This window comes from Streptomyces sp. LaBMicrA B280 (genome assembly GCF_049222185.1).
Classification (GTDB): Bacteria; Actinomycetota; Actinomycetes; order Streptomycetales; family Streptomycetaceae; genus Streptomyces; species Streptomyces murinus.
On sequence record NZ_JBMJCT010000033.1, the window covers coordinates 339,819 to 397,489 of the forward strand.

Annotated in this window: 45 protein-coding genes, 1 tRNA gene and 2 pseudogenes (2 of these 48 cut by a window edge); 27 read left to right on the forward strand and 21 right to left on the reverse strand. The window is 71.0% G+C overall.

The window, feature by feature from the left end; genetic code table 11:
• Together ACLF5H_RS26505 and ACLF5H_RS26510 are read right to left on the reverse strand one after the other, a co-directional pair.
• Positions 1–1,185, reverse strand: partial view of an ABC transporter permease gene (locus ACLF5H_RS26505; RefSeq protein ID WP_421678518.1) — the 5' portion only. It extends 420 nt beyond the left edge of the window; the window shows 1,185 of its 1,605 coding nt (coding positions 1–1,185); it begins with the start codon at positions 1,183–1,185; its stop codon lies off the left edge, out of view.
• Positions 1,182–2,114 carry an ATP-binding cassette domain-containing protein gene (locus ACLF5H_RS26510; RefSeq protein ID WP_421678519.1) on the reverse strand — a complete coding sequence of 311 codons (933 nt, stop codon included), beginning with the start codon at positions 2,112–2,114 and terminating at the stop codon, positions 1,182–1,184. Before ACLF5H_RS26510 ends, ACLF5H_RS26505 begins: the two co-directional genes overlap by 4 nt.
• A 74-nt stretch (positions 2,115–2,188) precedes the next feature.
• Here ACLF5H_RS26510 and ACLF5H_RS26515 point away from each other — a divergent pair, with 74 nt between their 5' ends.
• Positions 2,189–2,686 (forward strand): GbsR/MarR family transcriptional regulator, encoded by a 498-nt coding sequence (locus ACLF5H_RS26515; protein WP_421678520.1) that lies wholly within the window; start codon positions 2,189–2,191, stop codon positions 2,684–2,686.
• Here the strand turns inward: ACLF5H_RS26515 and ACLF5H_RS26520 are convergent.
• Entirely contained in the window at positions 2,683–4,194 is a 1,512-nt protein-coding gene (locus ACLF5H_RS26520) for an APC family permease (protein ID WP_421678521.1), read from the reverse strand. The genes ACLF5H_RS26515 and ACLF5H_RS26520 overlap by 4 nt on opposite strands.
• 127 nt (positions 4,195–4,321) lie before the next feature.
• Positions 4,322–5,162, reverse strand: a pseudogene (locus tag ACLF5H_RS26525) (diacylglycerol kinase).
• Positions 5,163–5,374: 212 nt separating this feature from the next.
• On the opposite strand from ACLF5H_RS26525, the gene ACLF5H_RS26530 reads away from it, so the two are divergent.
• Both ACLF5H_RS26530 and ACLF5H_RS26535 read left to right on the forward strand, forming a co-directional pair.
• The gene (locus tag ACLF5H_RS26530) at positions 5,375–6,658 is read left to right on the forward strand and encodes an adenylosuccinate synthase (RefSeq protein WP_421678522.1); all 1,284 of its coding nucleotides are present in this window, start codon (positions 5,375–5,377) and stop codon (positions 6,656–6,658) included.
• A gap of 275 nt (positions 6,659–6,933) precedes the next feature.
• Positions 6,934–8,763: a bifunctional metallophosphatase/5'-nucleotidase gene (locus ACLF5H_RS26535; protein ID WP_421678523.1), complete on the forward strand. Its 1,830-nt coding sequence runs from the start codon at positions 6,934–6,936 to the stop codon at positions 8,761–8,763.
• Between the two features lie 112 nt (positions 8,764–8,875).
• Here the strand turns inward: ACLF5H_RS26535 and ACLF5H_RS26540 are convergent, their stop codons facing one another.
• The 3 genes from ACLF5H_RS26540 to ACLF5H_RS26550 all read right to left on the reverse strand — a co-directional run bounded on the left by ACLF5H_RS26540 (position 8,876) and on the right by ACLF5H_RS26550 (position 11,771).
• Positions 8,876–9,526: a hypothetical protein gene (locus ACLF5H_RS26540; RefSeq protein ID WP_421678524.1), complete on the reverse strand. Its 651-nt coding sequence runs from the start codon at positions 9,524–9,526 to the stop codon at positions 8,876–8,878.
• A 75-nt stretch (positions 9,527–9,601) separates the two neighbouring features.
• Positions 9,602–10,297, reverse strand: coding sequence for a GntR family transcriptional regulator (locus ACLF5H_RS26545; RefSeq protein WP_421678525.1), 696 nt, complete (start codon positions 10,295–10,297; stop codon positions 9,602–9,604).
• A gap of 118 nt (positions 10,298–10,415) precedes the next feature.
• Positions 10,416–11,771, reverse strand: a complete 1,356-nt coding sequence (locus tag ACLF5H_RS26550) for an aspartate aminotransferase family protein (RefSeq protein WP_421678526.1) — start codon at positions 11,769–11,771, stop codon at positions 10,416–10,418.
• 211 nt (positions 11,772–11,982) lie between these two features.
• Here ACLF5H_RS26550 and ACLF5H_RS26555 point away from each other — a divergent pair, with 211 nt between their 5' ends.
• Both ACLF5H_RS26555 and ACLF5H_RS26560 read left to right on the forward strand, forming a co-directional pair.
• Complete coding sequence (locus tag ACLF5H_RS26555; protein WP_421678527.1) at positions 11,983–13,953, forward strand: serine/threonine-protein kinase; 1,971 nt, start codon at positions 11,983–11,985, stop codon at positions 13,951–13,953.
• Between the two features lie 143 nt (positions 13,954–14,096).
• Positions 14,097–15,626: a substrate-binding domain-containing protein gene (locus ACLF5H_RS26560; RefSeq protein WP_421678528.1), complete on the forward strand. Its 1,530-nt coding sequence runs from the start codon at positions 14,097–14,099 to the stop codon at positions 15,624–15,626.
• Between the two features lie 28 nt (positions 15,627–15,654).
• Here ACLF5H_RS26560 and ACLF5H_RS26565 read toward each other — a convergent pair whose 3' ends face one another.
• Positions 15,655–16,401: an SLATT domain-containing protein gene (locus tag ACLF5H_RS26565; RefSeq protein ID WP_421678529.1), complete on the reverse strand. Its 747-nt coding sequence runs from the start codon at positions 16,399–16,401 to the stop codon at positions 15,655–15,657.
• Between the two features lie 236 nt (positions 16,402–16,637).
• Here ACLF5H_RS26565 and ACLF5H_RS26570 point away from each other — a divergent pair, with 236 nt between their 5' ends.
• The 7 genes from ACLF5H_RS26570 (at position 16,638) to ACLF5H_RS26600 (ending at position 23,026) form a co-directional block, all read left to right on the forward strand.
• Positions 16,638–16,982, forward strand: coding sequence for a YbaB/EbfC family nucleoid-associated protein (locus ACLF5H_RS26570; RefSeq protein ID WP_128791031.1), 345 nt, complete (start codon positions 16,638–16,640; stop codon positions 16,980–16,982).
• Positions 16,983–17,033: 51 nt separating this feature from the next.
• On the forward strand, positions 17,034–17,633 hold the full coding sequence (recR, locus tag ACLF5H_RS26575) for a recombination mediator RecR (protein ID WP_361672581.1): 600 nt from the start codon (positions 17,034–17,036) through the stop codon (positions 17,631–17,633).
• Entirely contained in the window at positions 17,626–18,288 is a 663-nt protein-coding gene (locus ACLF5H_RS26580; protein WP_085565817.1) for a DUF5063 domain-containing protein, read from the forward strand. Before recR ends, ACLF5H_RS26580 begins: the two co-directional genes overlap by 8 nt.
• A 204-nt stretch (positions 18,289–18,492) precedes the next feature.
• Positions 18,493–19,764 (forward strand): aspartate kinase, encoded by a 1,272-nt coding sequence (locus ACLF5H_RS26585; RefSeq protein WP_421678530.1) that lies wholly within the window; start codon positions 18,493–18,495, stop codon positions 19,762–19,764.
• Positions 19,761–20,816 (forward strand): aspartate-semialdehyde dehydrogenase, encoded by a 1,056-nt coding sequence (locus ACLF5H_RS26590; RefSeq protein WP_421678531.1) that lies wholly within the window; start codon positions 19,761–19,763, stop codon positions 20,814–20,816. Before ACLF5H_RS26585 ends, ACLF5H_RS26590 begins: the two co-directional genes overlap by 4 nt.
• Before the next feature lie 313 nt (positions 20,817–21,129).
• The gene (locus tag ACLF5H_RS26595; RefSeq protein WP_078967502.1) at positions 21,130–21,807 is read left to right on the forward strand and encodes a SigE family RNA polymerase sigma factor; all 678 of its coding nucleotides are present in this window, start codon (positions 21,130–21,132) and stop codon (positions 21,805–21,807) included.
• Between the two features lie 58 nt (positions 21,808–21,865).
• Positions 21,866–23,026, forward strand: a complete 1,161-nt coding sequence (locus ACLF5H_RS26600; RefSeq protein ID WP_421678532.1) for a hypothetical protein — start codon at positions 21,866–21,868, stop codon at positions 23,024–23,026.
• Between the two features lie 28 nt (positions 23,027–23,054).
• Here ACLF5H_RS26600 and ACLF5H_RS26605 read toward each other — a convergent pair whose 3' ends face one another.
• On the reverse strand, positions 23,055–23,846 hold the full coding sequence (locus ACLF5H_RS26605) for an SURF1 family protein (protein WP_421678533.1): 792 nt from the start codon (positions 23,844–23,846) through the stop codon (positions 23,055–23,057).
• 208 nt (positions 23,847–24,054) lie between these two features.
• Here ACLF5H_RS26605 and ACLF5H_RS26610 point away from each other — a divergent pair, with 208 nt between their 5' ends.
• A complete protein-coding gene (locus ACLF5H_RS26610) occupies positions 24,055–25,827 on the forward strand; it encodes a prolyl oligopeptidase family serine peptidase (protein WP_421678567.1) in 1,773 nt (590 codons plus the stop codon).
• Between the two features lie 70 nt (positions 25,828–25,897).
• Here the strand turns inward: ACLF5H_RS26610 and ACLF5H_RS26615 are convergent.
• Together ACLF5H_RS26615 and ACLF5H_RS26620 are read right to left on the reverse strand one after the other, a co-directional pair.
• Positions 25,898–27,695: pseudogene (locus ACLF5H_RS26615) on the reverse strand (NAD-binding protein).
• 135 nt (positions 27,696–27,830) lie between these two features.
• Positions 27,831–29,948 carry an NAD(+) synthase gene (locus tag ACLF5H_RS26620; RefSeq protein ID WP_421678534.1) on the reverse strand — a complete coding sequence of 706 codons (2,118 nt, stop codon included), beginning with the start codon at positions 29,946–29,948 and terminating at the stop codon, positions 27,831–27,833.
• Positions 29,949–30,051: 103 nt separating this feature from the next.
• Here ACLF5H_RS26620 and ACLF5H_RS26625 point away from each other — a divergent pair, with 103 nt between their 5' ends.
• The 5 genes from ACLF5H_RS26625 to ACLF5H_RS26645 all read left to right on the forward strand — a co-directional run bounded on the left by ACLF5H_RS26625 (position 30,052) and on the right by ACLF5H_RS26645 (position 34,873).
• Positions 30,052–30,339: a metal-sensitive transcriptional regulator gene (locus tag ACLF5H_RS26625; RefSeq protein ID WP_416484440.1), complete on the forward strand. Its 288-nt coding sequence runs from the start codon at positions 30,052–30,054 to the stop codon at positions 30,337–30,339.
• Positions 30,340–30,529: 190 nt separating this feature from the next.
• A complete protein-coding gene (locus ACLF5H_RS26630) occupies positions 30,530–31,189 on the forward strand; it encodes a vitamin K epoxide reductase family protein (RefSeq protein WP_421678535.1) in 660 nt (219 codons plus the stop codon).
• Positions 31,190–31,332: 143 nt separating this feature from the next.
• Positions 31,333–32,109, forward strand: a complete 777-nt coding sequence (locus ACLF5H_RS26635) for an SseB family protein (protein ID WP_421678536.1) — start codon at positions 31,333–31,335, stop codon at positions 32,107–32,109.
• Positions 32,110–32,297: 188 nt separating this feature from the next.
• Positions 32,298–33,998: a cytochrome c oxidase subunit I gene (gene ctaD, locus ACLF5H_RS26640; protein WP_421678537.1), complete on the forward strand. Its 1,701-nt coding sequence runs from the start codon at positions 32,298–32,300 to the stop codon at positions 33,996–33,998.
• Between the two features lie 338 nt (positions 33,999–34,336).
• The gene (locus tag ACLF5H_RS26645; RefSeq protein WP_421678538.1) at positions 34,337–34,873 is read left to right on the forward strand and encodes a hypothetical protein; all 537 of its coding nucleotides are present in this window, start codon (positions 34,337–34,339) and stop codon (positions 34,871–34,873) included.
• Between the two features lie 721 nt (positions 34,874–35,594).
• Here the strand turns inward: ACLF5H_RS26645 and ACLF5H_RS26650 are convergent.
• Together ACLF5H_RS26650 and ACLF5H_RS26655 are read right to left on the reverse strand one after the other, a co-directional pair.
• Positions 35,595–36,317 carry a hypothetical protein gene (locus ACLF5H_RS26650; protein WP_421678539.1) on the reverse strand — a complete coding sequence of 241 codons (723 nt, stop codon included), beginning with the start codon at positions 36,315–36,317 and terminating at the stop codon, positions 35,595–35,597.
• Positions 36,318–36,329: 12 nt separating this feature from the next.
• Complete coding sequence (locus ACLF5H_RS26655) at positions 36,330–38,135, reverse strand: Hsp70 family protein (RefSeq protein ID WP_421678540.1); 1,806 nt, start codon at positions 38,133–38,135, stop codon at positions 36,330–36,332.
• Between the two features lie 268 nt (positions 38,136–38,403).
• On the opposite strand from ACLF5H_RS26655, the gene ACLF5H_RS26660 reads away from it, so the two are divergent.
• A complete protein-coding gene (locus ACLF5H_RS26660; protein WP_421678541.1) occupies positions 38,404–38,667 on the forward strand; it encodes a hypothetical protein in 264 nt (87 codons plus the stop codon).
• Positions 38,668–39,193: 526 nt separating this feature from the next.
• A complete protein-coding gene (locus tag ACLF5H_RS26665) occupies positions 39,194–43,786 on the forward strand; it encodes a sacsin N-terminal ATP-binding-like domain-containing protein (protein WP_421678542.1) in 4,593 nt (1,530 codons plus the stop codon).
• A gap of 180 nt (positions 43,787–43,966) precedes the next feature.
• Here ACLF5H_RS26665 and ACLF5H_RS26670 read toward each other — a convergent pair.
• The 3 genes from ACLF5H_RS26670 to ACLF5H_RS26680 all read right to left on the reverse strand — a co-directional run bounded on the left by ACLF5H_RS26670 (position 43,967) and on the right by ACLF5H_RS26680 (position 45,821).
• A tRNA-Pro gene (locus ACLF5H_RS26670) sits at positions 43,967–44,040 on the reverse strand.
• Positions 44,041–44,107: 67 nt separating this feature from the next.
• Complete coding sequence (locus ACLF5H_RS26675; protein ID WP_421678543.1) at positions 44,108–44,839, reverse strand: Pr6Pr family membrane protein; 732 nt, start codon at positions 44,837–44,839, stop codon at positions 44,108–44,110.
• 55 nt (positions 44,840–44,894) lie between these two features.
• Positions 44,895–45,821: a metallophosphoesterase gene (locus ACLF5H_RS26680; protein WP_421678544.1), complete on the reverse strand. Its 927-nt coding sequence runs from the start codon at positions 45,819–45,821 to the stop codon at positions 44,895–44,897.
• 94 nt (positions 45,822–45,915) lie between these two features.
• Between ACLF5H_RS26680 and ACLF5H_RS26685 the strand changes: the two genes are divergently transcribed.
• Positions 45,916–46,383 (forward strand): GatB/YqeY domain-containing protein, encoded by a 468-nt coding sequence (locus ACLF5H_RS26685; protein ID WP_421678545.1) that lies wholly within the window; start codon positions 45,916–45,918, stop codon positions 46,381–46,383.
• Between the two features lie 91 nt (positions 46,384–46,474).
• Here the strand turns inward: ACLF5H_RS26685 and ACLF5H_RS26690 are convergent, their stop codons facing one another.
• Positions 46,475–48,814, reverse strand: coding sequence for a transglycosylase domain-containing protein (locus tag ACLF5H_RS26690; RefSeq protein ID WP_421678546.1), 2,340 nt, complete (start codon positions 48,812–48,814; stop codon positions 46,475–46,477).
• Between the two features lie 495 nt (positions 48,815–49,309).
• On the opposite strand from ACLF5H_RS26690, the gene wblA reads away from it, so the two are divergent.
• Complete coding sequence (gene wblA, locus ACLF5H_RS26695) at positions 49,310–49,648, forward strand: transcriptional regulator WblA (RefSeq protein WP_421678547.1); 339 nt, start codon at positions 49,310–49,312, stop codon at positions 49,646–49,648.
• 134 nt (positions 49,649–49,782) lie between these two features.
• Here wblA and ACLF5H_RS26700 read toward each other — a convergent pair whose 3' ends face one another.
• Positions 49,783–51,333: an ArsA family ATPase gene (locus ACLF5H_RS26700; protein ID WP_421678548.1), complete on the reverse strand. Its 1,551-nt coding sequence runs from the start codon at positions 51,331–51,333 to the stop codon at positions 49,783–49,785.
• Positions 51,330–52,307, reverse strand: coding sequence for an ArsA family ATPase (locus ACLF5H_RS26705; RefSeq protein WP_421678549.1), 978 nt, complete (start codon positions 52,305–52,307; stop codon positions 51,330–51,332). The genes ACLF5H_RS26700 and ACLF5H_RS26705 overlap by 4 nt, the downstream gene beginning before the upstream one ends.
• Positions 52,308–52,407: 100 nt before the next feature.
• Between ACLF5H_RS26705 and ACLF5H_RS26710 the strand changes: the two genes are divergently transcribed.
• The 4 genes from ACLF5H_RS26710 to ACLF5H_RS26725 all read left to right on the forward strand — a co-directional run bounded on the left by ACLF5H_RS26710 (position 52,408) and on the right by ACLF5H_RS26725 (position 54,841).
• Positions 52,408–52,566, forward strand: a complete 159-nt coding sequence (locus ACLF5H_RS26710) for a DUF4177 domain-containing protein (RefSeq protein ID WP_018547934.1) — start codon at positions 52,408–52,410, stop codon at positions 52,564–52,566.
• A complete protein-coding gene (locus ACLF5H_RS26715) occupies positions 52,563–53,027 on the forward strand; it encodes a RidA family protein (protein ID WP_085565836.1) in 465 nt (154 codons plus the stop codon). The genes ACLF5H_RS26710 and ACLF5H_RS26715 overlap by 4 nt, the downstream gene beginning before the upstream one ends.
• A 93-nt stretch (positions 53,028–53,120) precedes the next feature.
• Positions 53,121–54,014 (forward strand): NUDIX hydrolase, encoded by an 894-nt coding sequence (locus ACLF5H_RS26720; RefSeq protein ID WP_421678550.1) that lies wholly within the window; start codon positions 53,121–53,123, stop codon positions 54,012–54,014.
• The gene (locus tag ACLF5H_RS26725; protein ID WP_421678551.1) at positions 54,011–54,841 is read left to right on the forward strand and encodes an MBL fold metallo-hydrolase; all 831 of its coding nucleotides are present in this window, start codon (positions 54,011–54,013) and stop codon (positions 54,839–54,841) included. Before ACLF5H_RS26720 ends, ACLF5H_RS26725 begins: the two co-directional genes overlap by 4 nt.
• Before the next feature lie 8 nt (positions 54,842–54,849).
• Here the strand turns inward: ACLF5H_RS26725 and ACLF5H_RS26730 are convergent, their stop codons facing one another.
• Together ACLF5H_RS26730 and ACLF5H_RS26735 are read right to left on the reverse strand one after the other, a co-directional pair.
• Entirely contained in the window at positions 54,850–55,710 is an 861-nt protein-coding gene (locus ACLF5H_RS26730) for a nucleotidyltransferase domain-containing protein (protein WP_421678552.1), read from the reverse strand.
• A 111-nt stretch (positions 55,711–55,821) separates the two neighbouring features.
• The gene (locus tag ACLF5H_RS26735) at positions 55,822–56,496 is read right to left on the reverse strand and encodes a Crp/Fnr family transcriptional regulator (RefSeq protein WP_014674022.1); all 675 of its coding nucleotides are present in this window, start codon (positions 56,494–56,496) and stop codon (positions 55,822–55,824) included.
• A 324-nt stretch (positions 56,497–56,820) separates the two neighbouring features.
• Between ACLF5H_RS26735 and nth the strand changes: the two genes are divergently transcribed.
• Positions 56,821–57,671, forward strand: the 5' portion of a protein-coding gene (nth, locus tag ACLF5H_RS26740) for an endonuclease III (protein ID WP_421678553.1). The gene runs 172 nt beyond the window's last position; only the first 851 of its 1,023 coding nucleotides appear in the window; the start codon lies at positions 56,821–56,823; its stop codon lies off the right edge, out of view.

Below are 57,671 nucleotides of genomic sequence, written 5' to 3' on the forward strand. Positions count from 1 at the left end.
CCTGCCGACCGCGCCCGCGAGCACGGGTTCGGCCCGGCCGGAGGACTCCTCGCCGCTCAGCCGGAGCACCGACTGCACGATGTACAGCGCCGCCACCAGCCCCAGCATCCCGGTCAGCGCCGCCAGCAGCGCGTTCGTCAGCCCCGACTGCCCGCCCATCCGCTGGAAGATCTCCCGCGCCTGTTCGCTGTCGCGCACCAGGTCCGTCGCGCCGGTCGCGACCCCGCCGTACGCCACCCCGGCGACGAAGAACCCGAGCCCCCAGCCCAGCACGCCGCCCCGCTGCAACCGCCAGGCCAGCGCGCCCGCCCCGCCGAGCCGTCCCGCCGCCGGTCCCGGACGCGTCGGCAGGAAGCTCATCCCGACGTCCCGGCGTCCGGCCAGCGCATAGGCGACCGCGCCCTGTACCAGTGCCGCCGCCGCGAACAGCGCGAGCACCCACCAGCGTTCGCCCGCGAAGGCCCGCAGCTCCTCCAGCCAGCCGAGCGGCGACAGCCAGGTCATGGCGGAGGAGCCGTCGGACGACGCCGAGTCGCCCGCCGCGCGCAGCACGAACGCCGCGCCCAGCACCCCCGACGTCAGCCCCCGGGCCAGCCGCGCGCTCTCCGTCAGCTGGGCGACGATCGCCGCCATGGTCGCGAAGACCAGCCCGGTCCCGCCGACGCCGAGCCCGAACGCCACCGCCCCGGCGCCGCCCTGCGCGGCAAGGCCCGCCGCGATCAGCACCGCGAGGACCGCGTTCGCGACCGCCGCCGTCACCAGCGCGGCCGTCAGCGGGGCCCGCCGCCCGACCGCCCCGGACGACACCATCTCCTGGCGCCCGCTCTCCTCCTCGTCCCGGGTGTGGCGCACGACGACCAGCAGGCTCAGCACCGCAGCGAGCGCACCGGCGTACACCCCGACCCGCCAGGCCGTGAGCGCGCCCAGCGAGTCGGCGAAGACCGGTCCGACCATGGCGCGCAGCGAGGTGTTCGCCGCCATCTGGTGCATCAGGTCGGCGCGGGCGGCGGGGGTGCCGTAGATCGACCGGAGGCTGCCGGGCATGGACAGCACCATCAGCGCGATCACCGCGATCCACACCGGGATCATCACCCGGTCCCGGCGCAGCGCGAAGCGCACCAGGGTGCCGGTACCGGCGAACGACCGCTCACCGCCCGCCCGTTGTGACACGACGGCAGCGCTCACACCGCCACCCCGTCCGTCTCGGCGTCGGCGTCGGCGTCGGTGTCGGCGTCCTGCGCGTAGTGCCGCAGGAACAGCTCCTCCAGCGTCGGCGGTGTCGACGTCAGCGTCCGTACCCCGGACTCGACCAACGCCCGCAGCACTCCATCGAGTTGATCGGTGTCCACCTGGAGCCGCACCCGCCGGCCCTGTACGTCGAGGTCGTGCACGCCCGGCAGCTCCGTCAACCCGACCGGCTCGCCCATGAGTTCGGCGCTCACGCTGGTCCGGGTCAGATGCCGCAGCTCGGCCAGCGAACCGCTCTCCACCGTCCGCCCCGCGCGGATGATGCTGACCCGGTCGCACAGCTGCTCCACCTCGCTGAGGATGTGGGAGGAGAGCAGGACCGTACGGCCGCGCGCCCGCTCCTCCTCCACGCAGTGCCGGAAGACCTCCTCCATCAGGGGGTCGAGGCCCGAGGTCGGCTCGTCCAGGATCAGCAGGTCCACGTCCGAGGCGAAGGCGGCGACCAGGGCGACCTTCTGCCGGTTGCCCTTGGAGTAGGTGCGGCCCTTCTTCGTCGGGTCCAGCTCGAAGCGTTCGGTCAGTTCGGCGCGCCGCCGGGCATCGAGGCCCCCGCGCAGCCTGCCGAACAGGTCGATGACCTCGCCGCCGGACAGATTGCGCCACAGGGTCACATCGCCGGGCACGTAGGCGATCCGCCGGTGCACCTCCACCGCGTCCCGGAAGGGGTCGCGCTCCAGCACCCGTACCGCGCCCGCGTCCGCGCGCAGCAGCCCGAGCAGCACCCGGATGGCGGTCGACTTGCCCGCGCCGTTCGGCCCGAGGAAGCCGTGCACCTCACCGGTCCCGACCTCCAGGTCGAGGCCGTCCAGCGCGTGGGTACGGCCGAAGGACTTGTGCAGCCCGGCGACCGTGATTGCCTTCGTCATGGGCCCGAACGTACGCTTCTTTCACAAATTTGTGAAGTTACCGAAGGTCCCTAAGTTTGGGTACGGTGGGCACCATGACGGATGCGGTGGGCGCGGTAGGGGCGGGGCGGGATCCCGAGGCGGTCTCGACATTCGTGGAGCACTTCGCGGCCCAGCTCGTGGAGGCCGGGATGACCCGTATGCCCTCCCGGGTGTTCGCCGCCCTGCTCGCCTCCGACACCGGCACCCTGACCTCGGCCGAGCTGGGCGAGCGGCTGAAGATCAGCCCGGCCGCCGTCTCCGGCGCGGTGCGCTACCTCTCCCAGGTCCACATGGTCTCCCGGGAACGCGAACCCGGCTCCCGCCGTGAGCGCTACCGGGTGCACAGCGACCAGTGGTACGAGGCCCTCACCAGCCGCAACGCCATCATCAAGCGCTGGGAGGACGCCCTGCGCGAGGGCGTCACCAGCCTCGGCGCCGACACCCCCGCGGGCCGCCGGCTGGCCGAGACGCTGGACTTCTTCGAGTTCATCGAGCGGGACGTGGCGGAGATGATGGAGCGCTGGCGGGCCTACCGGGACGAGAAGCTCTAGCGCTCCTTCGTCTCCTCCAGCACCGTCCGCCCCACCAGCGCGTACCGCTCCGGCGCCCGCCGCTTGAGGTACTGCGCGTACGCCACCCCCACCACCGCGACCGCCCCCACCAGCCACGGCGTGGCCCGCAGCACCAGCGATCCCGACTCGCTCCCTGCCGCCGCCCCCATGTTGGACACCAGCAGCACCACCACCCCGAGCATCGCCACCCCGCCCACCAGCGGAGCGGCGAACGTGCGGAACCAGTGCCGGCTCTCCGGGTGGTGCGAGCGGAAGTACGCCAGCACGGCGAACGAGCACACGGCCTGGACGACGAGGATCGCCATCGTGCCGAGGATCGCGAGCAGCACGTACGTACCGGTGTAGGGATCCTTCCCCGCGATCCAGAACGCGCCGATCAGCACCGCCGCCACCCCCGTCTGCACCAGCCCGGCGATGTGCGGCGAGCCGTGCCGGGCGTGGGTGCGGCCGACGGTGCGCTTCAGCGAGGGCAGCACGCCCTCGCGGCCCAGCGCGTACAGATACCGCGCGGCGCAGTTGTGGAAGGCCATCCCGCAGGCCAGTGACCCGGTGATCATCAGCCACTGCATGACGTCGACGGCCCAGTGGCCGACGTACCGCTCGGTGGGGACGAAGAACATCGAGAGGGGGTTCGCGGAGGACGCCGCCCGCACGGCCGCCGCCTCGCCGTTGCCGCAGATGGCCATCCAGGAGACGAGGACGTAGAAGACCCCGACGCCCAGGACGCTGACCATCGTCGCCTTGGGAATGATCCGCTTCGGGTCGCGGGACTCCTCGCCGTACATCGCCGTGGACTCGAAGCCGACCCAGGACCAGAAGGCGAAGAAGAGGCCGAGCCCGGCGGACGTGCCCTTGAAGGCGTTGACCGGGTCGATGGGCGCGAGGCTGAACCCGTGCGGGCCGCCGCCGTGCAGGGCGACGGACACGGCCATCGCGGCGAGCACCGTGACCTCGGTCGCCAGCAGCACCACCAGCAGTTTCTCGGCGACGCTGACCCCGAACCAGGTGCCGGTGGCGTTGATCGCCAGCATCAGGACCGCGAAGGACCACCAGGGCAGGTGCAGCCCGGTCTGGTCCCGGAGGGTGGTCGTGGCGAAGGTGGAGAAGATCCCGATGAGCGCGGGCTCGAAGACGACGTAGGCGAAGGTGGCGAGCAGCCCGGAGGCGAGCCCGATCGTGCGGCCGAGGCCGTAGGAGATGAATCCGTAGAAGGCGCCCGTCGAGGTGATGTGCTTCGCCATCGAGGTGAATCCGACGGAAAAGATTGCCAGTACGACCATTGCCACGAGATAACTCGCGGGCGCCCCGATGCCATTGCCCGACGACACCATGAAGGGCACGTTCCCGGTCATCGCGGTGATCGGCGCGGCCGTCGCCACGGCCATGAACACCACGCCGAGCAGCCCGACGGCATTGGGTTTCAGTCGATGAATCGTTTCGCCTCCGTCGGTCCCCGCCGTCGGTACGACACCTTCGTCCACTGCCATGAATGACCCCCTCCGGGTCCGCTCCCTGGGTCCTGATGGAGCAGGATGCTGGACGAGAAGGGGGCACGGGAAGGGGTCGGGACGGTTAAATATTTGTCACTAGACCATTGGGGCGAGGCGTGCGGGGTCACGGGCGGGCGGGGAGCACCAGCCCCCACGCCCCCTCGGCCACCCGCCAGGTCCGGCGCCGTACCGGGCCCGTGACCTTCGCGTCGGCCCGGTAGTGGAAGTCGGGGCCGGTGACCGTGACCGTGCGCCCGAGGGCCCGCAGGGGGCCGGCCTCGGCGCCCACGGAGAGGGGATGGACCTCCAGTTCGGCGAGGCCGCCGGTGGCCGGGGCCAGGGAGAGGGACTCCACCGGCTGGTCGAGGTCCACCAGCGCCTCGCCGTCGACCTCCACCCGCAGCCGGGTGGGGCCGGGGGCGGGTATCGCGGACAGCCGGGTCGGGCGCGGGCTCAGGGTGCGCACCAGGGACCGGTACCAGGGGCGGGCGGCGGCCGCCATCGGCGCGGGCGCGGGCACCCGCGTTCCGATCTACCCGCGCCGGGGCCGGGGGGATGGCGAGCCCGCTGAGCACCAGGCCGCCGCTGTCGTCGGCCAGTAGGTCCAGGCGCCGCTCCGCGCCGTCGAGCACCGCCCGCGCCGCCGCCACCGCCCCGGTCGGCACCCCCAGGGAGGCCGCCAGGGTGAGCGTCTCGCCCACCGGCACCACCGACAGCACACATCCGGCCAGTTCCCGCTCCCGGTGCAGCAGGGTCACCGCGCGCATCAGGGCGGTGTCGTCGCCCACCACCACCGGCCGGCGGGAACCCCTACGGCCCAGTGCCCGGGCGAATTCCTCCGGGCCCTCCGGGAGACACACCTTGGCCGCCGCACCCGCGCTGAGCACGTCTTTCGCGATCCGTACGGACTCCCCGTCCGTCTGCCGTGCCCCCGGATCGATGATCACCAGCAGCTGATCGGACATCGCGAAAGTCGCCACCTCGGTCCTGCCTCGCTTCCTCGGGTAGCATCTTTGTGCAAGAGCCCCTTGCGCTATTGCGCCAGGGGCTTCGTCTATTCCGGGGCATCCGGTCCGACGGTTGTGCGGCCAACGACGGTCGCGGTGGCACGCGGCGGTGAACCTTACGCCCGTGCCCCTGACCTTGGACATGCCCCGCCCGGAAGGGGTGTACGCGCGTGCCCGCACTTGTGCTGCTCGGTGCTCAGTGGGGTGACGAGGGCAAGGGGAAGGCCACCGACCTGCTCGGTGGATCGGTGGATTATGTGGTGCGATACCAGGGCGGCAACAACGCCGGCCACACGGTCGTCGTCGGCGACCAGAAGTACGCCCTCCACCTCCTGCCCTCCGGCATCCTCTCTCCCGGATGCACGCCGGTCATCGGCAATGGTGTCGTCGTCGACCCCTCGGTCCTGCTCTCCGAGCTGAGCGGTCTGAACGAGCGGGGCGTCGACACCTCCAAGTTGCTCATCAGCGGCAACGCGCACGTCATCACGCCGTACAACGTGACGGTCGACAAGGTGACAGAGCGCTTCCTCGGCAAGCGGAAGATCGGCACCACCGGTCGCGGTATCGGCCCCACCTACGCGGACAAGATCAACCGCGTGGGCATCCGGGTCCAGGACCTGTACGACGAGTCGATCCTCCAGCAGAAGGTGGAGGCCGCGCTCGACGTCAAGAACCAGGTCCTCACCAAGCTCTACAACCGCCGTGCCATCACCGCCGACCAGGTGGTCGAGGAACTGCTGGGCTACGCCGAGCAGATCAAGCCGTACGTCGCCGACACCGTGCTGATCCTCAACCAGGCCCTGGAGCAGGACAAGGTCGTGCTGTTCGAGGGCGGCCAGGGCACGCTGCTCGACATCGACCACGGCACGTATCCCTTCGTCACCTCCTCCAACCCGACCGCGGGCGGCGCCTGCACCGGCGCGGGCGTGGGGCCGACGAAGATCAGCCGGGTCATCGGCATCCTCAAGGCGTACACCACCCGGGTCGGCGCCGGTCCGTTCCCGACCGAGCTGTTCGACGAGGACGGCGAGGCGCTGCGCCGGATCGGCGGGGAGCGCGGTGTGACCACCGGCCGCGACCGCCGCTGCGGCTGGTTCGACGCGGTGATCGCGCGCTACGCGACCCGGGTGAACGGCCTGACCGACTTCTTCCTCACCAAGCTGGACGTGCTCACCGGCTGGGAGCAGATCCCGGTCTGCGTGGCGTACGAGATCGACGGCAAGCGCGTCGAGGAACTGCCCTACTCCCAGACCGACTTCCACCACGCGAAGCCGGTCTACGAGAACCTGCCGGGCTGGTCCGAGGACATCACCAAGGCGAAGACCTTCGCCGACCTGCCGAAGAACGCGCAGAACTACGTCAAGGCGCTGGAGGAGATGTCCGGCGCCCCGATCTCCGCGATCGGCGTGGGCCCGGGCCGGGACGAGACGATCGAGGTCAACTCGTTCCTCTAGGGCCGGACGAGAGGCCCTGGGCCCCTGCGACCCCCCGGTAATTCCTTTCGGTAAGCCGGAGTTCGACCCCTCTTCACCGTGCGGCAGCGCCCGCCGGATCCGCCTTCGGGCGGGACCGGCGGGCGCTCTCGCATTTCGCCCCACCTGACTCATCCTTGACCTGGACATGGTCATTTCCTGGTTTGCGGCGATGAGGGGCGCGAGCACGATCTACGCGGGTAGCCTCCGCAGGGAGCGACCCCCGCACGCGCCAACTCCAGTCTCAGGAGCCTCGAATGACCCACAGTCCCATGAACCGCCGGCAGTTCGTGAAGAAGTCGGCCGTCACCGGCGCCGCCGTCGCCGCGGCGGGCGCGGTGGGCAGCGGCACCGCCGAGGCGGCCGAGAAGGGTCATGGCCACGGCCACGAAAAGGCTCCGCGCACCTGGTCGTTCTCCATCCTGGGCACCACCGACCTGCACGGCCACGTCTTCGACTGGGACTACTACGCCGACGCGCCCTACACCGACAAGGCCGGCAACTCGGTCGGCGTGGCCCGCGTCGCCACCCTCATCAAGCAGCAGCGCGAGGCCAAGGGCGAGCACCGCGTGCTGCTCGTCGACGCCGGTGACATCATCCAGGGCACCTCGCTCGCCTACTACTTCGCCCGGGTCGACCCGATCACCGGCACCGACGGCAAGCGCGGCCCCAAGCACCCCATGGCCACCGCCATGAACCACATGCGCTACGACGCCGCCGCCCTCGGCAACCACGAGTTCAACTACGGCATCGAGACGCTGCGCAAGTTCGAGGACCAGTGCGACTTCCCGTTGCTCGGCGCGAACGCCCTGCACGCCAAGACGCTGCGCCCGGCCTTCGAGCCGTACACCGTCAAGCACATCAAGGTCCCCGGCGCCCCCGACATCAAGGTCGGCATCCTCGGTCTGACCAACCCCGGCATCGCGATCTGGGACAAGGACAACGTCGGCGGCAAGCTGGTCTTCCCCGGCCTGGTCGAGCAGGCGAAGAAGTACGTGCCGCGGCTGCGCGCCCTCGGCTGCGACGTCGTCTTCCTGACCGACCACTCCGGTCTGGACGGCTCCTCCTCCTGGGGTGACGAACTCCCCTACATCGAGAACGCGTCCAACCTGGTCGCCGAGCAGGTCCCGGGCATCGACGCGATCCTGGTGGGCCACACCCATGTCGAGGTGCCGTCGTACACCGTCAAGAACGACGAGACCGGCGAGGACGTCCTGCTGTCCGAGCCGTACTGCTGGGGCTACCGGCTCAGCGTCTTCGACTTCGAGCTCGAACTGCACCACGGCCAGTGGAAGGTGACCAGCAAGAAGGCACAGACCCTCAACCCCAACGGGGTGGCCGAGGACCCGCAGATCAAGAAGCTCCTGGAGGCCGACCACGAGCTGGTGGTGAAGTACGTCAACACCCCGGTCGGCACCTGCACGGCGGACCTCTCGGCGGCGGAGTCCTGCTGGAAGGACGTGCCGATCATGGACTTCATCCACAAGGTCCAGATCGAGACGGTCAGGACCGGCCTGTCCGCGGCGGACGCCGCCCTCCCGCTGATCTCGGTCGCGGCGCCCTTCAGCCGCACCGCCGACATCCCGCAGGGCAACGTCACCATCAAGGACATCGCCGGGCTCTACATCTACGACAACACGCTCTACGCCAAGAAGCTCACGGGCGCCCAGCTCAAGGACTACCTGGAGTACGCGGCCAAGTACTACGTCCAGGTCCCGGCGGGCACGAAGGTCGACACCGCGACCCTCACCAACGCCAACAGCTTCTGGGACTACATGTACGACACCGCCGCGGGCGTCGACTACGACATCGACATCGCCCAGCCCGAGGGCTCCCGCATCAAGAACCTCAGCTACGACGGTGCCGCCGTCGCCGACGACCAGGTCTTCGTGGTCGCCGTCAACAACTACCGCGCCAACGGCGGTTCGGGCTACCCGCACATCGCGTCGGCGGAGATCGCGTACAGCTCCACCAACGAGATCCGCGACATGATGATCGACTACGTCACCGCGACCAAGACCCTCGACCCGGCCGACTTCGCGGTCACCAACTGGAAGCTGACCCAGGCGGGCACGCCGGTCTTCTGACCCGACCGGCCCGGCCACCGGCCACCAGGCACCAGGCATCACGCACCCGCCCACCCGCGCCACGGGTGGGCGGGTGCCGTACGTCGGGACGCCCGCGCGGCGCCCGCCCCGGTCAGCTGAAGACGATCATCGAGCCCTGGGCCAGCGAGCGGGTCGCGGCGGCGTGCAGGCCCAGCCAGACATGGCGTTCGCGGGAGAAGGGGTTCGGGTCGTAGGGGGTGGGGGCGGCCGGTTCCTCCAGTTCGGTGGGGGCCGCGGGCGGAGCCGGGGGCGCCGGGGGGTTGGCCGGATCGATGCCGATGACCGGGGCGACGTACTGGAGTTCGCGCAGCAGCGCCTGGGCTGAGCCCAAGGGGCCGCCGCCCGCCAGGAGTTGCTCGTCGGACAGCGGATGCGGGAAGTCGACGGGGACGTAGGCGCCCGCGTGGTCGTAGTGCCAGACCAGGTGCGACTGCTGGGCCGTGGACTCGAACATCTCCAGCAACTGCTCGTAGTCCCCGCCGAGTTCGTCCACCGGTGTCACCGGCAGGCCGCAGACCTGGAGCAGATAGGCGCGGCGCAGGAAGTGCAGGGCGTCGTAGTCGAACCCGGCGACCGGCGCGACCTCCCCGGACAGCCCCGGCATGTACGGGTGCACCGGTACCGGCGGCAGCCCCGCCGCGGCCAGCGCGTGGTTGTAGTGCGCGAGTTCCTCGGCGAACGGATTGTCCGGCGTGTGGCACAACACGTCGACGAGCGGGACCAGCCACAGGTCACAGGCCAAAGAGAGCTCCTCACACAAAGAGGTGGTCCGGGAAGCGTAATCGGTGCCCGGGTGCTCCCATACCCCCACGTCCGCTCAGCTCTCGGACAGATCTTCCAGCAGGGCCAGCGAGTGCGCGTTGGCCGCGGCGACCAGGGCGCGGGCGGCCTCGGTGTCCCGCCGGGCCAGGGCCTCGACCAGCTCCGTGTGGCCGGCCCACAGCCGGCCGCGCAGATCGGGCAGGCGGCGCAGCCGCTGGACCGCGCAGACCCAGGACTGCACGCGCAGCCGGTGCAGGAAGTCACCGAGGTAGGGATTGCCGAACAGGACGCTCAACTCGCGCCAGAAGCGCAGGTCGTAGCCGATCAGCACGGTGAGGTCGCCCGCGCCCGCGGCACGCTGGGCCTCCTCGCCGCGGCGGCGCACGGTGGCCAGCAGGGCGAGGGTGCGCGGGTCCTCGGGCGGGGTGCGGAAGGCGGGATGCCCGGCGGCGAGGGCCTGGAACATGCCGTCCGTGACCAGGCTGCGGGCCTCGATCATGTGCCGGTAGTCGGCGAGCGAGTACTCGGGCACCCGGAAGCCGCGATGCTGGTCGGCCTCCAGCAGGCCCTGCGCGGACAGGTCGACCAGCGCCTCGCGCACCGGGGTGGCGGAGACGCCGTACTGGTCGGCGATCTCCTTCACGGTGAACGCCCGGCCCGGCCGCAGCCGCCCCGCCAGCACCTCGTCACGGAGCGCGTCCGCGATCTGCTGGCGCAGGGTGCTGCGGGTGACGATGCCGTTGCCGGGCATGGCCGGTCTCTCCTCACGCGTATGGGTGACGTGCTCGCACGTCTGGCCGACTCCGCAGAGTCTTACGAGCACGTCACCTTACGCGTTCGGCCTTTGCCCGGCGGCAGCGCCGGACCGGTTACGCCGTGTACTCGTCCGCCACGGACAGCGCGGCGTCGAGGGCGGCCAGGCCCTCCTTCAGCTCCGCCTCGCTCGTGTTGCACGGCGGCACCACATGGGTGCGGTTCATGTTCACGAACGGCCACAGGCCCTGCTTCTTGGCCGCCGCGGCGAAGGCGGCCATCGGCGCGTTCGCCTCACCCGCCGCGTTGTACGGCACCAGGGGCTCCCGCGTCTCCCGGTCCTTGACCAGCTCCAACGCCCAGAACATGCCCACGCCGCGGACCTCGCCCACGCTCGGGTGGCGCGCGGCCAGCTCGGCCAGACCCGGCGCCAGCACGCTCTCGCCGAGCCGCTTGGCGTTCTCGACCACGCCCTCCCGCGCCATCACATTGATCGTGGCGACGGCGGCGGCACAGGCCAGCGGGTGCCCGGAGTAGGTCAGACCGCCCGGGTAGGGCCGCTTGCCGAAGGTCTCCGCGATCCTCCCCGAGACGGCCACGCCGCCGAGCGGCACATAGCCGGAGTTCACGCCCTTGGCGAAGGTCATCAGGTCCGGTACGACATCGAACAGATCGGCGGCGAACCACGCGCCGGTACGACCGAATCCGGCCATGACCTCGTCCAGGATGAAGACGATCCCGTACTTGTCGCACAGCTCGCGCACCCCGGCGAGATATCCCGGCGGGGGCAGCATGATCCCGGCGGTGCCGGGGACCGTCTCCAGGATGATCGCGGCGACGGTGCCGGGACCCTCGAAGGCGATCGTGGTCTCCAGGTGCTCCAGCGCCCGCGCGGTCTCCTGCTCCTGCGTCTCGGCGTAGAAGCGGGAGCGGTACAGGAACGGCGCCCAGAAGTGCACGACACCGCTGGTGCCGCTGTCGGAAGGCCAGCGGCGGGGGTCGCCGGTGAGGTTCACGGCCTGCTGGGTGCCGCCGTGGTAGGAGCGGTACGCCGAGAGCACCTTCGGGCGGCCCGTGTGCAGCCGGGCCATGCGCACCGCGTGCTCCACCGCGTCGGCGCCGCCGTTGGTGAAGAAGATCTTGTCCAGGTCGCCGGGGGTCCGCTCGGCGATCAGCCGGGCCGCCTCCGAGCGTGCCTCGATCGCGAACGCCGGGGCGAACGTGGTCATCGTCGCCGCCTGCTCCTGGATGGCCGCGACGACCTCGGGGTGCTGGTAGCCGATGTTGGTGTAGACGAGCCCGCTGGTGAAGTCCAGGTAGCGCGTGCCGTCGTAGTCCCAGAAGTACGAGCCCTCGGCGCCGGCGACGGCGAGCGGGTCGATGAGGTCCTGGGCGGACCAGGAGTGGAAGACGTGCGCACGGTCCGCGGCCTTCACTGCGGCACCGGCTGCGGGGTCGGTCTGAGGGGTCATGCGGGCGAGCGTAAATGTCCGGGATGCGGACGCGGTATCGGCGTCCTGTGCCGTGGGCGGCCCCAATCCGCGACAGGTTGTCGACATCCGGTCGGGCGCGGGCGCCCGGCCTGTTACGGAACCGTGGACGACTGGGCCTCCGGCACCTTGTACGACCGGATTATTCTCGGGCCGTTGCCACAGCTGACGGGGCGGGAAGGGCGGGGCGGTCATGGAGGAACTCGGTCCGGGGGATCCCCAGAGGATCGGGGGGTACCGGCTGCTGGCGCGGCTGGGCGCGGGCGGCATGGGCATGGTGTACCTGGCCCGCTCGGACCGCGGCCGTACGGCCGCCGTGAAGCTGGTGCGCGCGGAGCTGGCCGCGCGCGAGGAGTTCCGGGCGCGGTTCCGGCGCGAGGTGGGCGCCGCGCGGCGGGTCGGCGGGTACTGGACCGCGCCGGTGCTGGACGCGGACACCGAGGCGGCGGTGCCCTGGGTGGCCACGGGGTATGTGGCCGGGCCCAGCCTCCAGCAGGTGGTGGGGCACGATCACGGGGCGCTGCCGGAGCGGTCGGTACGGATCCTCGCGGCGGGGCTCGCGCACGCGCTGAAGGACATCCACGCGGCCGGGATCGTGCACCGGGATCTGAAGCCGTCCAATGTGCTGGTGACCATCGACGGGCCGCGCGTGATCGACTTCGGCATCGCCCGCGCCCTGGAGACGGGCACCGCGGGCGGCGAGGGGCTCACCCTGACCGGGTCGCTGGTCGGCTCGCCGGGGTTCATGGCGCCGGAGCAGGTGCGCGGGGACCAGGTCACCCCGGCGTGCGACGTCTTCTCGCTCGGCTCGGTGCTGACGTACGCGGCGACCGGGCGGATGCCGTTCGGGAACGCCGGCAGCGGGGTGCACGCGCTGATGTTCCGGATCGCCCAGGAGGAGCCGGAGCTGGCGGGGGTGCCGGAGGGGATCGCCGATCTGGTGCGGGCGTGCCTGCGCAAGGATCCGGCCGCCCGGCCGTCCCTGGACACGCTGCTGGAGCGCACGGGGGCACAGGACACGGTGTCCGGCGGCCGCTCCCGTGACCCCTGGCTGCCGGGCGCGCTGGTGGCCCAGCTCGGTCGGCACGCGGTGGGCTTGCTGGAGGTCGAGGAGCCGTCGGCGGGCGCGACCGGCCCCGGCGCGGCGGGCGCGCGGCCGGGTGACGGGGACGCCGGGGACGCCGGGGACGCCGGGGATGCCGGGGATGCCGGGGATGCCGGGGATGCCGGGGATGCCGGGGATGCCGGGGATGCCGGGGACGACGGTGTGCGGGGCGGGGGTTCGCCCGAGCACTCCGCCGTCTCGGACGGGGGCGGGAGCGCCGCCGCGCAGGGGGGCGGGGCCGGTGCCGGGCGGCTGCCGTCGGCGGGGGCGGGGGCGCCGCTGCCGGTGACGGTCCCCGGGGCGTACGGGGATCCCCGGCAGGAGGCCCAGCCGCACCCCCAACAGGGCGCCCGGCAGCCGTACTTCACGCAGGGCACCGCGGCCGTGCCGCCGCCCCAGCCGCCCGGGTCCTTCGGGTACGGGTACCCCCAGCAGTCGTACCCGCCGTACCCGCCCTACGGCGCGGAGCCCGAGCCGGAGCGGCGCAGCGGGCGGTCCACGGTCCTGCTGGTCGTGATCGCGGTGATCGTGGCGGTGGGCGCGGGCGGCTCGGTGTACGCGCTGCTGAACAGCGGGGTCGAGAGCAAGAGCGGCGGTACGGCCGGTCCCGCGCCGGCCTCGCGGTCCGCGTCTCCCACCGGTTCCGGGGAGCGCGGTCCGGGTCCGGCCTCGCCCTCCGCCTCGCCGACCTCCTCGGGCGCGGGTGCCGTCCCGGACGCCTACCTGGGGACCTGGGCGGCGACCATCGACGGCGCGAGCGGCACCAACACCCGTCGGCTCACCATCCGTCAGGGAAAGGTGGGGGAGGACGTGCTGACGCTGGAGGCGCAGGGTCCGGCGGACGGCGGCGGGATGTACCACTGCGTCTTCGCGGCCGAACTCAGCCAAGCACCGTACTCCGGAGGGCCGTTGGAGATCGGCCCGTCCGTCGTGACCAGCGGCGAGCCCGTCTCCGCGTGCACACCGGGCGACCCGACGGAGGTCAGTCTGCTGCCGGACGGGCGGTTGCGCCGGGCGCAGCAGGGCGGCGGGGAGAGCCTGACGTACACCCGGCAGTGACGGGTCTCTCGTCTGCCGACTCCCGTGCCGCACGGGTTGGTTGAACGTACGGCGAATTCCCGCGAACGTGTCCGGTTCGTCCTCTTGCCCGCGCGTACCGTTGCTGCCCCGATCCGGCTCCGGGGAGTTGCGGGGGCACCCAGATGGAGTGGCTGAGCGCGGAGAACATCGTGGCCGTCGGCACGGCGCTGCTGGGCATCGTCGCGTCCGCGGGCATGGTCTGGTACGAGCGCCGGGTGCCGCGGCGCAAGAGGATCGGCTACCGGGTCCAGATGGACAACGCCATAGGCGACGACGTGCGTTCGGGCCGGGCCAATCGGCGGCTCGGGCTGTTCGACGAGGTGCCGGGCATGTCGGACGCCACGCTGGTGCTGCTGCGCGTCGAGAACGACGGCTCGCTCGGCATCGACCGCGCCGACTACACCGGTCCCGAGGACCACGGCCTCACCGCGGTGTTCACGGACCGTACCGTCCGCGGGGTCTCGGTGACCCAGCCCAGCGACACCGGGCATCTGATGGACCACTTCGCCGCCGAGCGGGGCTTCGGCTACCAGGGCAACACGCTGCGCATCCCGCCCGTCCCGCTGAACAAGGGCGACCACTTCAAGCTGCTGGTGCTGCTGTCCGGCGGGGACGTGGGCCGGGAGATACGGCTGATCGGCGGGATCCGGGACGGCGAGGTCCACCCCAACCGCAGCGCCACCCCGGACGACAAGCCGCCGCTGTTCAGCCGGGCGTCCCGGGGCATCACCATCATGCTCACGGTGTGCGTGGTGACCCTGGCGGCGATCGTCGTGGCCCGCGACGACACCCCGCCGCCGATCGGCTGCGAGAAGGGGACGCTCACGGTGATCGGGTCGACGGCGTTCGCACCGGTGACGGAGGAGGCGGCGCGGAAGTACGAGAAGGACTGCGCGGGTGCCACCGTCACCGTCGACGCGCACGGATCGACCGCCGGGACACGGGAGTTGGCGGCGGAGGGCGCGGCGAGCCAGGGCAAGGGGTCGCCGCCGGTGGTCGCCCTCTCCGACGGGCCCCGGCCGGGCGGTCTGTCCCGGCTGCGGGAGAACCGGGTCGCGCTGTCGGTGTTCGCGCTCGTCCTCAACGACGACGTGGGGCTGCGGAACCTGTCCACGGCGGACGTGCGCCGGCTGTACGCGGGGAAGGTGTCGAACTGGGCTCAGCTGGGCGGGCGTTCGCTGCCGGTGCGCCTGGTCAGCCGGGACGCCGACTCCGGGACGCGGCAGGTGTTCCAGCGCCGGGTGCTCGGCGGCGGCGAGATGGCGAACACCTCGGTGGACTGTGTGCACAAGGACTATCCCTCGGCGCCGGTGGCGCGCTGCGAACTCGACTCCACGGACCAGGTGCTGGCCGAGGTCGCGCGGCTGCCCGGGGCGGTCGGGTACAGCGAGCTGAACCTCGCGGACGCCGCGAAGGGGCTAAGGGTGCTCGGCCTCGACGGGGACGCGCCGTCGGTGGACGCCATCGAGCACGACCACAGCGAGTACCCCTACCGGGAGATCGAGTACGCCTACACCTACGGCCGGCCGCCCGCCGACTCGCTGGCCTCCAGCTTCCTGACGTATCTCACCCGGGGCGACGGGCAGGACATCATCCGCACCCACGGGCATGTGCCGTGCTGGACGCCGGAGGGACTGAAGCTGTGCGCCTAGCGGCCGGTGGGCGACCCGGCCCCCATGGTCACCGCGGCTCCGGCGGCCGCTGCCTCGGCATGTTCGGGCGGGTGCCGCCCGCCGGTGGCAGGACGAACCGGGCGACCTGCCCCACCGCCTCCTGCCGCGGCACATACGCCACCGACTGCACCCCCATCGGTGCCGCGCCCGCCCGGAACGCCACCATCCAGTCCGCCGTCTCCGCCCGGACCAGCTCCGTCATGTCCTCCGAGAAGCGGCGCAGCAGGACCACGCACCGCTCCGCCGCCTCGCTCGCCGTGCCCTCCGTGGGGCCCAGCACCTCCCGCACCCCCTCCACCGCCCAGTCGAACTGGAGCGCCTGGAGGCGCCGCTGCACCGCCTGTGCCGTCGCCACGTCCCGCATCCAGCCGGACGTCACCCCGAAGTACCGGTCCGCGCCCGCGCACGCGGCCGCGAGCAGCAGGGCCAGGCATCCCCAGGGCGCCACGCCCCCCGCCACCTTCGTCAGGTCCAGCAGCGGCAGCGCCGCCCCGGTCACCGCGCCCACCGCCGCACCGGCCCGCAGCACCCGCGCCCCGCGCCGCTTCCACACCCGGTCCCGCAGATACCAGTCCGCCGTCCGCAGCGCGCCGTGCTCCACCCACCGGTACAGCTCGTCCAGCCGCTCGCCGGGCTCGCCCCAGTCGCCGGGCGGCAGCGCCCGCCCGGTCAGATCACCCGGCCGGGGTCCGGCCGAGCCCTCGCCCCGCCCGTCCTGGGGCGGCCCCTCGGGCTGCATCTCCGGCTGACCCACCCGGCACTCCCTACTGATCACGACCGGTCACGTAGCGTGACATTCCCTGCCGACGTGCGCCACCCTTCCTACCGCCCAACGGGTGGCCCGGTCGTGACTTTCCCGGCTTTTCCGCCCGGAAGAAGGCCTTGATCAGCTATAGATCCGTCATCTCTCTCACTCGAAAGAGTGGCGGTGTGATGGCCGCCTGGACCACGTAGGCTCGTGCCAAGGAGAAAGACACAGAGGAGCTGATCGTGATCCCCGGTGGTGGCCAGCCCAACATGCAGCAGTTGCTCCAGCAGGCCCAGCAGATGCAGCAGGATCTGCAGCGGGCCCAGGAGGAACTGGCGAACACAGAGGTCGACGGGCAGGCGGGCGGCGGCCTGGTCAGGGCCACCGTGACCGGCGCCGGCGAGCTGCGCGGCCTGAAGATCGACCCCAAGGCGGTGGACCCGGAGGACACCGAGACCCTCGCCGACCTGATCGTGGCCGCCGTACAGGCGGCGAACGAGAACGCGCAGGCGCTCCAGCAGCAGAAGCTCGGCCCGCTGGCCCAGGGCCTGGGCGGCGGCACCGGCATCCCCGGTCTGCCGTTCTGAGCCCGGTCCAACTAGCGTACGTACCGAAAGGTCTCCAGGAAGGGCAGTCCGTTGTACGAAGGCGTGGTCCAGGACCTCATCGACGAGCTGGGGCGGCTGCCCGGCGTCGGTCCCAAGAGCGCGCAGCGGATCGCCTTTCACATCCTCCAGGCCGAGCCGACGGACGTGAAGCGGCTCGCGCAGGCGCTCCTGGAGGTCAAGGCGAAGGTCCGCTTCTGCGCGACCTGCGGCAATGTCGCGCAGGAGGAACTGTGCAACATCTGCCGTGACCCGCGCCGCGACCCCTCGGTGATCGCGGTCGTGGAGGAGCCGAAGGACGTCGTCGCGATCGAGCGCACCCGCGAGTTCCGCGGCCGCTACCACGTGCTCGGCGGGGCGATCAGCCCCATCGAGGGTGTCGGCCCCGACGACCTGCGTATACGGGAACTTCTCACGCGGTTGGCCGACGGGACGGTCACAGAGCTGATCCTGGCCACCGATCCGAATCTCGAGGGCGAGGCGACGGCCACGTACCTCGCGCGCATGATCAAGCCCATGGGCCTGAAGGTCACCCGCCTGGCCAGCGGCCTCCCGGTGGGTGGCGACCTGGAATACGCGGACGAGGTCACCCTCGGCCGCGCCTTCGAGGGGAGAAGACTCCTAGATGTCTGACGCCACGCTGCACGCCACGTCGCAGAACCCCGACGACTTCGCGGTACAGGTCGCGGACCAGGTCGAGAGCTTCCTGGTGGCCGTGACGGAGGTGGCGCGGGGCGACGAGCCCGGCTCCACCGTGCCCTTCCTGCTCCTGGAGATCTCCCAGCTGCTGCTGGCCGGCGGCCGGCTGGGCGCCCACGAGGACATCGTCCCCGACGAGCGCTACGAGCCCGACCCGGGCCCGGAGCCGGACGTGGACGGGGTGCGGGAGAACTTCGCCCGGCTGCTGGAGCCCGTCGACGTCTACTCCGAGGTCTTCGACCCCTACGAGCCCCGCAAGGCCCCGGTGCCGGCCCGGATCTCCGACGACCTCGCCGACATCATCACGGACCTGCGCCACGGCATGGTCCACTACCGCGCGGGCCGCACCACCGAGGCCCTGTGGTGGTGGCAGTTCTCCTACTTCTCCAACTGGGGCCCGACGGCCTCAGCCGTGCTGCGCGCCCTCCAGTCGGTGCTCATCCACGTCCGCCTCAACCAGCCCCTGGAGGAGCTGGACGGCCTGGACACCGACCAGAGCCCGATGGGCGACGAGACCCTGGAGTTCGAGGCGGGCCGGGTGATGGCCGAGGAGATCGGCGGACCGCTCGGGATGCGGCCCGGTTCCTGACGCCGTAGCCATGTCCCGCGGGTACGGCGCCGGGTGTGACCCGGGGCACGTTCCGCGTGGGTCGGTCCCGGGCGGGCAGAAGGCCATCCGGAAGCGGGCGTCCGGGGTCCCCCGGGCCGATGTCTCACCATGCGGGACCAGGGTGGTGGATGTTGGACGCTCGTTAAACTGAGCCGACACAAACGAACCGAGCGAGGAGCGCACGTGGGCCTTGTCGTGCAGAAGTACGGAGGCTCCTCCGTAGCCGATGCCGAGGGCATCAAGCGCGTCGCCAAGCGGATCGTGGAAGCGAAGAAGAACGGCAACCAGGTTGTCGTCGTCGTTTCCGCGATGGGCGACACGACGGACGAGTTGATCGATCTCGCCGCGCAGGTCTCTCCGATGCCTGCCGGGCGCGAATTCGACATGCTGCTGACCGCCGGAGAGCGGATCTCCATGGCGCTGCTGGCCATGGCGATCAAAAACCTGGGCCACGAGGCCCAGTCCTTCACCGGCAGCCAGGCCGGCGTCATCACCGACTCGGTCCACAACAAGGCCCGGATCATCGATGTCACGCCGGGCCGCATCCGGACCGCGCTGGACGAGGGCAACATCGCGATCGTCGCCGGATTCCAGGGCGTCAGCGCCGACAAGAAGGACATCACCACGCTCGGCCGCGGTGGTTCGGACACCACCGCCGTGGCTCTCGCCGCCGCCCTCGACGCCGAGGTCTGCGAGATCTACACCGACGTCGACGGTGTGTTCACCGCCGACCCGCGCGTGGTGAAGAAGGCGAAGAAGATCGACTGGATCTCCTTCGAGGACATGCTGGAGCTCGCGGCCTCCGGTTCCAAGGTCCTGCTGCACCGCTGTGTGGAGTACGCCCGCCGCTACAACATCCCGATCCACGTACGCTCCAGCTTCAGCGGGTTGCAGGGCACATGGGTCAGCAGTGAGCCGATTGGGGACAAGAAGGTGGAACAGGCCATCATCTCCGGTGTCGCGCACGACACCTCCGAGGCCAAGATCACGGTCGTCGGTGTGCCGGACAAGCCGGGTGAGGCCGCCGCGATCTTCCGGGCCATCGCCGACGCGCAGATCAACATCGACATGGTCGTGCAGAACGTGTCCGCCGCCGCCACCGGCCTGACGGACATCTCCTTCACGCTGCCGAAGACCGAGGGCCGCAAGGCCATCGGCGCCCTGGAGCGCAACCGCCCCGGCATCGGCTTCGACTCGCTGCGCTACGACGACCAGATCGGCAAGATCTCCCTGGTCGGCGCGGGTATGAAGACCAACCCGGGCGTCACCGCGGCCTTCTTCGAGGCGCTGTCCGACGCGGGTGTGAACATCGAGCTGATCTCGACCTCCGAGATCCGTATCTCGGTCGTCACCCGCAAGGACGACGTGGTGGAGGCCGTGCGCGCCGTGCACACCGCCTTCGGGCTCGACTCCGACACCGACGAGGCCGTCGTCTACGGAGGCACCGGGCGATGAACGCCAAGCCGACGCTCGCGGTCGTGGGGGCGACCGGGGTGGTCGGCCGGGTCATGCTCCAGATCCTTTCCCAGCGCAAGGACATCTGGGGCGAGATCCGTCTGTTCGCCTCCCCCCGCCCGGCCGGCCGCAAGCTGGCCGTGCGCGGGGCGGAGGCCGAGGTCTCGGCCCTGACCGAGGGCTGCTTCGACGGGGTCGACATCGCCCTGTTCGACGTGCCGGAGCGGGTCGCCGCCGAGTGGGCGCCGATCGCCGCCGCGGCCGGCGCGGTGGTCGTGGACAACTCCGGCGCCTTCCGCGCCGATCCGGACGTGCCCCTGGTGGTGCCCGAGGTCAACGCCCACCGGGCGCGCAACCGCCCGCGCGGCATCATCGCCAACCCCGGCGCCACCACCCTCACGATGATCGTCGCGCTCGGCGCCCTGCACGCCGAGTACGGGCTGCGCGAGCTGGTGGTCCTGGCCTGCCAGGCGGTGAGCGACGCCGGCCGGGCCGGGGTGGAGGCGCTGCGCGCCCAGCTGTCCCAGGTGGCCGGCACCGAGCTGGGCACCGCACCGGGGGACGTACGACGCCTCGTGGGCGACGCCACCGGTCCGTTCCCGGAGCTGGTCGCGCTGAACGTCGTACCGTGGGCCGGTACCGCCGCCGAGGACGGCTGGTCCTCCGAGGAACTGCGGGTGCGCGACGAGGCCCGCCGGATCCTGTCGCTGCCCGGCCTGCCCGTCTCCGTCACCTGTGTCCGGGTGCCGGTGGTCACCACCCACTCCCTGACGGTCCACGCCCGCTTCCAGGGCGCGGCCGGGGTGGACGGCGCCCGCGAGATCCTCGCCACCGCGCCCGGTGTGGTGCTGTGCGACGACCCGGCGGCCGGTGAGTTCCCCACCCCCGCCGACGTGGTGGGCACCGATCCCGCCTGGGTGGGGCGGCTGCGGCAGTCGCTGGACGATCCGACCGCGCTCGAACTCTTCGTCTGCGGCGACAATATGCGCAAAGGCGCCGCATTGAACCTCGTACAGATCGCGGAGTTGGTCGCCCAGGAGTCCGCCGGGTGAACCGTGTGGCCGCTTTGTAGGATCTGTGTGCGAAGCGTGTCCGGCGGCATGGTCCAAACCGCTTGAGCCGGCCCTCTCGGCGACAGAAGATGTGCCTCCCCGCCCTCCGCAACCACGCGGAGGGCGGGGAGCGTCTTTGCGGTCACTCTTCGGGGCGTGGGGGCGCCGTGAGCGGACCGGGCGCGGGGATGCCCGTCCACATCGGACATAGGGGAAGAGCGGGACGCATGACGGCACTTGAGGCACCGCCGGCTGTCGCACATGTGACGCCCGGCGCGTACAACCCTGGCGGGGGCAGACGTGTCCAACAGGCGTGGCAGAGGTACTGGAACTCACAGGGGGACGCGGCACCGCGGCCCTTCGGCCGCCGCGTGCGGCGTTGCGCCCCCGCACGCCCGGCGGCATGCCGGTGATCGCGCCCATGCCAGCCGCGCGGCCCGCCCGCATACCCGGTCAGCGTGACGGCGCCGACGACACCGCGGCCACGGAGGCCGTCACCGGCACCACCGTGGACCATCTCACCGAGACCTACCGGGCGCACTACCGCTCGCTGCTGGGTCTCGCCGCCCTCCTCCTCGACGACACCGCCTCCTGCGAGGACGTCGTCCAGGAGGCCTTCATACGGGTCCACTCGGCGCGCAAACGCGTCCGCGACCCCCAGAAGACCCTCGCCTACCTCAGGCAGACGGTCGTCAATCTCTCCCGCTCCACGCTGCGCCGCCGCATCCTCGGCCTCAAGCTGCTCGCCAAGCCGATGCCGGACATGGCGAGCGCGGAGGAGGGCGCGTACGACCAGTTGGAGCGCCGCGACCTCATCAAGGCGATGAAGGGGCTCCAGCGCCGCCAGCGGGAGGTCCTGGTGCTGCGCTACTTCGCGGACATGACCGAGGCCCAGGTCGCCGAGACGCTCGGCATCTCCCTGGGCTCGGTGAAGGCGTACGGTTCGCGGGGCATCGCCGCGCTGCGGGTGGCCATGGAGGCACTCGCATGACCGGGCGCCCGCACCGCAACGCCACCACCACACCTCACCGCACGCTGGGAACGAAACTGTGAACCACGGCCCCGACGACAGGCGCACCGAGGGGCTCGAACCCGAACGCGACCGGGAGAGCGCCGACTTCTTCGGCCCCCTCGCCGGCGGGGAGCCGGGCCCGGCGGACCCGAACGCGCGTCCGGGGGCCGAGGACGAGTGGCTCGCCCGGACGCTCGGCGGGCTCGGCTCGGACGAGGTGGCGGTGCGGCGGCTGCTGCACTCCGCGGTCGACGGCGTCGAGCCGGGCGCGGGCACGCTGGAGCGGCTGCGCCGGGCGGTCCCCGCGCGCCGGGCCCGCAAGCGGCAGGCGGCCGTGGGCATGGCGGCGGCGGCCCTGTTCTTCGGTACGGCGATCCCGGCGCTGGTGCATGTCTCCGACTCCGGCGGCGCCGACCCGGACACCGCGATGGCCGGCCAGTCCTCGCAGGCGCACTCCGGCACCGGGCACGACAAGGACAAGGGCGTCGGCACGGGCGTCGGCAGGGGCGCGGACGGCCGCCCGGTCCAGCCCGGCAAGGGGCCGGGGAAGCCGGGGGACAAGGACAGCGGGGGCGCGGGCGACGCCGGTGCCGCCGCCGGCGCGAACCCCTCCGCCACCCTGACCGCGGGCGTCCCGGTGTGCACGTCGGCCCAGCTGGGCTCCGTCACGGGCAGCGCGGCAGCGCCGGACTCCACGGGCATCGTGTACGGCACCTTCCGCGTCAGCAACGTCTCCTCGGGGCCCTGCGCGGTGAGCGGCGCGGGCACGGTGGGCGCGAGCGCGCTGGGCGCGGCGGACCCCGCGAAGATCGCCGTCGTACGGCACGCGGCGGGCGACGCGGCGACGGGTCTGCCCGATCCCTCCCAGGAAGCCGCGGGCCTGGTCCTCCAGCCCGGCGCCGCCTACCAGGAGAAGTTCGCCTTCGTCCCCTCCGAGACCTGTCCCACCACGGGCGGCCCGACCGGCGGCACGGACGGCGGCGCGACCCCGGACCCGTCCCCCACCCCGAGCGACGGCGCGGCCGACATCGGCAGCGCCTCCGGCACCACCGCCCAGCTGGGCTCGGGCGACGCCACGGCCGACGGCAGCGTCCTGGTCACCCACACCCCCGCCTCCGGCGGCCCGACGGCGTCCGCGAAGGTGCCGCAGGAGTGCGCGGGGACGGTGTATTACACGGGGGTACTGGCGGATTCCTGAGGCCCGGGGGCTGGGGGGCTGGGGCCGCTCAGTTACCGGAGACGGTCACCGGCGGCGTCTCCTCCGGCGCCAGGCCCAGCTCAGCGTCCCGCGCGGCCTCGACCTCCCGCCGCAGCAGCCGGAACCACATGAACACCGTGAACCCGGCGAAGACGAACCACTCCCCGGTGTACCCGAGGTTCTGGAACGCCTTCAGGTCCAGCCCCGTGCCGTCCGGCGCCGACGCCGGCACCGCCTTCATCCCGGCGTCCGCCGTGTCCAGCGTCACCCACGCGTCGTACAAGCGGTCCGGCACCAGGTTGACCAACGCCGCCGAACTGATCGCCGCCGTCTGCCCCGCGGGCAGTCCGCCCTGCCCGCTGACCCCGTTGTCGCCCGGAGTCTCGGACGCCTGCAACGCGCCGACGACGGTCACCTCACCGCGTGGCGCGGCGGGCGCCTTCGCCGCGGACGCCGTCCCGGGCAGCCAGCCCCGCACCACGGGAAGCGACTTCCCGGTGTCGGTCCGCAGCAGCGTCAGGACGTAGAACCCGTTCTTGTCGTCCAGCTGCCGGCCGGGCACGAGCAGCTGCGTCCCGTACCGTCCGTGCGCGGACACCCGCCGCCCGGACGTCGCCTTGTTCACCGGCAGCATCGAGTCCAGCGGGCGGGCCGCCTGGGCGGCGTCGGACGCGGCCTGCCGGTTCGCGGCGTGTTCCTCGTGCACCCGCCCCTCGAACCGGCTCAGCTGCCAGGACCCCATGAAGATGCAGAAGGGGATGGCGAGCAGCACGAAGACGTTGATGCCCCACCAGCGCGGAGTCAGCAGAAACCGGTACACGCCCCCACGGTACGGCGCCCGCCCCGCCGCCCCGCCCGCGGGTCGGCCCTCACACGTGCGCGTGCGGTGCCCGGGGCGGGAAAGTTATCCACAGGCTGCGCTCACCCGCCGCACAATTGTCGCGGCGGCCAGGCAGTATGGGCGCATGACTGGGGCCAAGACTGAGAGCACGACGCCGAGCGCACCGCAGGCGCCGGGCAGCGCGGACATGCCGGACTGGGAGAAGCGGTTCCGGGCGCCGCGGGTGTCCCTGCCCGACTGGGCCGAGGACGCACCGGACCGCTCGCTGTTCGTGTCGAACGCGACGGGGACGTACGAGCTGTACGCGTGGAACCGCACCACGGGCGAGCAGCGCCAGGCCACCGACCGGCCGAACGGCACGACGGACGGCACCCTCTCCCCGGACGGCGCCTGGATCTGGTGGTTCGACGACAAGGACGGCGACGAGTTCGGCGTCTGGCGCCGCCAGCCCTTCACCGGCGGCGCCGACGAGCCGGCCGTCCCGGGCCTCGCCGCCTCCTACCCGGCCGGTCTCGCCCTGGCCCGCGACGGACGCACCGCGGTCGTCGGCCGCTCCACGGACGAGGACGGCACCACGATCCATCTGGCCCGCGCGGGCGCCGACCCGGTGGAGATCTACCGGCACCGCGAGTCCGCGGGCGTCGGCGACCTCTCCCACGACGGCTCCCTGATCGCCATCGAGCACACCGAGCACGGCGACGCCATGCACGCGGCGCTGCGCGTGCTGCGCCCGGACGGCTCGGCGGTCGCCGACCTGGACGACACCAAGGGCGGCGCCGAGGAGCTGGGCCTGGAGGTGCTGGGCTTCGCCCCGGTCGACGGCGACACCCGGCTGCTCATCGGGCACCAGCGCCGGGGCCGCTGGGAGCCGCTGGTGTGGGACGTGGCCACGGGGGAGGAGACGGACCTCGCCCTTGAGCTGCCCGGCGACGTCAGCGCCGAGTGGTACCCGGACGGCTCGGGCCTGCTGATCGCGCACAGCTTCGAGGCCCGCAGCGAGCTGTTCCGGTACGACCTGGCGAGCCGCGAGCTGACCCGTGTCCCCACCCCGCCCGGCACCGTCTCCGGGGCGACCGCGCGCCCGGACGGCAGCGTGGAGTACCTGTGGTCCTCCTCCGCCGAGCCCTCGGTGGTGCGGTCCACCTCCGGCGGTGTGGTGCTGGATCCGCCCGGCATGAAGTGCCCGCCGTCGGTGCCGGTGGAGGACGTATGGGTGGAGGGCCCCGGCGGCCGGATCCACGCCCTGATCCAGAAGCCCGCGGGCGCGAGCGGCCCCCTGCCCACCGTCTTCGACCTGCACGGCGGCCCGACCTGGCACGACAGCGACTCCTTCGCCTCGGGCCCGGCCGCCTGGGTCGACCACGGGTACGCGGTGGTCCGCGTCAACTACCGCGGCTCCACCGGGTACGGCCGCGCCTGGACCGACGCCCTCAAGCACCGGGTCGGCCTGATCGAGCTGGAGGACGTGGCGGCGGTCCGCGACTGGGCGGTCTCCTCGGGCCTCGCCGACCCCGACCGGCTGGTCCTCACCGGCGGCTCCTGGGGCGGCTATCTCACCCTCCTCGGCATCGGCACCCAGCCCGAGGCGTGGACGGTCGGCATCGCGGTCGTCCCGGTCGCCGACTACGTCACGGCGTACCACGACGAGATGGAGGCCCTGAAGGCCATGGACCGCACCCTCCTCGGCGGCACCCCCGAGGAGGTCCCGGAGCGCTTCGAGGCGTCCTCCCCGCTCACCTACGTCGAGCAGGTCAAGGCCCCGGTCTACATCTCGGCCGGGGTCAACGACCCCCGCTGCCCCATCCGCCAGATCGACAACTACATCCACCGCCTCCAGTCCCTCGGCGCCACCCACGAGGTCTACCGCTACGACGCCGGGCACGGCTCCCTGGTCGTCGACGAGCGCATCAAGCAGGTGGCCCTGGAACTGGACTTCGCCCAGCGGCACCTCCCGGCGTAACCGCCCGGCCCGCCCGCCCGCTCCCCTCCGGCCTTTCGCCGGAGGGGTCGGCGGGGGGTCGGCGCGGGGGTCAGCGCAGGGCGGCCAGGCCCCTGCGGGTGACGGCGACCACCACGCGGTCCCCCTTCGCCAGTACATGGTCGGCGGGGGTGTCGCTGCGTCCCGCGAGCGCCAGCACCCGCCAGGAGCCGGGGCGGAACGCCTGGTCCACCGTGCGGCCCTCCAGCATCGGATGGCCGTCCACGTCGACCGCGGCGAACAGCAGCACCTGCCGCTCCACCGCCACCGCGCCGAGCACCTGCCGGCCGAGCATCGCCCCCGCGAAGGCGGGCGCCGCCAGATGCGTCACGCTCCGGCTCCGGGTCAGGGCGCCCGGGTACGCGGCGCGCAGGGTCCGGTAGACCGCCGTGGCGAAGTCGTCGTCGTACAGCCGCAGCACCACCCGCAGATCCGGCCGTACCGTCCGCGCGTACAGCGCCGCCTCCAGGTTCGTGGTGTCCGCGCTGGTCACCGCGAGCAGGGCCTGCGCCCGGTGGATCTTCGCGGACTCCAGGACCCCCTCCTGGGTGACGTCCCCGAGCACCACCGGCACCCGCAGCCGCCGCGCCGTGGCGAGCCCCCGTGCCTCGGGGTCGGACTCGACGCAGACGACGGGCACGTTCAGCTCGCGCAGCCGGGTCAGCACCCGGGTGCCGATCTTGCCGAGCCCCAGCAGCACCACATGCCCGCCGAGTCCGCGCGGCGGCCTGCGCAGCGAGGTGGCGGTGCGGAAGGTGCCCAGCGCCTCCAGGACCGCGGCCAGCAGCACCGGCAGCAGCAGCAACCCGACCAGGGCGGACAGGAGTTGGAGCAGCTGGCGGCCGAGCGGCGCGCCGACCGCCGGGTCGTCGATGGCGAACATGTCGAGCAGGGTGAGGTAGAAGGCCCGCACCGGATGGATCCCGGTCACCGCCCACAGGGCGATCGCCAGCGCGAGCACACAGCCGACCAGACCGGCCAGCGACCACCGCAGCCGCCGCGAGAACAGCGAGTTGAGCCAGGGGATGACGCCCGCCCCGCGCGCCGCCGACTCGGGGCCGCCCGCCGTGGACACCTGCTCCAGCACGATCGCCGTCCGCCCGGCGGCGCCCCGCACCTCCTCGTCGGCCGGCAGCAGCCGCGGCTCCTGGTCCCCGCCGGTGGGATCGCTCACCGACAGCAGGGCGAGGGTGTGCAGACCGGAGTCGGCGGGCAGCGGCCGTTCCACCGCCCGCAGCAGCAGTCCCTCGGTCTGTACGACCTTGCTGGTGCCCGCGAGCGCGGTCGCGGCCAGCGCGGGCGCGGCGGTGTCGGCGTCGGAGAGCACGGTGGTCGACGCCTCCACGTCCGCGTCGCCCCCGCCGTCGTACGCCAACGCGGCCGCCTGGTCGAGGAGTTCCTCGATGTGCTGGCCCAACCGCCGGTTGTAGAGCCGCAGTACGAGCCGCAGCCGGGGGTTGAGCCGGCGGGCGGTGAGCGCGGCGCGAATGTTGGTCTCGTCGTCGTCGTGCACCAGCGCGAGCGCGGTGGCTCGCCCCACCCCGGCCTCGGCGAGCACCGCCTCGGTCAACTCCAGGGCCTCCAGCACGGGTTCGCCGACGGCCGCGGCCGCCGTGGCCGCCGCACCCGGCGCGGCGGGCCGACCGACCCGGCGCGGCGGGCCGACCGCCGACCGCCGCGTTGACCACCCGGTCGAGCAGCGCTGCCGAGGCGGCCCGCGCCCGGCCGACCACCGGCCCTCTCGCCGCACGCTCGGCCGGCGGCACCACGAGGGTCACCTGCTCGCCGTACACCCCGCGCAACTCGGCCGCCAGCCGGTGCGCAAGCCCGTCGTCCCCGCACACCACCATATGGGGTGCGCCGGGTCCCCCTTGAAACGGAACGCTCGCCACGAAGGGAAAGACTGCCTCAGGAAGAAGACCGGTTCCACAGCGGACCGAACGCCCGTGTCGCACACCGGCGTTCGGTCCCGGGGCCGGTGTGCGTCAGCGACCGCCCGCCGTCTCCTCGACCCCGCCCGCCGTCTTCTCGACCTCGGCCGCCGCCCGCTCCGCCTCGGCCGCCGCCTTCTCGAAGTCGAAGCGCGCCAGATCCGCGAGCCACACCCGGGCGTTGCCGTCCGAGGGGGCCCGCCAGTCGCCGCGCGGGGAGAGCGAGCCGCCGGCCGAGACCTTGGGCCCGTTCGGCATGGCCGAGCGCTTGAACTGGGCGAACGCGAAGAAGCGGCGGCAGAAGACCTCCAGCCAGCACACGATCTCCGCGAGGTCGTACGCCACCCGCTTGGCCTCGGGGAAGCCGGGCGGCCAGGCACCCGAGGCCGCGTCGTGCCAGGCGTGCCAGGCCAGGAAGGCGATCTTCGAGGGCCGGAAGCCGTGGCGCAGCACCTGGAAGAGGGTGAAGTCGTGCAGCGCGTACGGGCCGATCTTCGACTCGGTGGACTGCATCTCCTCGCCCGGCACCAGCTCCGGGCTGATCTCGGTGTCCAGGATCGCGGCGAGGATCTCGCCGGTCTCCGCGTCGAACTGCTCGCTGCTGATCACCCAGCGGATCAGATGCTGGATCAGCGTCTTGGGCACGCCCGAGTTGACGTTGTAGTGGCTCATCTGGTCGCCGACGCCGTACGTCGACCAGCCGAGCGCCAGCTCGGAGAGGTCGCCGGTGCCGAGCACGATGCCGCCGCGCTGGTTGGCCAGCCGGAACAGATAGTCGGTGCGCAGGCCCGCCTGGACGTTCTCGAAGGTGACGTCGTACACCGGCTCACCCGCGGCGAAGGGATGGCCCATCTCCTTGAGCATCAGCCGCGCGGTCGGCGTGATGTCCAGCTCGGCCGCGGTGATGCCGAGCGCCCGCATCAGCCGGTGGGCGTTGTCCTTGGTGTGGTCGCTGGTGGCGAAGCCGGGCAGGGTGAAGCCCAGGATGTCGCTGCGCGGGCGCCCGGCGCGGTCCATCGCGCGGGCGGCGACGATCAGCGCGTGCGTGGAGTCCAGACCGCCGGAGACGCCGATGACCACCTTCGGGCCGCCGATCGCGCCGAGCCGCTGCTGGAGCCCCTCGACCTGGATGTTGTACGCCTCGTAGCAGTCCAGGGCGAGCCGGTCCGGGTCGGCCGGCACGAACGGGAAGCGCTCCACGCGGCGCCGCAGCCCCAGATCGGCGGCGACCGGCGGGTCCAGGGTGAAGGCCACCGTGCGGAAGTCACCGGTGCGCGCGGCATGGGTACGACGGTTGTCGTCGAAGCTGCCCATCCGGCTGCGCTCCTGCCGCAGCAGGTCGAGATCGATGTCGGCCACCGCGAACTGCTCGCCGAGCGGGAAGCGCTCGGACTCGGCCAGCAGCACCCCGTTCTCGTAGATCATCGTCTGGCCGTCCCAGGACAGATCGGTGGTCGACTCGCCGAGACCGGCCGCCGCGTAGACGTACGCGGACAGGCAGCGGGCGGAGGCCGAGCGGCACAGCAGCTTGCGGTCCTCGGCGCGGCCGACGGTGATCGGGCTGCCGGAGAGGTTCGCCAGCACGGTCGCCCCGCCGAGCGCCGCCTCGGCGCTCGGCGGCACCGGCACCCACATGTCCTCGCAGATCTCCGCGTGCAGCACCAGGCCCGGCACGTCGTCCGCGGTGAACAGCAGGTCCACGCCGAACGGCACGTCCGCGCCGCCGACCCGGACGGTGCCGCCGCGCTCGTCGTCGCCCGCGGCGATCTGGCGGCGCTCGTAGAACTCCCGGTAGTTCGGCGGGTACGACTTCGGGGCCACGCCGAGGACCTTGCCGCGGTGCACGACGACCGCGCAGTTGTAGATCCGGTTGCGGTGCCGCAGCGGGGCGCCGACGACCAGCACCGGCAGCAGGTCCGCGGAACCGGCGACCACCTCCGCCAGGGCCGTCTCGACCGCGTCGAGCAGCGGGTCCTGGAGCAGCAGATCCTCGATCGAGTAGCCGCACAGCACCATCTCCGGGAAGACGGCGACGGCGACGCCCTCCTCGGCGCACCGGCGCGCCTGGCGCAGGACCGATTCGGCGTTGGCGCCCGGGTCGGCGATGACGGTGTGGCCCGTGCACGCGGCGACGCGCGCGAAGCCATGCTGATAGATCGACCAGAAGTTCACAGAGGGAAGCCTAGAACTTCCGCCCTACGGCGGTCACAGGCGCTCGCCTTTGCCCCGAACCCGGACGTACAGTACCCCTAGGGGTATTTTCCGAGGAGTGAGCGTGGAACTGGAGCTTGAGGGCGCGTCCCTGAAGGCCGTCCTGAACCGGCTGCGGCGCGCGCAGGGCCAGATCTCCGGGGTGATCCGGATGATCGAGGAGGGCCGGGACTGCGAGGACGTCGTCACCCAGCTGGCCGCCGCCTCGCGGGCGCTGGACCGCGCCGGTTTCGCGATCATCGCCACGGGGCTCCAGCAGTGCGTGGCCGACATCGAGTCGGGCCGCAGGAACGGGGAGGACGCGGAGGCGATGAAGGCGCGGATGGAGCGGCTGTTCCTGTCGCTGGCGTGATCCGCTGAACGACCCCTGGGGTCCCTCGGTGTCCGGGGTCTCTCGGTGTCCGGGGTCTCTCGGGGTCTCTCGGGGTCCCTCGGGGTCTCGAACACCCGCACGCGGGCCGTTCGGCCCTTGTCCGCCCCCGTCCGCCCTGACTTCACTGGTCCGTCGGCCCCCGACCACCTCCGGCAAGGCGGAACGCCCGATGACCAGTGACACGACCACCGGCGCCACCCCTCGACAGCGGGATGGGCGGAGCGGCCCGTCGACACCGCCCGAGGCCCCGGCCACCGCCTCCCGCGCCTACGCCTGGCTGCTGATCGTGACCGGCGCGCTCGGCATCCTGGCCTCCTTCGTGATCACGATCGACAAGATCCAGCTGATCCAGGACCCGCACTTCGCCCCGTCCTGCAATCTCAGCCCGGTGCTGTCCTGCTCCGACGTGATGCGCAGCGCCCAGGCGTCCGTCTTCGGCTTCCCCAACCCCCTGCTGGGCCTCGCCGCCTACCCCGTCGTGGTCACCGTCGGCTTCGCCCTGCTGTCCGGCGCCCGCTTCCGGCGCTGGTTCTGGCTCGGCCTGAACGCGGGCACGGCGTTCGGCGCGGGCTTCTGCATGTGGCTGATGAGCCAGGCGCTGTACGACATCGGCGCGCTGTGCCTGTGGTGCTGCCTGGCCTGGGCCGCCACCATCGCGATGTTCTGGTACACCACCGCGCACAACCTGATGCACGGCGTCATCCGCGCGCCCCGCGCCGTGGTGGCGGGCGTGCTGGAGTTCCACTGGGTGGTGCCGCTCACCTGGTACCTGGGCATCGTGATGCTGATCGCCACGCGGTGGTGGGACTACTGGGTCTCGCTGTTCTGACCCGCTTCCCCTGACCTGCTTCCCCTGCCCTCTGCTTCCCTTGACCCCGCTTCCCTGACCCCGTTTTCTCCGACCCCGCTTTCGAGGAGGCCGGGGCCGACCGGCCCTCCCTCCCCCCGCGTCGCCCCGGTTAGCGTCGCGCGATGGAGCGCAAGAACATCCCCGACCCGGGCTTCGCGGGCGACGACGGCTCACCCGAACCCCGTCTCGCCGCCGCCCTGACCACCTGGTCCACCGCCCCCTCCGCCGCGGCGGAGACCGAGCTGCTCGCCCTGCTCGCGGACGCCCGCCTGCTGGTGCCGATCGTCGCCGTCCTCGGCGAGACGGAGCGGGGCCCGGACGGCCGCACGGGCGAGAAGACGAGCGACATGGCGGTCGCCACCCTGCGCCTGCCCGACGGCCGCCGCGGACTGCCGGCCTTCACCGGCCTCGACGCGCTCGCCCGCTGGCGCCCCGACGCCCGCCCCGCACCGGTCCCGGCCTGCAAGGCGGTCGAGGCGGCCTGGCACGCGGGCGCCGAGACCCTCCTGATCGACATCTCCGGCCCGGTCTTCTACGAGCTCTCCGGCGCCGCCCTGCGCGCGGTCGCCGAACGCCGCCCCCATCTGCCCCCGCCCCGCGACCCCGAGATCGCCGGGGCCCTGTGCGCGATCCTGGCCCGCCATCCCGCCGTGAGCCGCGCCCATCTGCTGCCGGCCGCCGGTGACACGGACGCCCGGCTGATCGTCGTACCGGCGTCGTCCGAGACGGACGGCCAACTGCCCGCCGCAGCCCACAACTTGGCCGAGGCCGTGCGCGACCTGGCTGCCGACCTGGCCGGTGACCCCCTGCTGCGGGCGCGCCTGGAGCGCGGCCTGGACCTCGCGGTCGTACCGGGGGACAGGGCGGTCTTCGGCACCCCGCTGTACCGCCGCCACTGAAGGTAAGCGCGAGGCAAGAGGGGCCACCCGGCCCTACCGACGGCCGTAGCCGGGCCTGTTGGGCCCTATCGGCGGGGGGTGTCCCCGGGCCGATCATGTGGCGGGCCGGGAAGCGCCGGGTCCACAACCCGCACGCGTGGCGCTTCCCGGCCGGCTCCGACATGCACAGCTGGGAGGGACGCCATCCGGTGGACGAGGCACAGATACACAAGGTGATGACCGAACGGCCGAGTGCCGAGGTCACCGCGGCCGACGCGCAGCAGCCGGCCGTACGACGCGCACGGCCCACCTGGATCCAGTGGCTGACGACCACGGACCACAAGCAGATCGGGACGATGTACCTGGTCTGCTCGTTCGCGTTCTTCCTGATCGGCGGCGTGCTGGCGTTGCTGATGCGCGCCGAACTGGCCAGGCCCGGACTGCAGATCATGACGAACGAGCAGTTCAACCAGGCCTTCACCATGCACGGCTCGATCATGCTGCTGCTGTTCGCGATGCCGCTGTTCACCGGCTTCGCGAACTGGATCATGCCGCTGCAGATCGGCGCGCCCGACGTGGCGTTCCCGCGGCTGAACATGCTGGCCTTCTGGCTGTTCCTGTTCGGCTCGCTGATCGCGGCGGGCGGCTTCCTGACGCCCGACGGCGCGGCGGACTTCGGATGGTTCCTCTACGCCCCGCTGTCCGACGCGGTGCACTCGCCGGGGCTCGGCGCCGACCTGTGGATCATGGGCGTGGCGCTGTCCGGCTTCGGCTCGATCGCGGGCGCGGTCAACTTCATCACGACGATCATCTGCATGCGCGCGCCCGGCATGACCATGTTCCGCATGCCGATCTTCGTATGGAACGTGCTGCTGACCGCGCTGCTGGTCCTGATCGTCTTCCCGGTCCTGGCCGCGGCCCTGTTCGCGCTGGAGTGCGACCGCAAGTTCGGCAGCCATATCTTCGACGCGGCCAACGGCGGCGCCCTGCTGTGGCAGCACCTCTTCTGGTTCTTCGGCCATCCGGAGGTCTACATCCTGGCGTTGCCGTTCTTCGGCATCATCTCCGAGGTCATACCGGTCTTCTCCCGCAAGCCGATGTTCGGCTACATGAGCCTGATCGCCGCGACGATCTCCATCGCGGGCCTGTCGGTCACCGTGTGGGCCCACCACATGTACGTCACGGGCGGTGTGCTGCTGCCCTTCTTCTCCTTCATGACGTTCCTGATCGCGGTGCCGACAGGGGTGAAGTTCTTCAACTGGACCGGCACGATGTGGAAGGGCTCGCTCAGCTTCGAGACCCCGATGCTGTGGGCGACCGGCTTCCTCATCACCTTCGTCTTCGGCGGCCTGACGGGCGTGATCCTGGCCTCGCCGCCCCTGGACTTCCACGTCTCCGACTCGTACTTCGTGGTGGCTCACTTCCACTACACGATCTTCGGTACGGTCGTGTACGCGATGTTCGCCGGATTCCACTTCTGGTGGCCGAAGTTCACGGGCAAGATGCTGGACGAACGCCTCGGGAAGATCACCTTCTGGACGCTGACGGCAGGCTTCCACCTCACCTTCCTCGTCCAGCACTGGCTGGGCGCCGAGGGCATGCCGCGCCGGTACGCCGACTACCTGGCCACCGACGGCTTCACCGCCCTCAACACCATCTCCACGATCGGCTCGTTCCTCCTCGGCCTGTCCGTCCTGCCGTTCTTCTACAACATCTGGAAGACCGCCAAGTACGCCGAGCCGGTGGGCGTGGACGACCCCTGGGGCTACGGCCGTTCGCTGGAGTGGGCGACCTCCTGCCCGCCACCGCGGCACAACTTCACCACCCTGCCCCGCATCCGCAGCGAATCCCCGGCCTTCGACCTGCACCACCCGGAGATCGCGGCCCTCGAGACAGAACCGGCCAGCTAGGGCCTGCCGTTCGGCTCAGCCCGGCTCGGTCCGGACCAGGGACCGGGGCCCGGCGTGATCCGAACGGAGAGGCCCCCGGGCCGCTCTTCCGGCCCGGACGGCGGCTCCGGCCGCAAGACGCGGGAGCGAGCCGACGCGACGGGGGGATGCGACGGGGGACGCGCTGGGGGACGCGACGGGGGCGCCCCCGCGCGAAGCCGAGCGGCTGGATCCACCCGCGACGCGCATCACCGGCGAATGACGACAACGCAGCTGGGTCGCTCCACGTCCCCCCCGGCGGGACGCGTGCCGCCGCCCCCGGCGCGACCCCGACAAGCCCCGAAAGAGAGACCCTGGCCATGGCGCATCCCGTACTGGCCCTGGCCACCGCCGCGGTGACCGCCGCCGGCTGTGTCTGGTACCTCCCGGCCCTCGCCGACCTGCGCGCCGGCGCCGACCGCCCGGTGTCCCGCCGGGTGCGGGCGGCGTCGTGCGTGACGGCATGGGCGACGCTCGCGGCCGTCGCCGTCCTCCTCCTCACCACGAACCCCTGGACCTGGCCGGTGACAGCCGCCGCCACCGGCACCCTGCTGGCCCTCGCCCTCCTCATCTCCGCCGCCCTCCACCACTCCCGCGAGACCCGCGAAGCCGCCACCCACTGGACGGAGTTGACCCCCGCCCAGTCCCCACCGCCCCCCGACCGCACCCGCTACGTGGTCGCCGTCCTCCTCACCACCGGCCTGACCACCGCCACGTTCATCGGCGCCCTCCGCCTGGCCGAGAACCCCGACACCCCGACAGCCTGGCTGACCACGCTCACCACCCCCGCCGCGATCCTGGCCCTCTTCACCACCCTGGCCGCCGGCCACACCCACCACCGCCGCCACCCTCACTGACCACCCCCGTCCCCCACCCGGGCGGGGCGCACTCCCTCATCTCCACGTGCGCCCCGCCCCGGAACTTCCGGCCGAGGAGGGCCGGGCTCCCGGCCCTCGACGCGGCCGCGACGGAGACGGGTCCGAGCGTGCGCCGCCCGTACACCAGATAGCGCTCGGGCTTGGCTTGTTGCTTGGTCTGATGGGGCCTGCCGCTGAGCATTGGGGCGGCCGTCCAGGTGTGGCCGTGGGTGCTGTTTTCACCGGCGGGTGGCCGTGGGCCTGTTATGCGTTTCTGGTCGGATATTTCCGCCGGTCTAAAATCGAATCGGTTGTTCTTGCGCCCCTGGGTCTGGCTATCGGTGTCGTGACCTACTACCTGACCAAGGGAAGTCTGGCCTCCGTGGGGGGACTGGATTCCTCAGGCGCGGGATCATCCGGAATCGCCCTCTGGGGTGTGCTGGCATTCGTCTTCGGAGCGCCCCTTGGATTCCTGGGGAACGTCGCGCGGGCCGAGCCAGATTGTTCTGGGTACCTGGACCACCGTCCGGTTCACGGCTGTTGCCGTCGCGGTCGCTCTGGTGGGCCACACGATCTGGGGCTGGTGGAGGTCTCGCCGTGCGCCCGGCCCGGGCCGATCGTGTGCGAGTCGCTGAGCTGGGCGCCTCGATCGTGCCGACACCACGTGCCACGAGGCGGATAGTGGGTCCAAGCGGTGGACCTACGACCCGCCTCCCGAGCGTCAGGCGGAGGTGTACACGTACTGAAGGCAGTACGCGCGTCCGTTGACGATGTATGCCGGCGCCATGACGAACAGCACGGGGGTTCCCTCGTCACAAGAGGGCCACTGCTCCTGGCGGGTTGGGTCCAGCGCGGCGCCCGGAGTGCATTCCATGTCCCAGCTGTGGTGGAGACCAGCACGATGGATCTCCACCGCCAGCTCCGAGCAGTGACCTCGAAGTGTGGCGAGGGCGTTCTCGATGTAGCCGTCGGCCTCCGGGAGGTGAAGGCGACGCACCATCTCCCGGCTGGATTGGAGGTCGTCGGTGAACAACTGCTCGCTCAGCAGCCCCATCAGGCGGTAGCCGCGCTCACGTTCAGGGTGGTCCATGACACGGTCGCATCGCTCGGCATAGCGGCGAGCGAAGTTCAGCAGACTCTGTTCGACCAGCGTGCGGTACCGACGGGCAAGAGCTTGGTGCTCGCCGTGTTTCGCCCCGGGCAGATCATCGCGCTCCTCCGTCCGCGCGGCCATCAACACGCCCAGCTGACGTTCCAGCCGGTCTAGTCGGCGCCGCAACTGTCCGTGTTCTTGTTCGCCGGCCTTGGCCGCCTTCTCCAGCTGATCGATCCGCACCAGCGCGTGGTCAAGCAGTTCCTGCAGCGGCTCCTCCTCGTCCATCCACTCGATACCTGCCGCCGGGCTGTCCTTGGGTTCTTCGCGAAAAGGGTTCAGGAAGGACATCGCCACTCTCCGTCAGTAGTTGGAGTGGAAGCGGACACGGGTAGCGACCTCGCCGCCGCCCTGGACGAGTTCGGCCCGTGCCTTGATCTCGGTCTCACCGAACCGCATATAGAGGCGCAGCGCGCGCTCCTCGAGGTCGAAGCGCATCACGGGCTTCAGGTCTACGGTGACCGTGGCCAGCGCGTCGCACCCCGGATCGGTGACGTAGCGAGGGTCTGGATGGCTCGTGGCGTAGATCGTGAAGTCGACCGAGGTGTCGGCCTCCTCCAATGGGACGTACTCGTGCATCACCTCGGTGTCCGTGGGCACGGATGCGCCGGCCCGGGTGAAGATGGAGAAGCGGTCGGCACAGGTGACCCGGCCACGGGTCGACACGTAGCGCTTGGCCTCGGGATCGACCCCCTCTTCGAACTCCGCGTTGACCTCGGTGCCGTAGGTGAAGCGGCTGCGCCGCGCCCGGGTCTGGGGGTCGTAGCAGAAGTGCGTGGCGCCAAATAGGACGGCGATGTCGGGGTTGGGGGGCACCATCACCTTGGCGCGTTCACCGAAGCGCTCCTTGACCGCCTGCTGGAGGTATGGGGAGTTGCTGAAGCCGCCGACCAGGAGGATGACGTCGGGGTTGCTGTTCTCCCCGCGGGTCGCATCCATCTCCTTGAGCTGGGCGTCGATGAGGTCGAGCGTGCCGGGGATGACGGTGTCGAACAGCGCGTGGATCTGGGAGGGGGTGAGGACGATGGCATCGCTGATCTTGTTCTGGCGCCGGGCGAGGCGCTTGCGGACGGCTGCGCCCAGCCGACGGTCGATGGCCGTGGGGATCAGCAGGTTGAGGTTCTCTTCCTGGTCGAGCGCCACGTGCAGTTTGCCGCGCTCCCACTGGTCAACGAGGTTGAGCAGGGCGTCCGGGCAGTTCTCCTGGATCTCGTCCAGGATGTCCTGATCGCCGAGGCATTCCCTGAGATGGTCCTTCTCGAAGGCTCGGTTGAGGAAGTCCGATCCGAATCGGTCGCCGATGGATCGGCCGATCTCGATCATCTTCCCTTCGGCATCGTTCTCGTAGGCCGTGATGTCCACGGTGCCGCCCCCGCAGTCCACCACCATGAACCGGGCTCCAGGAGCCAGGAGATCGCTGCCGGGACCATCGTGGTCGCCCACGATCCGCACCCCGGACACGCGCGCATAGTGGGCCGCCGCCTCCGGCTCCAGAGACAGCAGCACCCTCCCGTCCTCGCTGGGTAGTCCGGCGTCCATCGCGATCTTGCGCAGCACGGACTTCTGGTAGTCACTCCAGCAGGCGGGCGAAGTCAGACACCAGCGAATGTCGTCCTCGTCGTATCCGCTGGCAGCGATCTGGCGGAGCGTTACGGCGACGACCTCGCGGAGCAGCATCGTCAGCAGGTCAGGTGTCAACCGGTCGGTGGGGGCGCCGCGTTTCAGCACGTCCCGCTCCTCGTCGGCGGGTTCTGCTGACGGGGGGTCCGAGTCGACGCTGTTGTCGTTCGTGGTCGCCGGAGCCGGGCGGCGCACACCGAGGTCCATCTTGAAGCCGTGGTGGTAGCGAGCCCCTTGGCCGCGGAGCGCGGCTCCTTGGGTGAGCCAGAGCCGTCGGGCGTCGTACCCCCAGGCGATCAGTTTTCCGTTGGCGTCCAGCAGGAGTGCTGACAGGTTCTTCGCGGTGGGCGCGGGCTGCGACTCCCACTGGTCACAGAAATGGATCTTCCGGCTGGAGGCTTCGGAGTTGGATTCCGAGATGACGCTCCAGGCGGCGCCGATGCCGTGGGTGCCGAGGTCGATGGCCGCTACGAGGCGAGGAGTAGACACGCGTTTCCGTTCCTACAGACGAAAGGGTGAACTTCAAGGTCCGGAAAACACTGCCGGAACACGATGGTTGTGCAGTTCTGCACAATCGCCCCCTTTCTGTAGTGAGTTGACGCTCAAGATGCCGCAGACCAGCGGTCTCTTCGCCGGCAGGGGGCGGTGACGCGGCGCAGTAATCACTCGTAGGGAGTAGGCGTGCTGTGCAAACTTGAACAGGTGTGTGCAGAGCTGCACAGTTGCAAGAGCGCCGCTACCGCTTACTGTGCGGCGGATGGAGAGCACCAGCGACGACTCCCGGTCGCACCGCACATACAAGATGGAGAGGACGGGCGTCTCGTATGCACCGTCGCCGGACAGCGCAGACGCCGTACGGGAGAAACTTGAGAAGTACCGGCGTACGTGTGCGACTCGAGATGCCCTGGTCATCGAGGCGAAGAGATCGGGGTTGAGCGAGGTCGAAATCGCTCAACTCTCGGGCCACTCCCGCAACACGGTTCGCAGCATCCTTGCAAAGCGTGGCGAGTGCGCGGGCTGAGAGGCTTCGTGACCGTATGGACTTGGCTGCCGGTCATTTGACCGAGGCCAAGGGTGCACGGCGTTCGTCGCACCGTCTGTGGTCGCTGCGACACAAGGCGTTCGGGGCTACCCGTCAACCCTCGACGGTGCCGCGGTGCAAACAGCTGGGACAGGGCTGCTGACTGAGCGAACTTCCATGGTGTCCACGAGGCGCATGAGTATCAGTGGGCCGACGGGATGGCTCCACGGGTTCAAGGGAGTACGAGCGCCTCAGCGTCCGTCGCCTCTAGCATCTCGGTCTGACAATCGGGCCCCAGCATCAGGTAGTTCCGGTCGTTCACCGGCTGTGGCGTGAGCTGATGGTCGTGTGCTTGGGCGGACTGTGGCGCGCGGCCTGCTCTGGTACTGACGTGCTGACTCCAGGCTGTACGTTACTGGTTTTTGGCGCAAATTCGCCGGTCATAGCCAGGTCGTGCACCAACTGCCCCGAGGCTTTGGCTGGGCGCGGGGGCGCTCTTGAAAACAACCATGGGGAGGGGATTCGGGTGAACGAGGATGGAGAGCTCATCGCGGCAGTGGAAGCACTGTTGTCGGATCCGCGTACGGATCCGGGTATCGATATCGCGACCGTTGAACAGGCCGCTCGCGCAGTAGGACTCCTCGATGAGGGCCTTCAGAATGGGCCCGGCGTCTTCCGGCTGATGGCTGAGGGAGGGCAGAGGGGCGCCGAAACTCTCTCATCGGACCGCCTGCAAGTCCTGTCCGAGATGGTGCAGAACGCTGATGACACGGGCGCTACCCAAGTCCGATTCATCTGGCGCCCCCAGGAGTTGTTGATTGCCCATGATGGCAAGGGTGTACGACTGGCTGACATCTTGCTGCTCGGCCTTCCCTGGCTCAGTGGCAAGAGCTCCGATGCGGAGGCGACGGGGCGATTCGGAATCGGGCTGGCTACCTTGCGCGCCTTGGCGACCACCTGGGAGGTGCACTGTCACCCCTTTCACGTGCGGTTCGCCGACCTGTCGATTCGGTCTGTGGAACCGTTGACGGTGCCGGAGCAACTTGTGGGGCGCGAATGGACGGTCTTCCGAATTCCTCTGCCGCCCGACTCTCTGTCCGCCTCGGAGCTCTTCGAGTGGTTCGAGACGTGGAATGACAGCTCCCTGCTCTTCCTCCGCCACGTGCGGCAGGTCGAAGCCCTCAGCGACTGTTCAAGTGAGCAGGGGGACGACGAGACGCCATCGGTGATGCTTAAGCTGAGTTGGGCAGAGATCGACCGGCGAAAACTGCGCATCGACAGTGAGGAAGCGGAGGTCCGGGTCCGTGAAGCCCGGACGACCAATGGGGCCCTGTGGAGGGTCTACGACGCCCACGTCGCACCGCACGGCACGAGTACACGTCGGCACAAGGCGGTGGGCGCCTCCATGCCGGTCGCCGTCGCGCTGCCGGTGCACGGACCGGAACTGGGGAGCGTGCACGCGGGTCTACCCGTGGCCGAGTTGAGCGCCCCAGCTCGAGTGCACGCCCAGTTCGACCCCGTCGTCAGCCGTGAGGGATTCGCTGCCAGCCGATGGAACGCGGACCTCGTCCCGCTCGTCGCAGACCTTTGGGCCGCTGCCGCCCTCGATGTACTGAGCGAGGTCGAACCTTCGGCTTGGCACCTTGTTCCGCTGCCATTGCCCTCCGACCCGTCATCCTCCACTCGGCTCCCGGACAGCATCCGTGCGGCGTTGGTCGACCGGTCCCGCACCTGGTTGGCCTCCCGGATCTCCCTCCTCTGCCCGGACGGGACCATAAAGCCGCTCTCGGCGCTCGCCGTTGAGGAGCCGCAGCTGTCGGGTGTGCTGGATGACGAGGACATCGCCCGGCTGGCCGGACTGCGGAGTACCTTTCCGCAACGCGCTCGCGACGATGCTCACCAGTGGCGTGAGGTCCTGACGGACTGGCGCTCCGAGGGGACCGCAGAACTCGCCGATGAGGTGCGGGTGAGGGACGCGCTCAGCTCACTCGACGACATCCAGTACGACATCGGGCAGACCATCCGTCTCGCGGCGGCTGCCATTGAGGAGGATCTCGACTTCCTGCTGCGCAATCGTCCGTGTGTCATCGACGCCGATGGCCGGCGACTGCGGCCGACGGCGCCCGGAATCGCGTTCGCTGAGCCCCAGGACGCTGAACCGCGCAGCAGTAATCCGCTGGACGCGTTGGGCATCGTCGTGAACCTCCATGCCGACTACGCGGAGAACTCGCCGTGGGCAAGACGTGTCCTCGATTGGCTGCGGAAACAGGGCTGTCTCGTACGACGCGACGACACCGCGGCCGTACTGAGCCGAATCGAGCGGATGGGCCGCGTTGGCAGCCGAATCGGCGGCGACACGGGATGCGGAGTCGAGCAACTCGTGGCCATCCAAGCGGCCTTGGGCGAAGTGTCGAAGAAGGTGCGGGAGCGACTCGGTCCCGGGATCGGGAAGGCCCTACTCCTCGATGGATATGTGTACGACTCCGACGGCAACGAAATGCCATGCAAGGTGCCACCCGCACATGCCTACCTCCCCCAAGTGCTGGAGAGCACCGACGGCGATCGTTTCGCCGTCGCCGCAGGAAAGACTCCCGGCATCAAGTGGGCGCAGCGCTCCTACACACGCACTCTGCTGTCTCAAGGTCAGTGCGGGCTGAGCCGAACTGCCTTCCTACGCCTTCTGGGGGTGGCGGATACACCCCGGCTCAAGGAGCTTCAGCCGGGCCGAGAAACCAAGTCGTATGAGGCCGACTCCCGCATCGGTCTCGCGCGAGACTGCTGGTTGTCCCCAGTTGCTCGCGCGAGGGAGCTACGCCGGTTGAGGGCGGATTACACGCTGGACGACCGCATCAGCCCGGACCTGGATGCCGTGGTAAAGCACATCGTCTCCGAGCAGAACCTTCGGGAACGCAGGCGCCGTACGGCCGCTCTGTTGCAGACGCTCGGCAGGCCCGGCATGGTCACCTCATCCGACTACGCGGACGTACAAGCGGCGGAGGCGAACCGCCGATGGATCGCGCACGGCCAGACGGCGGCCCTGTGGGTCTGGCGCCTCCGGGAGGCCGCCTGGCTGGAAGACACCAGCGGCAAACTGCGCACTCCGGCGCAGGTGCACTTGTCCACGCGCGACTCGCAGGCGCTCTACGGCCGTGACGACCCGGGATATCTCCACCCTGCGATCCAGGAGAACACGTCCAGCCGGATCGATGTCTTGGCGGTTCTCGGGGTGAATGGAGACCCCGACGTTCCTCAGTTGATCAATAGATTGCGGGAACTTCGGAAGCGCTCCATGGCTCTCGGCTCGGTGGACGACCGTCTCAAAGCCGAGGTCTATCTCGTCTATCAGGCTCTGGCAGGGCGGCTGAGCCATGAGGCGGTGGGCACGTCTCGCAGTGAGCTGCGAAAGAGGGTTCGGGATGCATTCAACGGCAACGACTTCGTGCTCACCGACAAGGGATGGCAGGGGGCGGCTGCCTGTTTCCGCGGCCCGACAATCCTGCGCGGCTTCCGACCCTTCACCATTCCTGACCCTGAGTTGAACCCGCTCTGGGAAGCTCTCTGGATCGAAGAGCCGAGACCTGAGGACCTTGCCGATGTGCTGAAGGAGATCGCGCAGTCCGGCACCCAGCTCCAGGCGGACCAACAGCGCGTAATGCTGGAGGCACTGAGGTCCCTCGCCGACACCGTCACTTCAGCTGAGGGTTCCATCTCTCCTGGCTTGCGGTCCAAGCTGCGCTGGTTGCCGCTGCGCACCACCCGAGGCTGGACGCAGGAACGGCCCGTCTACGCGGTAGACCACCCCGCCATCGTGCGTACGCTCGGTGAGCACCTCCATGTTTGGCAGCCGGGCGGAGATCTCCAGCAATTCACTGGCCTGCTGGGTGTCCTCAAGGTGCACAAGCTGGAGACAGCGGAAGCGTGTGTCGTTGCCCCGGACAGTGGACGTTCTGATCAGCAGCTGACCGGGGACTTTCGATGGGCCGTGACCAGCTTGCAGGACACTCTCGTCAGGGATGAGCCAGCTGCCGCTGAGGCTTTCACGGACTGGGCCCGGCTGATGGAGCTTGAGGTACGGGTCTTGCCAGGGCTGCGGATCCGCCTGAACACAAACGAGGACGATGAGGTGATCGAGATCCCGGTCGATGCGCATGTCGATCGGGAAGCTAAGGCGCTCTTCGTCGATAGTCCCGGGGCGCTGAGAACCGCCCGGGGAGGTGGGTTGGCTGTGGCCTCCCTCTTCGCAGCGGAGCGCGCTCACGTCGGCCACCGTTGGCGCGATCTCTGGGAGGAGGACTGGCCGCAGGACGCTCCCGTCACTCCGCTCGTCCCGTCCGGCCAACAAGATCACGAGGACCGCGAGCGTTTGGCTTCGCAGCTGCGGGAGCGGGAGTTGTCGCGGCCCGCAGGTCCTTCGGTGCCGACCCAGGCGAGCGGCCAGGTAAAGCCACCAAAAGAAGCCCAGTCGCCTCGGTCGATGCCTGTGCCTGTTCCTCCTGCGAGTCCCACACCTTCCGGCGTGGCATCCCCACCTGCCCCTCCTCCGGCTCGCAGGCTGGTCCCCTTGAGCGAACTGCAGACGCGTACCCCTCAGAGCACCCGTACCCGTTCCTCGCCGCAGCAGCGCTCTGCGCCCTCCGTCAGAAGCCGGCGCGTCGTCTCGCTGCCGCAACCCCGTCAGGGCGGGGCCGCACCCAGCGAGTACTCCGGCCTGCTCGGATACCAGGACCGGGATAAGGAGAAGACCGTCCTGGCATTGCTTGCCGGAATCCTTGACCTGAGCGGACGGACGTTGGAAGACCAGCGAGGTCTTCAACGGCTGGGGGCAGACGCCGTCGACTCGACAGGCCATTTCTACGAGATCAAGGCTCATGGCGGGGCAGAGCCGGCCGACGTCTCACTCACCGGCGCGGAACTCACACGTGCGCTTGCAGAGGGAAGCAACTACTCGCTCGTCATCGCCTCGAACCTGGAAGAGGGCAGGGGGACCCCGATGCTGCGGATCATCACCGATCCGTTGCGCTTCTTCGACGTCGAAACCATGGCCGACGTGAAGCTGAAGGGCGTACGTGACGCGGATGCCGACGCGGCAGTGTGGCAATGGCCGGATGGCAGCGTGTGAGTGCTGCCCCGTGATCACTGGAGGCCCGCCACCCTTGGTGCATGAACGAGCAGGCTTGGCGACGGGGTGACGGGAGCGGTTTGGGAGCCAGGACATGATCGGCTCCCAAAATGGCCTCAGAAACCAGTCAAGGGCCCGACCCGCGAAGCGGATCAGACCCTTGACCTGGTGTTTCGGCTGTCGGGGTGGCGGGATTTGAACCCACGACCTCTTCGTCCCGAACGAAGCGCGCTGCCAAGCTGCGCTACACCCCGATGTCACTGCTTGTCGCGGCGACGTCGTTTACTTTAGCCCACTGGGGGCCAGGAAACGAAATCCGGTTCAGAGGTGGCGGTGGATCGGGGTCGGGCGGATGTGGTCGAGGGCCACGAGGAGGGTGGCCAGGGCGTAGGTCCCCAGGCCCAGGAGGAGGGCGTTGGCCAGGGTGACGCGGTAGCCGTGGGCGGCGGGGTTCAGGAAGGGGTAGAGGTAAGGCGTGCCGCGGGCGAGGTAGAAGGCCAGGTAGGCCAGGGGGTAGAGGAGCCAGGTCGTGGCCTGGTGCAGATGCAGCCGGGGCGCCGGGGTCAGGCACAGCCAGTCCAGCAGGGCCGCCGCGGGAGCCACCGTGTGCAGGAGCTGGAGGGTGATCCACTGGGTGTGCCAGCGCTCCGGGGGTGTCGAGAGCGCGGTCATCGAGAACGGGGTCCTGGCCAGCAGCAGGTGGTACGTCAGCGCGGACACCAGGGCGTACAGCAGGGCCGCGCCGGTCAGCCAGGAGGGGAGGGCGCGGTGGGCGCGAAAGGCGCGGGACGCCGACAGGAGCATCGTCCCGGCCAGGATCGCCCCCGCCTGCACCCCGAAGTAGCTCAGCGCGTGCGCCGGGGTGCTCCGCAGGACGGCGAGGGCCACGCCCGCCGCCGCGATCAGCGCCGTGAGCAGGCGGTACGCGGCGGCCCCGGGGCGGCGGTGGGACGGGGCCAGTACCGCCCTGGCGGGCGCCGGGGAACGCGGGAGCAGGGGGGACGCCGGGACCGGGGGCAGGCCCGGGATCTCCCTGGGTATCTGGGCGGTCATGCCCTCACGCTAGGAAGGGGCGCGCATGCGGGCCATGCGGGCTACGCCAGGTGAGTTACGACCTCGGCACCAGCGTCAGCAGCGTCGCCTCCGGGGGGCACGCGAAGCGGACCGGGGTGTAGCGGTTGGTGCCGCAGCCCGCCGAGACATGCAGATAGGACGTACGGCCCTGAGCCGTGTGCGTGGACAGGCCCTTCACCCGGTCCGTGTCCAGGTCGCAGTTGGTGACCAGGGCGCCGTAGAAGGGGATGCACAGCTGCCCGCCGTGCGTGTGGCCGGCCAGGACCAGCGGGTAGTCGTCCGCGGTGAAGGCGTCCAGGACGCGCAGGTAGGGAGCGTGGACCACGCCGAGCGAGAAGTCGTACGACTCCGTCGGGCCGCCGGCCACCTTGGCGTAGCGGTCGCGCTTGATGTGCGGGTCGTCCAGGCCGGTCAGCTCGATCGACACGCCCTCGATCTTCAGGGCGCCGCGGGTGTTGGTCAGGTTCACCCAGCCCGCTTCGTCGAAGCCGTCCCGCAGGTCCTCCCACGGGTTGTGGATCACGCCGACCGCCGGCGCGTTGCCGTTCAGGCCGTGGCGGCCGCTCGTCTTCTCCAGCAAGTAGCGGGCGGGGTTGCGGAGTTTGGGGCCGTAGTAGTCGTTGGAGCCGAAGACGTACGCCCCCGGGAACTCCATCAGCGGGCCCAGCGCGTCCAGCACCTCCGGCACGCCCTCCGGGTCCGACAGGTTGTCGCCGGTGTTGATCACGAAGTCCGGCCGCAGGCCCGCCAGCGAGCGCAGCCAGCGCTGCTTCTTGCGCTGCCCGCCGACCATGTGGATGTCGGAGACCTGGAGCACCCGCAGTGGATGCATGCCCGGCGGCAGGACGGGGACGGTCACCCGTCGCAGGCGGAAGGAGCGGGCCTCGAAGCCCACCGAGTACGCCAGACCGGCGGCGCCTGCCGCCATGATTCCCAGGGGAATTCCGTATCGCGCGCGCATATGACCATCGTGTCAGACCGCGCCCGCCCCCCGGGACCGCCCGCCCGCTAAATCGGCAGGCACCCCCGGCCCCGCACCTGAGACAATCGACCACATGACCACCACGCTCAAGTCGAAGCTGCAGGACGACCTCAACGCCGCGATCAAGGAGCGCAACGAGCTCCGCTCCTCCACGCTCCGGCTGACCCTCTCGGCGATCACCAATGAGGAGGTCGCGGGCAAGCAGAAGCGGGAGCTGTCCGACGACGAGGTCCTCAAGGTGATCACCCGCGAGGCGAAGAAGCGCCGGGAGGCGGCCGATGCCTTCGCGAAGGGCGGCCGCGCCGAGTCGGCCGAGCGCGAGAAGGCGGAGGGCGAGGTGCTCGCCGAGTACCTGCCCCAGCAGCTGTCCGACGAGGAGCTGGACGCGATCGTCGCCCAGGCCGTCGCGGAGGCCAGGGCGGCGGGCGCCGAGGGGCCCCGGGCCATGGGCGCCGTCATGAAGACCGTGAACCCCAAGGTGGCCGGCCGGGCCGAGGGCGGCCGGGTCGCCGCCGCGGTGAAGAAGCTCCTCCAGGGCTGACCCCGGGACGGGGAAGACAGCACGACGGTACGACGACGGGGCCGCACCCCGAAACAAAGGGTGCGGCCCCGTCGTCGTACTCCCCGAAGGGCTAGCGGCGACCGCCGGTCCCCCCGACCGCCCGGCCGTTCGCCCCGCCGTTCGTCTGCCCCTGGACGATGTTGCCGGGTGCGGACGGGACCGTGCCGCCGATGTCGCCGGGGCCGCCGCCGTTCGCGCCGCCGCCGGTCAGACCGCCGAGCAGGCCGCCGATCAGCTGTCCGTGGCCGCCCCCGTTGGCGCCGCCGTGCTGACCGCCGTTGCCCTGGCCCTGGCCCTGTCCTTGTCCCTGGCCCTGGTGGTTGTCGCCGGAGCCGTTGTCGTCCGGGATGTCGACCAGGTTGAAGTCCTCCGTCGGCTTGCCCTCCAGGGCGCCGTTCATCATGTCGCGCCAGATCGGACCGGGGACCTCACCGCCGTAGACCTTGTCGTGCGGGATGCCGCCGATGGTGATGTTGACCATGTGGCGCCGGTGCTGCGGGTCGCCGACCCAGACCGCGCCCGCCATGTTCGGGGTGTAGCCGACGAACCAGGCGGCGAAGCGCTCGTCCGTCGTACCGGTCTTGCCCGCGCTCGGGCGGTCGCCGAGGCCCGCCTCCTGGCCGGTGCCGTCCTCGACCACGCCCTTGAGGAGCGTGCTGACGGTGTCCGCCGTCTTCTCGGACATCGCGCGCGAGCAGGTCGAACGCGGCACCGGCAGGGACTTCACCCGGCTGCCGGTCGTCTGGGTGACCGACTCGATGGCGACCGGGGTGCAGTACATGCCGCGCGAGGCGAAGGTGGCGTACGCGTTCGCCATCGTCAGCGGGGACATCTCCTGGGTGCCGAGCGCGATCGAGGGGGCCTGGTCGATCTTGCGGCCGTCGGCGCGCGCCACGCCCATCTTCTTCGCCATGTCGATCACCGGGCAGATACCGATGTCGCTGATCAGCTGCACGTAGTAGGTGTTGACCGACTTGGCGGTCGCCTCCTTCATGCCGTACGGCCCGTGCTCCGACTCGTTCTCATTGGTCAGCTTGGCCGGCTTGGCCGGGTCGTTGCGCCAGGTCTTGCCGTTGCAGGCGGCCACCGGGCTCGGGTACGGCATCTCGTACGGCGACGAGTACTGCTGCGCCGGGGACTTGCCGCCCTCGATCGCGGCCGCCGCGACGATCGGCTTGAACGTCGAACCCGGCTGGTAGCCCGCGCCGCCGCCCATGCCCTGGTTCACCGACAGGTTGATCTGCGTCTCGTTCGTGCCGAAGCCGTACGGCCGGGACTGGCCCATGGCGAGGATCTTGCCGGTGCCGGGCTCGACGATCGTCGCGGCCGTCGCCACCTGGTCGGACTTGTAGACGTGGTTCTTGATGGAGTTCTGCACGGACTGCTGGGACTGCGGGTCGAGCGTCGTACGGATCGTCAGACCGCCCTGGTTCCACAGCTTGGCGCGCGCCTCCTTGGTCTTGCCGAAGGCCGGGTCGGTGAGGAAGACCTCGCGCACGTAGTCGCAGAAGAAGCCGGCGCCCTGGACCGCGGTGATGCAGCCGTTCTTGGGCTGGCTGGGGTTGAGCCCGAGCGGCTGGCGCTTGGCCTGGGCGGCCTCCTGCGGGGAGATGTCGCCCAGTTCCGCCATGCGCTGGAGCACGGTGTTGCGGCGCTTGGTGGCCTCCGCCTCGTCGTTGACCGGGTCGTAGCGGCTCGGGGACTGCACGATGCCGGCCAGCAGCGCGGACTCCTGGAGGTTCAGGTCCTTGGCGTGCTTGGAGAAGTACCGCTCGGAGGCGGCCTCCACGCCGTAGGCCTGCTCACCGAAGAAGGTGATGTTCAGATAGTTCTCGAGGATCTTCTTCTTGCCGAGCTGTTCCTCGATCTGGATCGCGTACTTCAGCTCGCGGACCTTGCGGCCCATGGTCTGCTGGGTGGCCTCGGCGACCTTCGTCGGGTCGTCGCCGGCCTCCTCGATGAAGTAGTTCTTCACCAGCTGCTGGGTGAGCGTGGAGGCGCCCTGCGCGACCCCGCCCTCCTGCGCGTTCTTGTTCAGGGCGCGCAGCACGCCCTTGAGGTCGATCGCGCCGTGCTGGTAGAAGCGCGAGTCCTCGATCGCGACGATCGCCTTCTGCATGTACGGCGAGATGTCCTTGAGGTCGACCACCGTACGGTCCCGGCTGTACACGCTCGCGATCTGCCCGCCCTTGGCGTCCAGGATCGTCGTGCGCTGACTGAGCTGGGGACTCTTCAGGTTGGCCGGGATCTCGTCGAAGCTCTTGACCGAGCCCTTGGCCGCGAGGCCCAGGGCGCCGGCCGCGGGCAGTGCGATGCCGGCCATCACGGCTCCCGCGAGCACACTGACACCGAGGAACTTCGCGGCCTGCTGCAACGGCGACAGACCACCGCCCGAGCGCTTCTTTGGCATGGGGGCAGCCTAATCCGTACTCCTGAGCGTTTTGAGGGAGCGGCTTGCCTTCGGGATGTTCCGTGCCCGGTACGAGGCCCCCGCGTGCCCCCTGACCTGCCTACGTTTCCATTTCCCGGACAGGCGCGCAGCCCTTGGCCTAAGCTGCTCCCAACTGTCACAGCTGTGCGGCCCGGTACCACTCCGTCCGGCGTCCCGAACCCTTGCGAACCACCCGTGTCGCACCCCGAGACGTGTCCGATTGCGCCTCGTGTGTCACTTGATGCCCGCTGTGGCGCACCGTAGCTGTCCTGGTTTGCCGGGACAGTCGCATATGTCGCCAGCTCACTCCCGCGGGTGATCTGCCGCTTACCCATAGTCCGTTCGGGCCATTCAAGATTGGGCCCGACGGGGGTGTTGCGCTGTGCCCACCTTCCGTAACGTCCTCAACTGGCTGCGGTGAATATGCCGCTGCCGCCGTGGGGGAGCCTCGATTCGGGAGAGGACGGCGCCGGTATGGGCTGGGTAACCGACTGGAGTGCGCAGGCTGCCTGCCGCACTACCGATCCGGATGAACTGTTCGTTCAAGGAGCAGCGCAGAACAGAGCCAAGGCGGTGTGCACCGGATGTCCGGTACGCACCGAGTGCCTGGCGGACGCGCTGGACAATCGCGTCGAGTTCGGCGTGTGGGGAGGCATGACCGAGCGGGAGCGCCGCGCGCTGCTGCGTCGGCGTCCCACCGTGACCTCCTGGCGCAGGCTGCTGGAGACCGCCCGCTCGGAGTACGAGCGCGGCACCGGGTTCGTGAGCCTCGACAGCGACGAGGTGTACGAGCACTACGCGGCCGTGAGCTGAGGACCGCGGGCGCGGGCCAAACACACCACAGGTCAAGCGCCGCAGGCCCCGCAGACCTCGCGGCCCACCCGCCTCGGGTTCGGCCAGGAGCCCAGGGCGAGAGCGATCGCGTCCACTGTGCCGGGCCGCGTCCGCTACGACGGTTCCGGGCGCTCCGTGGGCGCGCCCGCCGCGAGGCGGTCGCCGATGTCGCGCAGGCCCGTGAGGTCGTGCACATCGCCGGGCAGGGCGGGTACGTCGACCACCGCCACCTCGGGGTGGCGGGCGGTGAAGCGGTCGCGCGTGCGCTGCTCGCGCGCCAGGAGGTGCATGCGCTCGGCGTGCAGCCTCAGCAGGCCCTCGGCGAGCCGGTCGACGGAACGTTCCTCGTCGGTGGGGGAGCCGTCGGGGAGAGCGCCGGATGCGTCGGTACCGGGTGCTGCCTCGGTTGCGGGAGACTGTGAACTGCCGTATGTGTCGGGAGAGTTACGAAGTCCAGCTTTCCCGTCCCCCTGATCCACAATGCCGGGGTCCGCAAGATTTTCCGCGGCGTCGAGCGCCCGCTCGGCCGACAGCCGGCCGGCGCCGCTGCCGTGCACCCGGTTGAGCACGAGACCCACCAGCGGCATGTCCTCCGCGGCCAGCCGCTCCACGAAGTACGCGGCCTCGCGCAGCGCGTCCCGCTCCGGGGCCGCCACCACCAGGAACGCCGTGCCGGGCGCCTGGAGCAGCTTGTACGTGGCGTCCGCGCGGGTGCGGAAGCCGCCGAAGGTGGTGTCCATCGCGGCCACGAACGTCTGGACGTCCTTGAGGAGTTGGCCGCCGAGCAGCTTGCCCAGGGTGCCGGTCATCATCGACATCCCGACGTTCAGGAACGCCATGCCCGCGCGGCCGCCCAGCTTGGCGGGGGCGGTGAGCAGGCGGATCAGCCGGCCGTCCAGGAAGGAGCCGAGCCGCTTGGGGGCGTCCAGGAAGTCCAGGGCCGAGCGGGAGGGCGGGGTGTCGACCACGATCAGGTCCCATTCGTCCCGCGCCCGCAGCTGGCCCAGCTTCTCCATCGCCATGTACTCCTGCGTGCCCGCGAAGCCCGCCGAGAGCGATTGGTAGAAGGGGTTCGCCAGGATCGCGGCCGCCCGCTCGCGGTCCGCGTGCGCCTCCACGACCTCGTCGAAGGTGCGCTTCATGTCGAGCATCATGGCGTGCAGCTCGCCGGCGCCGTCGGTGCCCTTGACCCGGCGGGGGACGTTGTCCAGGGAGTCGATGCCCATCGACTGGGCCAGCCTGCGGGCCGGGTCGATGGTGAGCACGACGACCTTGCGGCCCCGCTCGGCCGCGCGCAGGCCCAGGGCGGCCGCGGTGGTCGTCTTGCCGACGCCGCCGGAGCCGCAGCACACCACGATGCGCGTCTTCGGGTCGTCCAGCAGCGCGTCGACGTCCAGCACCCGGGAGGAGGCCAGCCGCCGGGCCGCCGCCTCCCGCCCCTCGGCCGCGCCACGCTCCTCGGCCTTCTCCCGGACCTCGGCCTTCTCCCGGACCTCGGCCTTCTCCCTGCTCCCGGCCTTGTCGCGGCTCCCGGCCTTCTCCCGGATCCCGGGCTCCTCCCGGACCTCGGCCTTGTCGCGGCCCCCGGATCTGCCGAGGCTCTCGCCCCGGTCTCCGGTCGCCGCCTCGCGCCCGTCGGCCGCGCCCTGCTCCTCGGCTGTCATGACACCTCCTGCTCGCGCAGCTCGGCGGCGAGTTCGTACAGACCCGCCAGGTCCATTCCCTCGGCGAGCAGCGGCAGTTCGTGCAGGGGCAGGCCCAGCTCGCCGAGCACACCGCGCTGCTCCTGCTCCAGGGCGTGCCGCTCGGCGTACTCCGCGGCCTGGGCCAGCAGCGGGTCCACCAGTTTCTCCGCGTTCCCGCCGCGCCGCGCGCCGCCGAGACCGGCGGCCGACAGGGACCGGGCCACGGCGGAGTGGTCCACCGTCCGCACGAGTTCCAGATCCCCGGCGTCCAACACCTCGGGCCGCACCATGTTCACGATGACCCGGCCCACCGGCAGCCGCGCCGCGCGCAGTTCGGCGATGCCGTCGGCGGTCTCCTGGACCGGCATCTCCTCCAGCAGCGTCACCAGGTGCACCGCCGTCTCCGGCGACTTGAGGACCCGCATCACGGCCTGCGCCTGATTGTGTATCGGGCCGATCTTCGCCAGGCCCGCCACCTCGTCGTTGACGTTGAGGAAGCGGGTGACGCGGCCGGTCGGGGGCGCGTCCATGACCACGTAGTCGTAGATGAACCGGCCGGCCCGGTCCTTGCGGCGCACCGCCTCGCACGCCTTGCCGGTGAGCAGGACGTCCCGGATGCCGGGCGCGATGGTGGTGGCGAAGTCGATGGCGCCGAGCTTCTTCAGGGCTCTCCCGGCGCCGCCCAGTTTGTAGAACATCTGGAGGTAGTCCAGAAGGGCCAGTTCGGGGTCTATGGCCAGTGCGTACACCTCCCCGCCCCCGGGAGCGACCGCGATCTTCCGCTCTTCGTACGGCAACGCCTCCGTCTCGAAGAGCTGTGCGATGCCCTGCCGGCCCTCGACCTCCACGAGAAGCGTCCGCTTCCCCTCGGTCGCGAGGGCCAGCGCGAGTGCGGCGGCGACCGTCGTCTTTCCGGTCCCGCCCTTGCCGCTGACGACCTGGAGCCTGCTCACGTCTTCGAGACTAACCAGTCCGGCCGACCGTCACGCGGGAGGCTGTGGATAACGGGGAGACGACGAGGGAGTGATCGGTCACAGCGGATACAGTCGGCCCATGACCAAGTGGGAATACTCAACCGTGCCGCTGCTCGTCCACGCCACGAAGCAGATTCTGGACAACTGGGGCGAGGACGGCTGGGAGCTCGTCCAGGTCGTGCCCGGGCCGAACCCCGAGCAGCTGGTCGCCTACCTGAAGCGGGAGAAGCAGGCATGAGCGCGGTCGAGGAGAAGCTGGCCGGTCTTGGCCTGAGCCTGCCGGAGGTCGTACCGCCGCTGGCCGCCTACCAGCCGGCCGTGCAGTCCGGTGTCTACGTGTACACCGCGGGCCAGCTGCCCATGGTCGAGGGCAAGCTGCCCGTCACCGGCAAGGTGGGCGCCGAGGTCACCGCCGACGAGGCCAAGGACCTGGCCCGCGTCTGCGCGCTGAACGCGCTGGCGGCCGTGAAGTCCGTCGCCGGTGACCTGGACCGGATCGCGCGCGTGGTCAAGGTCACCGGGTTCGTCGCCTCCGCGCCCGACTTCACCGGCCAGCCCGGTGTGATCAACGGCGCCAGCGAGCTGCTCGCCGAGGCCCTCGGCGACAAGGGCGTGCACGCCCGCAGCGCGGTCGGCGTCGCGGTGCTCCCGATGGACGCGCCGGTCGAGGTCGAGATCCAGGTCGAGCTGGTTCCGTAGCCCCGCCGCACCCGTACCACCGGCATCGCCCGCACCGCTCCGGCACCTCGGGTACCTCTCGAACATTCGCCCTACACGGGATAGCCTCCGGCCATGGCGAACGGTCAGTGGTACCCCCCGGAGTGGCCGGACCGCATCCGCGCGCTCGCGGACGGCACCCTCACCCCGGTGTCCCCCAAGCGTGCGGCGACGGTGCTCCTGCTGAAGGACACCGAGGCCGGACCGGCCGTCCACATGCTGCGCAGACGCGCCTCCATGGCCTTCGCCGGAGGCGCGTACGCGTATCCCGGGGGCGGCGTCGACCCGCGCGACGACGACACGCGGATCCGCTGGGCGGGCCCGCCGCGCGCGACCTGGGCCCGGCGGCTCGGGGTGGACGAGGCCGGTGCCCAGGCGATCGTCTGCGCGGCGGTCCGGGAGACGTACGAGGAGGCGGGCGTCCTGCTCGCCGGGCCCGACCCGGACGCGGTCGTCGGCGACACCACCGGCGACGACTGGGAGGCGGACCGCGCCGCCCTGGTCGCGCGTGAGCAGTCCTTCGCCGAGTTCCTGCACCGGCGCGGCCTGGTGCTGCGCTCGGACCTGCTGGGCGCCTGGGCACGCTGGATCACCCCGGAGTTCGAGTCGCGCCGCTACGACACCTGGTTCTTCGCGGCCGTCCTCCCCGAGGGGCAGCGCACCCGGAACGCCTCCACGGAGGCCGACCGCACGGTGTGGATCCGCCCGGCCGAGGCCGCCGCCGGGTACGACCGGGGCGAGCTGCTGATGATGCCGCCCACCATCGCCGCGCTGCGCGAGCTGCTGCCGTACGGCACCGCCGCCGAGGCCCTCGCGGCCGCCGCCGCGCGCGATCTGACGCCGGTGCAGGCCACCGCCCGGCTCCGGGACGGCGAGATCGTGCTGTCCTGGCCGGGGCACGAGGAGTTCACCAAGCACGTTCCGTCCAGCTCGGCGCCCGCCGACGCGACCGGGGGAGGCCGGGCATGACCGACGCGAGCGCGCTGCCCGGTCAGCCCCGGGGCGCGGTCGGCTCCGGACCGGCCACCGCGCGGGCCGTCAACGTCCTCGCGCCCAACGCCTCCGCGATGACCCTGGACGGCACCAACACCTGGATCCTCGCCGAGCCGGACTCCGATCTGGCCGTGGTGATCGACCCGGGCCCGCTGGACGAGGGCCATCTGCGCGCGGTCGTGGACACGGCGGAGAAGGCGGGCCGCCGGATAGCCCTGACCCTGCTCACGCACGGGCACGCGGACCACGCCGAGGGCGCGGGCCGCTTCGCCGAGCTGACCGGCACCCGGGTGCGGGCCCTGGACCCGGCGCTCCGCCTCGGCGACGAGGGCCTGGCCGGTGGCGACGTGATCACCACCGGCGGCCTGGAGCTGAGGGTCGTACCGACCCCCGGGCACACCTCGGACTCGCTGTCCTTCCACCTCCCGGCCGACCGGGCGGTGCTGACCGGCGACACCGTCCTCGGGCGCGGTACGACGATGGTGGCGCACCCCGACGGACGGCTCGGCGACTACCTGGACTCCCTGCGCCGGCTGCGCTCCCTCACGGTCGACGACGGCGTGCACACCGTGCTGCCGGGGCACGGCCCGGTCCTGGAGGACGCCCAGGGTGCCGTGGAGTTCTATCTCGCCCACCGCGCCCACCGGCTCGCCCAGGTGGAGACCGCCGTCGAGAACGGCCACCGCGGCGCGGCCGACGTCGTCGCCCATGTCTACGCCGACGTGGACCGCTCCCTGTGGCCGGCCGCGGAACTCTCGGTCCGCGCCCAGCTGGAGTACCTCGGCGAGCACGGCCTGATCTAGGGCCTGGTCTAGGGCCTGATCTCGGAGGATTCCCCCGGCTCCGGGCTCTTCACGCCGTGCACGCGCGCGTACTCGGCGGCGAGCCAGGGGCCCAGGTCGTCCACATGGGCGCGCAGCACCCGCGGGTCGCCCACGGGCTCGCGGCCGTACTCCGCCGCCGCGAGCAGCTGGGCGGCCCGCTCGGGGTAGTACGCCCCGCAGACCTCGGCCATCTCGCGCAGCTCGCTCGTCCAGCCGTTCCAGCGGGTCATGACGAGCGTGAAGCCGGTGCGGACGAGATGGCGGGACATGAAGCGCACCAGGCGCCGCCGGGCCGCCTCGTCGTCCCCGGCAGCGGCGATCCGCGTCCGCCAGCGGGGCAGCAGCCGGGCGAGGTCGCCGTTGGTCTCACGGGCCAGCAGGGAGTCGGGGCGGTAGCGGGGCAGCAGCTCGGCCAGGTCGTTCCCGAGCAGCGGTGTGCACAGACAGGCCAGGAACCAGCCCATGTCGTACCGCTCCCGCTCGCTCAGCAGCCGCTCCCGGCCGTACAGCAGCGTTCCGGCCCCGTCGATCTCCGGGAACTCCCGGTCCAGGGCCTCGCCGAGGGCTCGCAGGGCGGCACGGTCGGCGTCGGCCGGTTCCGCGCGCAGGACGATCAGCAGGTCCAGGTCGCTGCGGCCCACCCGCGCGGTGCCCCGGGGGATCGACCCGTAGAGGTATGCGCCGTCCAGCCGCGCCCCGAAGACCTCCGGCAGCCGCTCCCGTACGGCGGCCAGGACCGGCCGGAAGGCGGCGGGCACGCGCGCGAGGGAGCCTTCGCGGACGAAGAAGCCGTCGGGGTCGAGGCCGTGCGGGCGGGGTGGGGCGGGAGGTGCGGTCATGGGGGTCATCGTGCCGTGCCCGACCGGTCCGGGGCAGCGGGTTTATGCCGGGAGACACGACTCAGGGCGCGGCCCCCGAGGAGCCGCGCCCTGGATGTCGTACCGGGAGGGACCCGGGCGTCAGCGGGACCGCTTGGCCAGCCGCTCCACGTCCAGCAGGATGACCGCGCGTGCCTCCAGGCGCAGCCAGCCGCGCTGGGCGAAGTCGGCCAGGGCCTTGTTGACGGTCTCGCGGGAGGCGCCGACCAGCTGGGCCAGCTCCTCCTGGGTGAGGTCGTGGACGACATGGATGCCCTCTTCGGACTGCACGCCGAAGCGGCGCGACAGGTCGAGCAGGGCGCGCGCCACACGGCCGGGGACATCGGAGAAGACCAGGTCGGACATGGCGTCATTGGTCTTGCGCAGCCGGCGGGCGACGGCGCGCAGCAGGGCGCCCGCCACCTCGGGGCGGGCGTTCAGCCAGGGCTGGAGGTCGCCGTGGCCGAGGCCGAGCAGCTTGACCTCGGTCAGCGCGGTCGCGGTGGCCGTGCGCGGGCCCGGGTCGAACAGCGACAGCTCGCCGATCAGCTCGCCGGGACCGACGACGGCGAGCATGTTCTCGCGGCCGTCGGGGGAGGTGCGGTGGAGCTTGACCTTGCCCTCGGTGACGACATACAGGCGGTCGCCCGGGTCGCCCTCGTGGAACAGGGAGTCGCCGCGAGCGAGGGTCACCTCGCTCATCGAGGCGCGAAGCTCCGCGGCCTGCTCATCGTCGAGCGCCGCGAAGAGCGGGTTGCGCCGCAGAACGTCGTCCACGAGTTTTCTCCTTGTCGACCTGCTCAGGGGATCTTTCTCCCCTGTGTGCCAGGGACCGTGTTCTCATTTTGCCGGACGGTCCAAACAGTGTGATCTGTCACAAGGATGCCGCACCGGTGTGCCGGGGTAAGCGTCAGGGGTCCAATCGGGGGCCGATCTTCGGGGTCCGGGGCGGATGTCGGTGCCGGGCTCTAGGCTGGCCGGGTGTCCAAATCACCGGTGAGAGCACAGGCCAAGGGGGCTTAGCGGGTGGTTGTACGTCGCGATTCCGCTGTGGGCGAACAGAGCCCCGGAGGCAGTAGGAAAAGTAGAAAAAAGGCTGACATGACGGAAGAGACCGGTTCGGCAGGGAAGGCAGGGTCTGCCGGGAAGGCGGCTTCCGCCGCGAAGGCGCCTTCCGCGAAGAAGGCGGCCCCTGCCAAGAAGTCCGCTTCCGCCCGGAAGGCCGCACCGGCCGGGAAGTCCGTCTCGGGCCGGAAGGTCACCCCGGCGAAGAAGGCCGTGGCCGCCGACGGCGCGGTCCCGGTGAAGAAGGCCGCGCCCGCCGAGAAGGTCGCCGTGGAGCCGCCGGGCAAGGAGTCGCGGACCGCCCTGGTCCGCCGGGCCCGCCGGATCGACCGCGAGCTGGCCGAGGTGTACCCCTACGCCCACCCTGAGCTGGACTTCGAGAACCCCTTCCAGCTGCTGGTCGCGACCGTCCTGTCGGCCCAGACCACCGATCTGCGCGTCAACCAGACGACCCCCGGCCTCTTCGGCCGCTATCCCACCCCCGAGGACCTGGCCGCCGCCGACCCGGAGGAGGTCGAGGGGATCCTGCGCCCCTGCGGGTTCTTCCGGGCCAAGACCAGGTCCGTCATAGGGCTCTCCAAGGCGCTGGTGGAGGACTTCGGCGGCGAGGTGCCGGGGCGTCTCGAGGACCTGGTCAAGCTGCCCGGCGTCGGCCGCAAGACCGCCTTCGTCGTGCTCGGCAACGCCTTCGGACGGCCCGGGATCACCGTGGACACCCACTTCCAGCGGCTGGTGCGCCGCTGGCGCTGGACCGGGGAGACCGACCCGGACAAGATCGAGGCCGCGGTCGGCGCGCTGTTCCCCAAGAGCGACTGGACCGACCTGTCCCACCACGTCATCTGGCACGGCCGCCGCATCTGCCACGCCCGCAAGCCCGCCTGCGGCGC

Coding starts and splice junctions, on each gene's coding strand:
- ACLF5H_RS26510 (WP_421678519.1), bottom strand. CDS start 2,114: ATGACGAAGGCAATCACGGTCGCCGGGCTGCACAAGTCCTTCGGCCGT.
- ACLF5H_RS26515 (WP_421678520.1), top strand. CDS start 2,189: ATGACGGATGCGGTGGGCGCGGTAGGGGCGGGGCGGGATCCCGAGGCG.
- ACLF5H_RS26520 (WP_421678521.1), bottom strand. CDS start 4,194: ATGGCAGTGGACGAAGGTGTCGTACCGACGGCGGGGACCGACGGAGGC.
- ACLF5H_RS26535 (WP_421678523.1), top strand. CDS start 6,934: ATGACCCACAGTCCCATGAACCGCCGGCAGTTCGTGAAGAAGTCGGCC.
- ACLF5H_RS26545 (WP_421678525.1), bottom strand. CDS start 10,297: ATGCCCGGCAACGGCATCGTCACCCGCAGCACCCTGCGCCAGCAGATC.
- ACLF5H_RS26550 (WP_421678526.1), bottom strand. CDS start 11,771: ATGACCCCTCAGACCGACCCCGCAGCCGGTGCCGCAGTGAAGGCCGCG.
- ACLF5H_RS26555 (WP_421678527.1), top strand. CDS start 11,983: ATGGAGGAACTCGGTCCGGGGGATCCCCAGAGGATCGGGGGGTACCGG.
- ACLF5H_RS26560 (WP_421678528.1), top strand. CDS start 14,097: ATGGAGTGGCTGAGCGCGGAGAACATCGTGGCCGTCGGCACGGCGCTG.
- ACLF5H_RS26580 (WP_085565817.1), top strand. CDS start 17,626: ATGTCTGACGCCACGCTGCACGCCACGTCGCAGAACCCCGACGACTTC.
- ACLF5H_RS26590 (WP_421678531.1), top strand. CDS start 19,761: ATGAACGCCAAGCCGACGCTCGCGGTCGTGGGGGCGACCGGGGTGGTC.
- ACLF5H_RS26610 (WP_421678567.1), top strand. CDS start 24,055: ATGCCGGACTGGGAGAAGCGGTTCCGGGCGCCGCGGGTGTCCCTGCCC.
- ACLF5H_RS26630 (WP_421678535.1), top strand. CDS start 30,530: ATGACCAGTGACACGACCACCGGCGCCACCCCTCGACAGCGGGATGGG.
- ACLF5H_RS26635 (WP_421678536.1), top strand. CDS start 31,333: ATGGAGCGCAAGAACATCCCCGACCCGGGCTTCGCGGGCGACGACGGC.
- ACLF5H_RS26645 (WP_421678538.1), top strand. CDS start 34,337: ATGGCGCATCCCGTACTGGCCCTGGCCACCGCCGCGGTGACCGCCGCC.
- ACLF5H_RS26650 (WP_421678539.1), bottom strand. CDS start 36,317: ATGTCCTTCCTGAACCCTTTTCGCGAAGAACCCAAGGACAGCCCGGCG.
- ACLF5H_RS26660 (WP_421678541.1), top strand. CDS start 38,404: ATGGAGAGCACCAGCGACGACTCCCGGTCGCACCGCACATACAAGATG.
- ACLF5H_RS26675 (WP_421678543.1), bottom strand. CDS start 44,839: ATGACCGCCCAGATACCCAGGGAGATCCCGGGCCTGCCCCCGGTCCCG.
- ACLF5H_RS26680 (WP_421678544.1), bottom strand. CDS start 45,821: ATGCGCGCGCGATACGGAATTCCCCTGGGAATCATGGCGGCAGGCGCC.
- ACLF5H_RS26685 (WP_421678545.1), top strand. CDS start 45,916: ATGACCACCACGCTCAAGTCGAAGCTGCAGGACGACCTCAACGCCGCG.
- ACLF5H_RS26690 (WP_421678546.1), bottom strand. CDS start 48,814: ATGCCAAAGAAGCGCTCGGGCGGTGGTCTGTCGCCGTTGCAGCAGGCC.
- wblA (WP_421678547.1), top strand. CDS start 49,310: ATGGGCTGGGTAACCGACTGGAGTGCGCAGGCTGCCTGCCGCACTACC.
- ACLF5H_RS26700 (WP_421678548.1), bottom strand. CDS start 51,333: ATGACAGCCGAGGAGCAGGGCGCGGCCGACGGGCGCGAGGCGGCGACC.
- ACLF5H_RS26710 (WP_018547934.1), top strand. CDS start 52,408: ATGACCAAGTGGGAATACTCAACCGTGCCGCTGCTCGTCCACGCCACG.
- ACLF5H_RS26715 (WP_085565836.1), top strand. CDS start 52,563: ATGAGCGCGGTCGAGGAGAAGCTGGCCGGTCTTGGCCTGAGCCTGCCG.
- ACLF5H_RS26720 (WP_421678550.1), top strand. CDS start 53,121: ATGGCGAACGGTCAGTGGTACCCCCCGGAGTGGCCGGACCGCATCCGC.
- ACLF5H_RS26725 (WP_421678551.1), top strand. CDS start 54,011: ATGACCGACGCGAGCGCGCTGCCCGGTCAGCCCCGGGGCGCGGTCGGC.
- ACLF5H_RS26730 (WP_421678552.1), bottom strand. CDS start 55,710: ATGACCCCCATGACCGCACCTCCCGCCCCACCCCGCCCGCACGGCCTC.